Here is a 51,537-nt window from a genome sequence, read left to right as displayed (position 1 = left end):
GGCGCATACCCGTCCCGGCGCGACACGTCACCCACGACCCGCAAATCCACCTCGGCGCGCTCTCGGCTCAAACGGATCAGGCCATAGCCCTGCTCGCGGGTGTCGAAATGCTTGATATGCGGATTATTCGGCAGGAAGGCGGCGGTGCTTTCATAACCGCCGCGCTGGCTGGTGACCGCCGTGGTGACAAATTCAGAGGCCACGGTCGCCGAGTTCATATCCGCAAAATCGGCCTTCACATCGGTGACCCAATAGCAATGCGTGTCGCCGCCCAGAATGATCGGGTTGGCGTCTTCACGGCGCGCCAGAGCGTCGATTAGGCGTTGACGGGCGAGCGGATAGCCGTCCCAGCCATCGGTCCAGATCATGGCTTCGCCGGTTTGCGGGTTGGAAAAATTGAACGGCGAGAACAGGGTCGGCTGAACGATGAAGCTCCAGATCGCGCCGGATCCGGCGACGCCGCGCGACAGCCAGTTTTCCTGTGAAGCGCCCAAATAGGTGCGGGTCGGGTCTGTCAGCTCTTCACAGCTGGCCGGCACGATATTGCCGCCGCGGTCGGTTTCGGACGGGCACGCCATCGGCGTCTTGAACTGGCGGCCGTCGGTCATGTTCACTTCCGCCAGGTCGCCGAACACGGTCTGTCCGTAAATGCGCATCCGGCCAGACGCGCGCTCCAGCATGGAGCGGCGGCGCAGGGGCATGTTCTCCCAATAAGCCTGATAGGCGGCGAGGCGACGCGCGCGGAAATCTTCCGCCGAGACAAAGGGCTGCTCGCTGATATCGCCCGCGTAATCGTTATCCACTTCGTGGTCGTCCCAGGTCACAAGCCAGGGCGCGATGGCGGCGGCGGCCTGAAGATCGGGGTCGAGGCGATAAAGCGCATGCACCCGGCGATAATCTTCGAGCGTATAGGGCTCGGGCGTCACATGGCGGCGCACCTGCGGTCCCCAGCTGGATTCGTAGATATAATCGCCGGTGTGAACGATCAGGTCCGGGCGCTCTTCAGCCATATTGCGATAGGCGTGGAAATAGCCCTGCTCGTAATGCGCGCACGAACACCAGGCGATCTTCATCGCGTCCACGCCCGATCCATAGGCCGGAGCGGTCAGCGCGCGACCGGTCGGGCTCGTCACGCCGCCCGCATGAAAGCGGAAGAAATACTCTCGTCCCGCCGGCAGGCCGTAAATCTCGGCATGGACGGAATGACCCCAATCGGGCAGCGCCCGCTCGACGCCGGAGCGCACGATAAGGGTGAAGGCTTCGTCTTCCGCCAATTCCCAGCTCACATCGACGGCTTCAGGCGCCATGCCGCCATCGGGATCGAGCGGATTCGGCGCGAGGCGCGTCCACAGCACGAACCCGTCAGAGGTCGGCTCGCCCGACGCGACGCCCAGGGAAAACGGATCATTGCGAAAGACCGGCGCGGAGCCTTGCGTCACCGGCATGGTGCAGCCCGCCGTCAGGGCGGCGGCGGCGCCGGAGGCGGCGGAGGTCAGGACGAAACGGCGTGTCCATGCAGAAGCGAGAGTGCGGACCATGATCTTTTCCCATGCCAAGAAGCTGTCAGCGTGGGCTTTCAATACCGCGCAGGGGTCACAGTTTTGCGACGACGGGACGCGGATGAGCGCCTGGCGGGCATAAAAAGAAAAGGGCGGCCCGAAGAGCCGCCCTTTCCCGTAATCCAGCCGTATCGGCGTTGGAGTTCTTAGAACTCGTAACGCAGGCCGATGCGGATTTCGTAGACCGAGTCGTTGCGGTCCAGCTCGTTGATGTCGCGGCCCGCAGCCCGGAAATCGTTGTAGCGGTACACGCAAGACGCTGCCGTGGTGCAGGTGGTGCGGATGTCGTCACCGCGCAGAGCGGTGGCGCCGTCAACACCATTCAGAGCCACGTCGGTCGCCGACACCAGGTCCGCATCAACAGCGGTGAACTGACCGAAGCCCGGACCGTTGGTCTGGGAACCCCAATCGGAGTTCAGCAGGTTCGGGAAGTTCACGATGTCCATCACGAACTCGAAGTTGTTGTCGCCGACAAAGCGATCAATACCCGGAATGCCCGGCAGTTCCTGCGTGAAGCGAAGGTCCCATTGCTGGTTCCAGGCGCCAGACGCGCTGTTCACCGGCATGATTTCACCTTCTGCGGCGCCTGCACGGTTCACCAGATCATAGAAGCCTGCCGTGTCGAAGCCGGTTGCGAACACAACGTTCGCGTCGCCGGTCCGGGTCGGGACGTAGATCGGGTTGTTGTCGTACGGGCTCTCGCCTGCGCCGGCGCGGCCGAACAGGGAGTTGGAACCGCTGACGTCATAGGTCAGGAAGTACGGGGTGCCCGAACGGATCTGGCCGAACACGTCCACGCGGGAGGTCAGATCAGAGATGATCTCACGCTCATAGGACAGGCCAATCTTGAAGGAGTGCTCGATCTCCCAGAAGGAGGTGCGCACTTCAGGATTGTTGCGGTCGATCGCAGACAGGCCGCGCCAGTTGGAGATGCCGCGCGAAGAACCGCCCTCGGAAACCCAGTCCACATCCTGATAGGCATAGCTGGTGTAGAAGCCGAAGCCGTTTTCGTAGTCTTTCTGAACAGCGACAGAGAAGACGTGGCTTTCAGAACCGTCAGCATTGCCAAGCTCGGTCAGGTTGGCGAAGCCAAGATCATCAAGGTCCGCATAGATGGTGCGGCCATCAGGCGCCACGCCGGTCGGCAGAGCCGCCGCCAGGTCCGTCTGAGCGCGGTTGCGCCAGATGAAGGCGTCCTGCGGGGTGGTGTAGAGCCAGGAAGCGGACAGCAGGTAGCCGTCGCCCAGGCCCAGGGCCTCAAGGTTCAGATCGTAATCAACGCGCAGCGACGCTTTCCAATCGGACGGGATCTCGAAGTCGTCAGCAACAACGTCGATCACGCTGCCGGTGGAGCCTGCAACGCTGTCCAGCAGCGGCTGAGGCACGGTCAGGCCGGCGGTCGGGGTGCCGGAGCTCTGGCGAGCAAAGCCGGTAGCGCCCTGGAATGCGTTGGAGATCCAGACTTTCGGCTCACCGCCGGCGAACAGGCCGAAGCCGCCCGTCAGAGTGGTGCGATCATTCGGCTCCCAGCGGAAGCTGGCGCGCGGCATGATCAGGTCCAGGCCGTCCAGGTTCTGGCCGGTGGTGTTTGCACCGTACAGCGCATCCACATCCGCGCTGAGCGGCGGAACATCGTCCTGCTGATAGGTCTCGTAGCGCACGCCGAAGCCGACTTCGAGATTGTCACGAACCTGCCAGGTGTCCTGGGCGAAGAGGGTGATCTTCTCAAGGCCGAACGCAGCCGCTGCGTCATCAGCATTGTTGGTGTTGGCGTTGACGTAGTCGATTTGCGGGGTGTTGTTCGCAATCTCGTCAAGCGAGCGGTAGATGAAGCGGCCATTGGAGCCCGCAACAAACAAGTTGAACAGCGAGTAGTCTTCATACTCGGCGCCGAAGGTGATCAGGTGATCGCCCAGGATGTAGTCGCCTTGTGCGAAGAGCTGCAGACGCTCGTCGTTAAACTCGTTGGCGTGACGGAAACGGTCACAGCCGCCCACGAAGGTTTCTTCGCCATTGTCGATCAGAAGTCCTTCCAGCGGAGAGCCAACCAGATCATCCGGCGTCAGGCGGAATTCCAGGTGCGCGGTGTCGGAACCGGCGCGGCAGAGCTGGCCGCGGGAGAATTCCTTGTAGGTGGCGCGAACGGTGGTGGAGAAGTTGTCGCTCCAGTCAGAGAACACTGAACCGGAATAGGAGGTCAGTTCGACAGGAATGTCGTACCAGGCCGATTCAAAGTTCTGACGACCCGTGGAGGTGCCGCTCTCTTCAGTGGACTGGTAGGTGAACGACGCACGGTGGTTGTCGTTGATGTTCCAGTCGATCTTGCCGATCAGGCGCTCGGAGGTCACCGGGTTGGACGTGACGGTCGGACGGCCGCCCATGTCGTAGCCCAGATTGTCCAGAACGTACTGGTTCAAGGCGCCGTAGAAGTTGGTGTCGATGCCGTCATTGCTGTCGCCGACGGAGTAATCCGTGCCGGAGCCGGATTCAAACTCGTCATAGGAGACGAAGAAGAACAGGCGGTCTTCGATGATCGGGCCGCCCAGGGTGATGCCGTATTCTTTTTCGTCAAACGGGGCGATGTTGACGTCTTGGCCGTCGATCCGGTCGCCGAAATACTCTTCGTCCTGATAGTAGTAATACAGAGCGCCGTCGAACTCGTTGGTGCCCGATTTGGTGGTGATGTTCACCAGGCCGCCGGTGAAGCCGGATGCGGTCACGGAATAGTCGGACGCCACCAGAGACGCAGATTCAACAGCGTCCAGGGAGATCGGCGAACGCTCGGTTGCGTAGGTGTTGGAACCGAGACCGAAGTCGTCCTGCTGCAGCGAGCCGTCAATGGCCAGGCCGTTGAAGCGCGGGTTCACGCCGGCGACGTAGAGCTGGCCTTCGCCGTCGGAGAACGCCAGCGGGTCGCGCACCAGGGTGCCGATCACGTCGCGGTTGGCGGACGGCTGGTTAGCGATGTCGTCAGCGGAGAAGTTGGAGCCGACGCCGTTGTTCAGGTCCGTGGTGTTGATGGCCTGACCGGTGACGACGATCACGTCAGCAGCTTGCGGGTTCAGGGTCAGGGTCAGCGGGGACTGGTTGCCCGGACGCAGGTTGACGCCGTCCAGAGCTTCGCCCTGGAAGCCCGGCGCTGCAACGATGATGCTGTACGGACCGCCAACGCGCAGACCGGACTGGAAGAACTGACCCGTTTCGTTGGTCACAGCGCGCGAAGCGGTGCCCGACGGGCTGTGGATGATGGTGACGGTCGCGCCGGACACAGGAGCGCCGGACGCGTCAACAATCTCACCACGCAGGTTTGCAGAAGTGGTCTGTGCGTGCACGGCGGCAACCGGCGCCAGCGCTGCAAGCGCGGCTACCGAAGCGCCGTAAGCGAACTTTTTGAACATCGCCATTGTGGAGGGTCCCCTAAAAATCGACCTGATGAAAGGCAGGGGCACTACGCCCTTGCTTCGAGGGGGGCCTTAAAATCCGGTGCTAACGATTGCGTGACGGGTATGTGAACGTTTTGCGACGGCGCTCAGGGCGCCAATCCGTCAACAGAGCGTCCCGTGTGCGCCGTTAACTCAGTATTAGCGTGTGCTCGCAAGGAGATTCAGGATCGGCTTGCAGGCCCATTAACAACGGCAGGGTCGAAAACCCTGTTAGTCGTGTTTGTTGCTCTGCACCAAGGCGTTTTGGATCGTTGCATATAGGCCACGCTTTTTGAACGGTCAGGCAAGGGCTTTGACAGACCGGCGGCGCAGCCGCATGAAGCCTTTCATGGAAAAGTTCAGCCCCACACCCTCAGATTCGCCCTCACGCAGCTGGATGCGTATGACCGTGCTCATCCTGGGCGGTCTTCTTGTCCTGCGCATCCTGGCTTTACTGGCTGATCCCAACAGCTTGTATGCAGACGAGACCCAGTATTGGCTCTGGTCGCGTTCGGTGGACTGGGGGTATTTCTCCAAACCGCCCATGATCGCCTGGATTATCGCAGCGACGACCAGCGTATTCGGTGACGCCGACTGGGCGGTGCGGCTGGCCGCGCCCTTCCTGCATACGATCACCGCAATGATGCTGGGTTTAACCGCGGCGCGCCTGTTTGACGCCAGGGTCGGCGCGTTCACCGCTCTGGGCTGGGCGACGATGCCGGCGGTCTGGCTGTCCTCCACCATCATTTCCACCGACGCCGTATTGATGGCGGGCTTCAGTACGGCGCTCTATGCGCTGGTCAGGCTGCGCGAAGGCCCGGACTGGCGCTTTGCGCTTCTGCTCGGCGCAGCGGCGGGCTATGCATTCTTGTCCAAATACGCCGCCATCTATCTGTTGATCGGGCTCGCCGTCAGCGCCGTCATCGACGCGCCGTCGCGGCGCGCGCTGATCTCGCTTCAGGGCGCCGCGGCGGTGGCGCTGTTCGTCATCATCATTGCTGGCAATGTGATCTGGAACGCCCAGCATGACTTCGCCACGGTCAGCCATACCGCCGCCAACGCCAACTGGAGCGGGACGCTGTTTCATCCCGAAGAGTTGGCGGACTTCCTGTCCGGTCAGCTGGGTGTGTTCGGCCCGGTCTTCTTCGTCATCCTGATCGCGGCGGTGATGACGACGTTTCGCGCCACTACGCTGGCGTGGAACACGGCGCGCCCGCGCCTGATGCTCGTCGCCTTCTGCCTGCCGGTGCTGGTCATCGTTTCCGCCCAGGCCTTCATAAGCCGGGCGCACGCCAACTGGGCCGCTTCCGCCTATCTGACCGGTTTGATCCTGGTCATCGCGTTTCTCTTGCAAGGCCCGGCCTGGCGGCGCTGGGCGCTCTATGGCTCGCTGGGGCTGCATACGGTCGCCGGGCTGGCCTTGATGGCGTTCGCCGCCTCCACCCCACTGTCAGACGCCGCAGGTCTCGCCAACGCCTTCAAACGCGTGCGCGGATGGCCGGAAACCATGCAGGCGGTCGAGCGCATCGCACAAGAGCAAGGCGTCGCCACGCTCGTCTATGACAACCGCAACGACTTTCACCAGATGCAACGCTATGGCCAGGGGTTTGACGGCCAGATGTTCATGTGGGTGCGCGCGGAACATGCACAGAATTTCGCTGAGCAGACATGGCCCCTGCCTGACGGCTTTGCAGAGCCGGTGCTCGTCATCTCGGAACGGCCCGAAGAGACGCCGCTGATGGAGTGGGACTTTGCGCAATTTGAACAGGTGGACGAGGTTTCGATCCCCTTGGGCGGGGACCGCTATCGCACCTACCAGGTTTTCCGGGCGCAAGGCCACCAGCGGCGCGAACGCGATGCGGCCTATGAAAACCGCGTCGCGGAGCTACGCGCCGGATCGGACTAGCGGCTACTCGACGTCGTTCCAGATCTGCCGCAAACGCGCATCGCGGCGACAGCCGAAGCGATAGCGCTGATAGCGCGCCGGACGCTCCAGATAATAATCCTGATGTTCGGCGCCCGCCGGCCAGAAGGTGGCGAGGTCCTCGACAGGCACGATGATCGAACGCTCAAAAAGGGCCTGCACCGATTGGCGGGACGCTTCGGCTGTCGCGCGTTGCTCGGCGTTGGCGGCGTAGATCCCAGGCGCATAGCCTGATCCGCGATCACAGAACTGCCCGCCCTCATCAAACGGGTCCACATTGCGCCAGTAATGGTCAAGCAAGGCCTCATAGCTGACCACGCTGGGATCATAGATCACGCGCGCCGCTTCATGGTGGTCGCTGCGTCCACGAGCCACGTCGTAATAATCGGGGTTTACTTCCGTGCCGCCAGCAAAGCCGGACACCACTTCGACGACGCCGTCGAGCTTTTCAAAATCCGCTTCCGTGCACCAGAAGCAGCCCGAAGAGAACACGGCGTGGGCCAGCCCGTCCGGAAGATCGGCGCCCGCCGCCTCGGCCGGGCGAACATAGTCGTCTGATTGCGCCAACGCGGCGCCGGACAGGGCGAAAGCCGCGAACGCGGCGGTGAGGACAGCTTTCATAAGGGCCTCCATAGGGGGTTTCCCTATAGATGTGGGCCAAAGCCGCTCACCGCCAAGTCACGAAGCCGTCAGTTTTGCTGCGGCTTGAAGCCGGGCAGCGCCAGTCCCAGACACAGATTCTGCATCGCCTGCACCGCGGCGCCTTTGAGGAGATTATCGAGCGCGCACACCATGACGCCATGGCGGCCATCCTCGCTCAAGGCGAACCCGCCCAGAACCGCGCCAGGATTATGCGCGCCTTCAATGACTTCCGGCGCCTCATCCTGAACCCGGATCAAAGGCTGAGCGCCAAAGGCATCCTCATAGGCTGATCGGAACGCGTCCGCCGTCACCGGCTCGGAGAACTCCATCTGCGCGGTCAGCACGATGCCGCGGAAAAACGCCGCCACATGAGGGCTGAAACGCACTTCATGGCCCAGATGACGGCTCATCTCGCGCTCATGGATATGCCCCATCAGCGCATACGGCATCAGATTGTCTTTCAAGGCCTCGACATCATTGCGGCGGTTAGGCGTGGTGCCGGCGCCGGAATAACCCGAAACGCCGAACAGATGCGCAGGCCCCGCCAAAGCTTTGCGCATCGGGGCGACCGCCAATTGCCCGGCGGTGGCGTAACAGCCCGGATTTGAGATGCGCGTCGCGCCCTTGATCGGACCTTCGCCGTACAATTCCGGCAGGCCATAGACCCAGGTCTCGTCAAAGCGGTAATCAGCCGACAGATCGACGATGACCGTGTCCGGCTTCACCGCCTCGATCGCCGCCACATAGGGAGCGGCCTGACCATTGGGCATGGCGAGGATCACGCCGTCGCACTGGCGTTGAGCCACCTCTTCAGGGCTCAGCGCCTCAAACAGAAGGCCCGCAGGCGCTTCCGGGGCGAGAGCGGTGACCGGTTGGCCGTCCATGGCTCGAGACACGGCGAAGGCGAGCGACAGATCATCGCGCTCCGCGATCAGTCGGATCAGCTCGCGCCCGGTGTGCCCGCGCGCGCCGACCAGTCCGAGGGTTTTCATGAGCCGCCCTCCTCAAGAGTCGCCGGCAGCGCAGCGATGCGCTCGACCCGCGCCGGGATTTTGGACAGATCATCCTCGCCGCGCCAGAACACCGTCCACGGCCCCGATTTCACCGCGCCATGACAGGTCGCGAAATAGAACTCATTGACCGGATTGTTGGTGCGTGAGCGCCAGTAGAGCCGCGGCGCATACTCGATCAGACGCCGCCAGACAGCGCCGCCCAGACCCTCGCCGCGCGCTTCATCGAGCACGGCGAACTTGTCGAGATAGACCATGTCGTCCAGACGCGTGGTGATCGCCGCCGCCCGGTAGTTTTCGGTGACGAAGGCATGATCAAAGTCGATGCTATCGAAATATGAGGTGACCGGCGCGCGCCCGAACGCCTTTCGGATCAATTGCCGCGTGCGCTCTTGATCGAGCTGATCCAGCGTCTCGAGTTCCAGCATGCGCTCGCCGCGGCGCACCAGCGTGCCCGCCCCGGCATGAGTGAACAGCTCTTTGGCCAGTTGATCCGGCCGGGTGATCGACACCGAGCTTGAGAGCGGCAAGTCATCGAGCAGGCGCTTGATCTCCTGCAGCTTCAGCCGCATGCCGCCCGCCACCCAGTCTGACGCCATCAGGTCATCATAATCGGTGGCGAGGTTGATCGCGGAGATCGGTTGCTTGTTCGCGTCCAGCAACGCGCCCGTTCCGGTCAGGAAGACAACCTTGTAGGGCTGAAGCTTGTGCACCAGCGCGCGGACAGCACTGTCAGCGTTGATGTTCACCAGACGTCCGTCCGCGGTGTCGCCCAGACAGGTCAGGATCGGCGCCTGGCCGGCTTTCGCCGCCGCCGCGACAAGGTCCAGCCGCACGCCGGTGGGCTCGCCCACCCGGCCCAGCCCGGCCTCGTCGATCAGCTCGGCCTCAAAAACCCCCGAGGGCACCGCCGCCGCCCGGCCGCCGCAATCGCGCACGGCCTGCACCAGTTTCACATTCACCGCGGTCAGCGTGTCACGCACGACGCCGATCGCTTCAGGCGGGGTGATGCGCAGGCCATCCTTGCGCTCTTCAGGGAAGCCCGCGGCCTCAAGCGTGGCGTTCAGTTGCGGGCCGCCGCCATGCACGACAATGGGCGCGAGCCCCACCGATTGCAGGAAGGCGAGCGCGGCGGCGAGCGCATCAAGGTCTTCCTCGATGATCGCGCCGCCGACTTTCACGACCGCAAAGCGTTCCTGGTCCAGCTCGGAAAAGCGGTTGAGATATTCGCGGATTTCCTTGCCGTCGCGCATATTGGACAACAGCTGAACGATGGCCGACCGGACCGGCGCATTGGCGCCGCCCCGTTCGGGAAACGATTTCACCTCAGTCATCCATCAGAATCCTGAACCAGGCGCTCCATCATCGCCTTTTGAACATGCAGGCGGTTCTCCGCTTCCTCGATGCCGAGGAAGGCCGGACTGTCGACCACGGAATCCGCAATTTTCACATTGCGGCGCATGGGTAGGCAGTGGCTGACGGTCGCATTATCGGTCAACGCCATCTTGGCGTCGTCGATCATGAAGCCCGCCCCTTTGGCGCGGTAGGGGGCTTCCCCCTCCCAGGCGCCGTAGAACGGCAGCGCGCCCCAACTTTTGGCGTAGACCGCATGCGCGCCAGTATAGGCTCCTTCAACGTCCGTGGTGACGGAGAAGCGGGCGTTGTTCTCGCCGCAGAAGCGCTCGGCGGCGTCCATGTAGCGCTCATCGAGCTGATACACGTCATCGGGGATCAGCATCCGCACATTCATGCCCATCTTGGACGCCATCAGGATCGCGGAGTTGGCGACCGCGGTGTTGAGCGGCTTGGGATGGGGAACCCAGGTCAAAAGGAAATCTTTGCCCGACACATCGCCATGACGGTCCTGCAGCGCCAGCATCATCGCCAGCTCCTGACACGGGTGAACGATGGTCTCCATATTGATCACAGGCACCGTCGCATGCTTGGCGTAGGCCGTGATCAGCGGATCTTCTCGCTCGGCTTCCCAGTCCTGGAACTTCGGGAAACAACGAATGGCGATCAGGTCGGCATAGCGCGACAGAACGCGCGCGGCTTCCTTGATATGCTCTTCAGGGCCGCCATCCATGATAGCGCCCTCTTCAAACTCCACCGGCCAGGTCTGGCCCTGCGCATCGAGAATGATGGCGTGACCGCCCAGCTGATGCACGCCGATGTCAAAGCTTGAGCGGGTGCGCAGCGAGGGATTGAAGAACATCAGGGCGACCGACTTGCCCTTCAGCGCATCGCCCATCGGGCTGGATCGGAGCTCTCGCGCACGATCAAGGATCGATTGCAATTCATTCCGGGACCAGTCTTCCGTCGACAGGAAATGGCGCATGGCTGCGGACCTTTGTCTGAACAAACAAAGTCTGCGGTGTAGTCAGAGACGACGAACTTGGCAAATACCGTGTGTAGACAGGCCGCCCTGAACGGCTCCGCCTGTCAGGGCGAAGGGACGGCCCCCGGCTCGGGCTCATTTTCCAGCTCGGTCCCCGGCCCAGCCTCCAGCTCACTCTCCGGCTCGCCCTCGACTTCCTCGTCAGCCTCGGCCTGCCGCTGCTCGGGCGGGATATACAGCGGCGGGTCCGACAAGGCTGCAACCAGGGCCGCATCACGGTCGTACACGTCATGAATAAAGCGGATCCGCCCCAGCTCATCAGACACAGCCGTAAAATAAAGGATATGAACCGGAACAACATTGCGAAGCCGGATGCGCCGCGTCTGGCCGGAGTCAAAGGCCCGGACCACCTCTTGTGCGCTCCAGCCCTCGCCCGCCAGAATCCAGATCGCAAGGTCTTCGGGGTTCTGAACCCGCACGCAGCCAGAGGAGTCATCACGCTGGGCGTTGGCGAACAATTCGCGATGCGGCGTGTCGTGGATGTAGACATTATGCACATTCGGGAACAGGAACTTGACCCGGCCCATGGCGTTGTTCGGTCCTGGCACCTGAATGACCCGGTAGCGCCGGTTCGCCCAGTCCGCTTCATAGGGGTTTGTCCGCGCGCCGGTATCGAGATCCACCAGGCGATACCCCTGAGACAGAGCATAAGCGGGATTGGTGCGGAAACTGCGCAGCCAACGCGAGCCCAGGCTGGTCGGCGTCAGCCAATAGGGATTGATCTCGATGATGGACATGTCTTCAGAGAAAATCGGCGTGCGCGAATAGCGCCGCCCGATCATCACCTCATGGGTGCGCACAACCGCGCCGTCTTCCCACGCCTCCAGACCATAATCGGCGATATTCACCCGGATATGGCGCGCCCCCAGCTCAGAAGGCAGCCAGCGCCATCGCTCCAGATTGACCCGGATCTGGTTGATGCGGCGGGCGTCTCCGGCGTTCAGCTCCGCCAGGGTGGACGCCCCGGCCTCGCCATCCGCCGCCAGATTGTGGCGGGTCTGAAACCGGATCACCGCGCTTTCAAGCCGTGCGTCAAACGGCGCGCCCGGCGCGGCCTCGCCCGACAACAAGCCCAATTGCCGCAAGCGGGCGCGCAAGGCGTCAACCCGCGGTCCCGCATCTCCAAGGCTTAGCGCTCCCTCGCCAGGGGGCACGCGTATTGGCGCGTCCTGCAAGGCCATGCGGCGCACAAGCTCGGCCCGCAAGGCCTGATAGTCAGGATGAGACGGCGCCAGCGCTTCAAGGCTTTCATATATCCCCGCCCCTTCGCGCGCCTCGGCGTAAACCGTGAGCAAGTCCACATCTTCGATGGGCGCGGTCCAGTCAGGATCGAGCGCGCGCGGATCAACCACGCCAAAGGCCAGATCTTCAGCGAGGGCGAACCAGACGGCGCGGGCGCGTTCATCACGGCTTTCGCCATAGGGTAAGGCACGCAAGGCGTCTGGGTGCGGATAGGCGGACGGATCGAGTCCATGCGTCCACGCTTCAGCCAATGCATAGCCCAGCGCATCCACTTCCGCATCGGTCCAGCGCGCCGTCCAGTTGCGGCCCGTCGCCTGCGCCTGGCTGGCGCACAGCCAGATCAGCAGCGTGAGACCCGCAATCCAATTTCGCCAGACCATGATTGGTACGCCCCCTCAGACGGGCAAGTCTTAACAGGCGTTAAGGTCTCACTCCAGCAAGCAAGCGTCAAAAAAAACGCCGCCCCAGCGGAAATGCCAGGGCGACGAGTGAGGCAAGCTCAGAACTGAGCTGTGAGGTTACTCCGCAGCCCCGGCCGCGCCCTCGGCCGCCACGGCGTGAATATAGTCCCGGCGGGCCTTGGCGGCGTCCACCTGGCCGGTGCGGTCTCCGTCGATTTCACGGGCGATGCGCTCGTCTTCATCCTGCAAGGCTTGCGGGTCCAGCTCGGCGAAGTGAAGCACGCCCATATCTTCATACGCGCGTTGAATCTTCGGCCCCCACAAGCCGATATCCTTGACGATCGGGACGATGCGCTGAAACAACATGGTGCGATAGAGTTTGACGATGTCGGAATTCTCGGTGAATTCCTGGCACTCTTTTTCGGGCAGACCCAGAACCTCATAGATTTCCTTGGACTGTGTCATGCGATCCCGCATCAGATAGCAGGCTTCAACCAGAAACTCCTCGCGCTCATCGCGTTCCTTCTGGGTCAGCTGAGGATAGTAATCGCGCAGCGATAACCGGCCGAAGGCCACATGCCGCGCCTCATCCTCCATCACATAGGCGTTGACCATGCGCGCCAGCGGGTTCTGCGCCAGATCCCGGATGGTGCCGAAAGCGGCGAGCGCCAACCCTTCAATCACCACCTGCATGGCGAGATAGGTCACATCCCAGCGCGAATCTGACAGCGCGTCATTGACCAGCCTTTGCAAGGGATCGGTCATGGGATAGGCGACGCCGAACTTGCCCAGCAGCTTGCGATACGCCTCCACATGGCGCGCCTCGTCCATCACCTGGGTGGCGGCGTAGAATTTGGCGTCGAGATCGGGCACCGCCTGTACGATCTTGGAAGCGGCGAGAAGCGCTCCCTGCTCCCCTTGAAGAAACTGCGAAATATTCCAGGCTTGGGTGTGGCGGCGCAATTCAATGCGCTCGGCCTTGTTCATCTTGTTCCAGACATCCGAGCCATAGATGGAGACCGCCTCGTCGGGCATCTCCATCGGGTTTTCAGGGTCCAGGTCCAGCTCCCAGTCGATGCGGTCCACCGCATCCCACTGCATGTCCTTGCCCTTTTGATACAGGTGCATGAGCGTGGTGCGGCCTTCGTCGAAGCGCCAGTCGAACACGGACTCAAATTCGTTCGGCACATGCCAGTGCGGGTCAATCCCGGGCATGGGATAAAGGTCACGCAAAGCCGTCATCAGGTCCTCCTGCCTGTTGCGAGAGGAGCCTGCGCGCCCGCGGATCTGCGATGAGCCGGACGCGCCAGCTCCACGCCGTCTGCTTGTCTTCGGCAAGCAATGAACGGCGTTCACTTCTCGACTTTGGATCAAGAGGCCGCTCTGTGTCCAGCACAAGACCGGGCATTTTCAATAAAAAAGGGAATTAATTTCGCCGCATAGCAGCATAGAATTACAAGGCGATCCACGCTGTGCGTTGATCAATATCACTCTTCTTGCTTGCTGCACTGCACGCCTATTCGGCGGCGACAGGCGGATGCTTGTCAGACCGCGATGAAACGTCGCCCCCTTGTTCTTCCTGCCAGCGGGCTTTCAGCATGGCGGAGGTGTCCCGGCTGCCATCCGGTGACCATCCCGGCGGTCCAAGCCAATAGCCCAGCACTTCGCGTGGCGAGCGCGCCGTGCGGACATCCTTGATGATGCCCCACCATTCATGCAGACAGATCGTCAGCGGGTTGTGGGTGCCCAGATTGCGAACGATGCCATAGCGGATCTCTTCTTCGTCGGTTTCAGGCTCGAACGTGCCGAACATCCGATCCCAGATGATGAAGACCCCCCCGTAATTCCGGTCCAGATAGCGCGGATTGGTAGCATGGTGGACCCGGTGATGGCTGGGCGTGTTCATCAGCCATTCCACAGGCCCAGGCAAGCGTTTGATCGCCTCGGTGTGGATCCAGAATTGATAGATCAGGTTGAACGCCGCCACGAAGGCGATCATGGCCGGCGGGAAGCCGATCAAGACGAGCCAGCTGCCCAGAAAGATGAACTTCAGGGTCAGCGGATTCAGCCAGGGCTGCCGCAAAGCGGTCGATAGATTGTAATGCTGGCTGGAATGATGAACCACATGGTCCGCCCACCACCAGCGCACGGTATGCGCCCAGCGATGGCTCCAGTAATAGACGAAATCATCCAGCACGAAGGCGATGACGAACCAGTACCAGGCCCAGCCAATGTCCAGGATCGCAAACTGTTCGACGAAGACGAACCAGGCCACAACGATCCCGCCCAGAAGCACACCGGACACGGTATTGCCCAGCCCCATAATCAGACTGCCGGCCGTGTCGCGGGGCTCAAACCGGGTCCTGCCTGTCATCCGCCCGTAAATCATCTCGGCGATGACCAAAAGGATGAAGCCGGGAATGGCCCATAAGATCGGATCAGGCAGATTTGGCATAACGCGCCTCATTTCCGGGTGCGCCGCCTGGCGCACGCACAAAGTCTTGCAGACGGTCCGCCCAGTCTGTCGCCTGACCGTCCCGGCCAAGCTCCAGCACCGCACGCGGCAAGGTGTAATCATAAAGCGTCAGCGTCAGGGTCGTCCCGCTCACCTGGACCGAGCGCACCTCCCCAGGGCGTAGCGCGCGCACGACAGCATTATCACCGCGCGCCAGAACCAGGCCCACGCGCCCGCCATCCGCCTCAAGACACAGATAACCGCACCGGTCAGGGGTCAAGACCTGTTGCCCCCCGACCTGGAAACCCATGACATCGCGCTTGAGAAAGCGTTGCGCCTCACCTTCGGTGTTCAGACGCAAGCGTGTCCAGCCAAGGGCCATGTTCAGCAAAATGATCAGGCCGATGCCAAACGCCGCCCCGATCAAGGCGAGAACATCTGTCATGCTTTCATTCATGCCAAAAATTGAACGCTGTTCACCTCAAAAAAGCAAGGGGTAATGCAAGGGGTCCTCACAAAGAGAAACGGCGCCGGAAAACTCCAGCGCCGTTGATCCATCACTCGGTGCGCATCGCCTAGAAGCGGGCGCGCAGGGTCACGCCATAGGTCCGCGGGTCGCCGGGATAGATGTTGAAGCTCGATCCCAGATAGCCCACCGACGGGAAGCCGCCCTTGGCGTAGTCTTCCTCGGTGAGGTTACGGCCCCAGAACTGCAGCGCCCAGCTTTCATCCGCCGCCGACAGCGTCACAGACGCATTGTACAAGGTGAAGGCGTCCTGATTGGCGATCGCCCGCGGATCCAGGCTCGCCACCAGATTGAAGTCCGACGTGTGCTGGGCTTCACCGCGCAGGATCAGGTCCAGGCGATCATTGACCGGGTGGGTGTAGGTGCCCGTGAAGGACGCCACCAGCTCAGGATTGCCGCGCTCGACGCCAGACAGGTCATTGAACGTGCCGGACTGGCCCTGATCATTGACCCGCGGGGCGTTACAGTTGGCGAAGGTCGGATCGGCCGGATCCCAGACCGGGCCGAACAGCGGCGAGCTGTCCGGGCAAGGGGCGAAGGGATATTCGCCGAACTTGTCATCCAGCAGATAGGTGCCGCCCAGGGTGAAGAACAACCGGTCGGTCGGCGCATAGCTGAAATCGAACTCGATGCCGCTGACTTCGATGGAGCCGGCGTTGTCGAGCGCGAAGCCCGTGCCCACAAAGGCCTCGGACTGGAAGTCTTCGATTTCCTGGTTGAAGTAGGTGACCGCATAGACGAGCGAGCCGTCCAGAAGCGAACCTTTGGCGCCCAGCTCCCAGGACGAGGCGGTTTCATCCTCGAACTCGAAAATGCCGGTTTCCGCCGCTTCATAGGACAGGTTGAACCCGCCCGGTTTGAAGCCGGTGGAATAGCTCGCATAGATGTTGAACGTATCGGTCACATCATAGCTGAGGATGGCGTTGTAGGAGAAATTGTCGTCCGAACGAGACGTCGGATACTGGCTGGCGTCCACGGGTCCAAAATTCTGGAACGCAGCGAAGCCGTTGAGCAGGTTGAACGGCGTGTTGGCCAGGAAGGCCGCCACTGTCGGATCATACACCACGAACGGATTGGCGAGCGTCGCGCCAGGAATGCCCGAGGCCTGAAGCGCGCCTTCCAGCTGCGCCGCAAGGGTCGGATCGCCCGCTGCTTGCTGCGCCAGAACCGTGGTCAGCAGGAACGGACAGGAATTGCCATCCGGGAAAGACGGGCAGAGCGACGCCTCAGGCAGGCGCAGATTGGCGCCCAGAGAGGTGAAGCTCAGAGCCGAGATCGGATCATTGATATTGATCCGGGTCTCCATCTCCTTGTCTTCTTCGGTGTAGCGACCGCCAATCGTCAGGGTCAGACGGTCGGTGAAGTTGATGTCAAACTGACCGAAGGCGGACCAGGACGTGGTGTCGTACTGGTAGTTCTCCTGCTCAACGCCTTCACCCGCCTGCAAATATCCGCCCGCGGGCAGCAGCGGCACATTGTTGACGCCAAGCTGATTGTTCGCGCCCACCAGGAATTCGGTCAGTGTTATGCCGCCGGTGCCGGCCGGCAGGCCAAAGGCGGCGACCAGGTCAGCCACTTGCCCTGCAGACGCAAGGTCAAAGAACGCCTTGGTGTCCGCGCCATACGCAAGATTCTGATTAAACTCGAGTTCGTTCTTGTAATAGAAACCGCCAAACATCCAGTCGATGAACTCGCCGCCATTGGACGTGAAGCGCACTTCCTGAGTGAAGCTGTTGTATTCGTTATCGATATTACGCGCGCCCAGCAGATCGATATCGGAGAAGTCCGCATCGATGTTCTGGGATTCGTCATAGGTGCGATACGCGGTGATCGAGGTGAAGGTGAACCCGTCAAACTCATGATCGATCTGGGCGGACAATCCGGCCGTATCGAGCTGGGTGTTCACATTGCCGTCGACCGCCATCTGACCATCAAAGGGATCGGCGGGCAGCGCCGTTCCGCCCAGAGCGAGGATCGCGCCCTGGTCGATCGGGTCGTAATATCCGAACGGCGCCGCGCAGCAATTTTCATCAATGACGCCCATATCGGCGATGATGCGCACTTCGGTCGCGTCGGTCGGATACCACATCAGCTGACCGCGATAGGACTGGCGATCGCGGTTGTTGAGCTCCTGGCGCTGCGCCACAGGCGACACATTGTCCAGATAGCCGGTATTGGTGTGCGTGGTCGCGTCCAGACGGAAAGCCAGCACATCCTCGATGATCGGCCCGGTGACCGTGGCCTTGGCCACGAACTGACCGAATTCGCCAAACGTCACTTCCGCATCGCCGCCCAGCTCGAACTCGGGCTCCTTGGTGATGAAGCTCACCACGCCCGCCGGCGTGTTGCGGCCGAACAGCGTCGATTGCGGACCGCGGATGACTTCAACGCGCTCGATGGACAACAGATCGTTGATCGCTGCGCCTGCACGCGGGCGGTACACGCCGTCCACAAACACGCCCACAGAGGGCTCCAGCCCCGGGTTGAAGCTCGACGTGCCGATGCCGCGCAGACTGAATTCGGTATTGGTGGAGGAGGCGAACTCGGCCACGCGCAGAGACGGGACAAGGGTCTGCAGATCCGCAGCGTCGCGGATTTGCGATTGCTGGATCGCGGTATCAGTGACAACGGCCACTGACACTGGCGTTTCCTGCAAAGTCTGTTCGCGCTTTTGCGCGGTGACGGTGATCACGTCCGGCTGCTGCGCCAGCGCTGGCGCAGCGACAACGCCCGCAGCGAGCGCCGTCGCCCCGAGAACGGCTGCTTTGGTCAAACGGTTCATACAGGTCTCCTCCCCTGATAGGTCTGGCGTCGCGATATTCTGTGTAGGATCGCTGTCCGCACTTACGCTTAGCTTATGCAGGCTTTGATCATTTTGTCATGCAAACTTCTTCTCAAGACCAGCCAAGCGTTGCGCAAACAGCACAGGCGCAGCCATAGCGTGCAGCGCAGCATTCTCTTTATATGCTTGAGATAGCTGATGTTTTTTGAGATAATGATTTTATGCTGCGCACAATAGATCATGCTGTCAGGCATGACAGGCATTCATCGCCGCATCATGCGCCTTGAGACCCTGCCGCCATCGTTCGGCTTAGGAATCAGTCTTTTATGCTGAGTGTCCAGTCCGAGGCGGCGCGGTCAGAAGCACGAAAACCACCCCCGCAAGGCCGCCCATGACCGCCTGGGTGAGCAGACCCGCCATGCTGCGCGCGCCCGCAATAACCTGCACCCCGAAAAACACCTCTTTCATCAAGGTCAGCATCACCAGCATGCACACCAGCCCGGCCGCGCTGAACACCCATCCGCGCGGCACGGGCAGCACGCGTCCGGCCAGCGTGGCGACCGGCAGGGCGATCGCCAACCCGAGGGCAATGAAAATTGCATAGAGCGGCCCCAATCCGGTCAGGTCATCAAAGATCATGGAGAGCGCATCCGCTGCACCGATTTCCGCGCCGACCGCCATCAACCCCGCCAGCACGAACAGGCTTTGCGCGATGACGGCCAAGGCCACCAGAACCAGCACTGTCGCCAGATAGGCGCCGAAAACCCGCAATATCGTCATGGCCCATTCCCCCTTTGCGCGCACCGGTCATAGCGCTCATAGTGCTTTGAACTCGCGATTAAAGCGAGAGTGCCGCAAACACACGCGTGAGGGAACCATCATGATTCGGCTGATCCAATCCGTCATCGCCCCGACCGGGCTCGCGCTTGTTCTCGGCGCCGTCAGCGCCTGTTCCCAAGCGCCTGAAGCGGCGCCGCCTGCAGATGATCTCGACCCTGCAAGCTATCAGGTCGAACTGATCGCGGACGGCCTGCTCACCCCCTGGGACATGGCCTTCCTGCCCGATGGGTCCGCGTTGATCAGCGAACGCAATGGCGGCGTTAAACACCTCCGCGATGGCGTGCTGAGCGATGTGCCGGGCGGCCCGGATGACGTCTTCGCCGAAGGACAGGCCGGACTGTTCGACCTGGCGCTGAGCCCGGACTTTGAAACCTCGGGCGTCGTTTATCTCAGCTATGCCTCCGGTACGGCGGACGCCAACACGCCGGCGCTCTATCGCGCCAGGTTCGAGGCGGGACAGCTGTTGGACGGCGAGACGGTTTTTCGCGCCGATCCCTTGCGCAGCACAAGCGCCCATTACGGTGCGCGACTGGCCTTTCTGCCGGACGGCACGCTTTTAATGACCGCCGGAGAAGGCTTCGCCTATCGCGAAGAGGCTCAGGTGCGCAGCAACCATCTGGGCGCCGTGCTGCGGCTGAACACGGACGGTTCGGCGCCGACCGACAATCCCTTCGCCGATGAAGGCGGGGCTGCGGCCTATGTCTACAGCTATGGCCATCGCAATATGCAAGGCATCGCGCTGGACGCCGCAACGGGGACGATCTGGACCCATGAGCACGGCCCGCAAGGCGGGGACGAGCTGAACGCGCTGAACGCCGGCGCCAACGCCGGTTGGCCGATCGCCACCATGGGCCTGGATTACAACGGCGCACGCATTTCGCCTTTCTTCGACCATGAAGTCTTTGACGCGCCGGAATGGGTATGGACGCCCTCAATCGCCCCCAGCGGGATGGCGCTTTATGACGGCGACCTCTTCGCCGACTGGCGTGGCGATCTGCTGGTGTCAGCGCTGGCGGGCCAGGCGCTGCACAGGCTGGATCTGGAAGACGGCGTCGTAGTTGGCGAAGAGCGCTTGCTCGCCGAGCGCGGGCAACGAATCCGACAGGTGCTCAATGGTCCGGATGGCGCAATCTGGCTGCTGGCGGAATCCCCGGACGGGCAGGTTTTGCGCCTGACACCGGCGGAGTGAACGCGCGCCCGCGCAGACATGGACAGCCGGTTTTGACTGGCGCTCACTCTCTGAAAGGTGTTCACTCAAGGCTAACTGATTTGCCCGCCCCGCAGATTGCGGCGAGATCGGGCGAACATGTTCGGGGAGAGATTAAATGAAGCGTTTCCTGACAGCAGTAGTGGGCGCGTTGGTTTTGCTCGGGCTCGTGGGCGCAGGCTGGTATTACAGACCCTGGTCCGATTATGCGCCTGCCAAGATCCGGTCGCTGGACGACCCGGACCAGTATCCGCTGACCTATCAGCGCATGGACGAATTCCTGCCGAGCACCGGGATCGACGCCGTCGCGCCCTCGCCTTTCCCTCGCGACGTTCAATCGCTCGACATCACTTATGAATGGCAAGGCGAAACCAAAACGCTCGCCGAATACCTCGCCGAAGCCAAAGTCACGGGTTTGACCGTGCTGTCTGACGGCGAGGTGATCGCCCAGACCTATGCGTATGAGGCGGACGCCCAGTCACGTTTCACGTCCTGGTCTGTGGGCAAGTCCTTTGTCGCCACCTTGATCGGCAAGGCGCTGCATGAAGGCCTGATCGAGAGCCTGGACGACCGGGTGGACCGGTATGCGCCGCAATTTGTCGGCACTGATTATGGCGCGACCAGCCTGCGCCATCTCCTGATGATGTCGTCGGGCATGGCGTTTAACGAGGAATATAGCGCCGACGCCCCCTCCGATGTGCGGCCGCTCTTTTTCAACGCCTTCATCATGCGCCGTAATCCCGACGACATGATTGCTCTGATTGAGCGTGATCGTGAGCCGGGCGAGGATTTTCATTATATCAGCCCCAACTCCCATGTGCTGTCGGCGGTCGTGCGCGGCGTCTATGAGGGCCGCCTCGCCGAAATCATGCAGCGGGAGCTGTGGGAACCTCTCGGCATGCGCGATCCGGCGACCTGGCTGCAGCACAAGCCGGGCCCTGAAGGGGTCGCCATCGGCTATTGCTGCCTGCAGGCCAGCAGCGAGGATTATGCTCGCCTGGGCCAGCTCTACCTGCAGGACGGCGTCTGGAACGGTGAACGCCTGTTGCCGGAAGGCTGGGTGGATCTGGTGTCGACGCCGCCCACGCCGTCGCATGAGCCCGGCGCCAGCCGATACGCCCATCGCGGCTATGGGCTGCACTTCTGGATCCCGGAAAACTATGACCGTGAATTCTACGCCGCCGGCGTGTTCGGCCAGTATATCTGGATGGACCGCAACCGTGATCTGGTGATCGCCCAGAATGCCGGTGATGCGGACTGGGGCGAGCGGAACGTAGAAATGACAGCCGTCTTTCGCGCCATCGCCGAGACCGTCGCGCCGCTGACGCCTGCTTCGTCCACAGCCCCCATGTCGCCTCCGATGGAAGACGAGGTTCAGCCTCAGGACGGAGAGCCGCAATGAGCCGCGCAGAAGACATGGAGTTTGATTATGTGATCGTCGGGGCCGGCTCGGCGGGATGCGTGCTCGCCGACCGACTCAGCCAGGATCGCGACGTTTCGGTCTGCGTTCTGGAAGCTGGCGGATCCGACAACAAGGCCGTCATCAAGACGCCCATGCTGCTGCAGTTCGCCATCACCAACCCGGCGATCAACTGGGATTACTGGACCGAACCGCAGAAAAATCTCGGCGACCGCAAGCTCTACTGGCCGCGCGGCAAGGCGCTGGGCGGCTCCTCTTCGATCAACGCCATGCATTACATGCGCGGCGCGCTGGAGAATTACGACGATTGGGAAACCACATACGGCGCCGAAGGCTGGAATGGCGATGCGGCGCTGGAGGCCTTCAAGTCTGTCGAAAACAACGAAAACCATGGCGCGCCCTTTCACGGTCAGGGCGGCCCGCTGAACGTGAAGACCATTGGTCCGCTCAATCCGCTGACCGAGCGCTATTTCGAGGCCTGCCGCCAGCGCCAGATTCCTGACAATCCGGATCATAACGGCGCTCGGCAGGAAGGGTTCGGCCCTTACCAGGTGACCCAAAAAGGCGGCAAACGCTGGTCTGCGGCGGACGCCTTTCTCAAACCCGCAATGAACCGCCCCAATCTGACCGTCGTCACCGGCGCCCTGGCCCATCGCATCGTGATCGAGAAGGGTGAAGCCCAGGGCGTGCTGATCGAGACCGACGGCGAGATGCGCACCGTCACCGCCAAACGCGAAGTGATCCTGTCGGGCGGGGCGATCAATTCGCCCCATCTTTTGATGCTGTCAGGCATCGGTCCCGCCGACCATTTGCGCGAGCACGGGATCAGCGTCGAACACGATGCGCCCGGCGTCGGTGAGAACCTTCAGGACCATCTCGACATCCTGGCGCGCGCCCGTACGAAATCAGCGACCTCAATTGGCTATTCAGCGCGAAAATTTCCCGCCACGGCCCGCGACGTGATGCAGTGGGCGCTGACCGGCACCGGCAAGTTCACCGTCAACCCGGTCCAGGGCTGCGGGTTTGTGCGCTCCAGCCGGGCGCGGGATCTGCCCGACATCCAGCTGGTGTTCATCCCGGCGCTGGCCAGCCCGCATGGACGCGACACGCTGACCGGGCACGGGATCAGCCTGCACGCCTGTCACCTCTATCCGCAAAGCACCGGCCGGCTGAGGCTGGACAGTGCGGACCCGCGCGCGCCGATCCGCATTGATCCCAACTATCTCGACCATGAGGAAGATGTTGAGGTGATGACGGACTGCCTGGAGATCGCGCGCGACCTGCTGCTAAGCAGCGCGTTCGATGGCGAGTTTGATCATCTTGACCTGCCTGCAGACCCCAGCGCGGGCCGGGCCAGTCTGACCGATGAAGTCCGCCAGCGCGCCGAAACCCTCTACCATCCCACCTCAACCTGCGCGATGGGGGGCGGAGCGCTTTCCGTCACCGATCCGCAATGCCGGGTGCGCGGCGTGAAACGCCTGCGCGTGGTGGATGCGTCCGTCATGCCGCGTATAGTCGGCGGCAACACCAATGCGCCCACCATCATGATCGCCACACGCGCCGCCGATATGATCCGTGCGAGCTAGGAGACAGCCTCATGCCTGACACCAATATGCAGACCGCCACGGGCTCCATCGACGCCATGCAGGCGATCTTTCATCAGCAGAAGGCGGCGTTTGAAGCTGAACGCCATCGTCCGCTCTCTGACCGCAAGGCGGATCTGGAGAAGATCGAAGCGCTGGTCAAAACCCGTGGCGACGAGTTCGCCGCCGCCATCGACGCCGATTTCGGTCGACGCTCCAAGTCTGAAACCGCGTTGGCGGAGCTGGGCTTCACTATCGCCACGGCCAAACACAGCCGCCAGCATCTGACCAAATGGGCGAGCTCAAAGCCTGTCTCGGTGCCAATGACGCTGGCGCCGGGCAAGGCCTATGTGCGGCGTGAACCCAAAGGCGTGGTCGGCATCGTCTCACCGTGGAACTATTCCATGCAGCTGGCCTTCGCGCCGCTGGTCGCCGCGCTGGCGGCGGGCTGCCGGGTGATGATCAAGCCCAGCGAGTTCACCCCGCGCACCGCCGCATTGATCAAGTCCACTCTGGGCGAACTGTTCAGCGAGGACCATGTGGCGGTCATCGAAGGCGGCGTGGAAGAGGCGAGCGCCTTCACCGCTCTGCCCTTTGACCATCTGTTCTATACCGGCTCCACCCAGGTGGGGCGCATCGTCGCCAAGGCCGCCGCGGAGAACCTGACCCCGGTGACGCTGGAGCTGGGCGGCAAGTCGCCCGCCGTGGTCGCGCCGGATTTTGACGGCGCGGAAGCCGCAAAGACCCTGGCCTGGGGCAAGTTCCTGAACGCCGGCCAGACCTGCGTCGCCCCGGATTACGCACTGGTTCCGCGCGGGTCTGAGCAAGACTTCGCCAAGGCCGTGATGCATGAAACCGGCGAGATGTGGCCCGATGTCGCCACCAATGGCGACTACACCGCGATCATCTCCGAACGTCATCATGCCCGCTTGAGCGAGATGGTCGAAGAGGTGCGCCAGGCCGGCGCCGAGGTTCACCAGCTCGCTTTCAACAAGGCGGATGCCGGCAATACCCGCATCTTCCCGCCCACCGTGGTGGTCAATCCGCCGCTCGACTCCAAACTGATGCAGGAAGAGATTTTCGGTCCGATCCTGCCTGTTCTGGGGCATGACGGACTGGAGGACGCTGCGCGCTTCATCAATGAACGCGACCGGCCTCTGGCGCTTTATGTCTACGCCAAGTCCAAGCAGACCGCGCGCGATTTTCTGGGACGGACGATTTCAGGCGGCGCGGCGGTGAACATCCCGCTTCTGCACCTGTCAGTGGAAGACCTGCCGTTTGGCGGCGTCGGCGCCTCCGGCTATGGCAGCTATCACGGGGAGAGCGGATTTCTGACGTTCACCCATGAGCGCGGCGTGTTTGAAGCGCCGGTCTGGCATCCCAGCCGCCTGATCCGCCCGCCCTACGGCAAGATGTTTGAATTCTTCAAGAAGCTGCAAGCGGGCTAGCTTGCGATCGACCAGTTGATGTCAGAAATCGCCGGGGCGTCGTCCAGTTGCGGTTTGGAGAAATAATACCCTTGGAACAGGTGAATTCCCAGATCGAACAAGGCGCGCGCCTCGGCTTTGACCTCAATGCCTTCGGCGATGATCTTGATGTCAAAGCGCTCACAGATATCCACCATGGCCGACAGGATCGTACGCTTGACCGGGCTGATATGAACATTGCGAACCAACGCCATATCCAGCTTGATGATGTCTGGCATCACAGCCGCGAGAAGGGTCAGGCCCGCACCGCCGGAGCCGAAATCGTCCAGCGCCGTGAGGAAGCCCATATCCTTGTACGAGCGCACGATCATGGCGAAATGGTCGGGGTCGTTGACCGCTTCATGTTCCGTCATCTCGAACATGATGCGATTGATCGGAAACCCGTTCGCCGAAGCGGCCGCCAGGGTGGTCCGCAGGCACGTCGCGGGATCGTAAACGGCATTGGGCATGGTGTTCAGAGACAACAGCTCAGGCCGATCCGACAAAGCTGTACTGGCGGATTTGAGCGCCTGGATGCGGCAATGTCGGTCAAAGGCGTGCATGTTGTCTGCGGTGACTTTGGACAGGACCGAGCCGGCGGACTGCCCTTCCGCGCCGCGGACAAGGGCTTCCTGCGCAAAGATCGTGCGCGTTTTGAAATCAATGATCGGCTGAAACGCGAACCGGAGGCGCTCCGGAATCGGCTCCGCGCATCGGCAAACAGCTTCTTCGCAGACAGCAGCAGCGGGTTTGGGACCAGTCATGAAACACCCATGAGTTTTTCATGACCCTAACCCATACAACTTAATGAAGAGTATGACGCTTTAAGAACAGGGCGCCTGGATCAAAGCATCCCGCAACGCTCGATCAGGCCATCGGGGAGGCCCAACATGAAAACCTGGATCATTCGCATTCTATTGGCAGCGCTGGCGCTGGTTCTGATTACAGTTCTGGGCGTCAGCGCCTGGATGGTGGAGCGGTTTCACGCCTCCAAGCCCCGCCAGTCCGGCGAGATCACGCTCTCCGTGCTGGATTCCCCTGCACACGTGGTGCGCGACGCCAATGGCATCGCCCACATTTTTGGCGACAGCGACGCCGATGTGATGGCGGCGTTGGGCTATGTTCATGCCAGCGAACGCTTTTTCCAGATGGACATGGCCCGGCGCTATATGCGCGGCGAACTGTCCGCCTTGTTTGGCGAGGATTATCTGCGCGCCGACGCCCAGACCCGCACCTATGGCTTCCGTCGCCTGACCGAAGAGATCGTCGCCAACACATCCGCAGACACCCGCGCGATGATGCAGGCCTATATCTCCGGCGTGAACGCGCGCCTGGCCGAGGGCTCGGTTGCGCCTGAATACGCTGTGCTGCGCGCCGCGCCTGAAGCGTGGAGCCTGGAAGACAGCGCGGCGATTGTCGTGCTGCTGGCCCATGATCTGGCCGCTGGGGCGGGCGCTGACATGGATCGCGCCTTGCTCGACGATATTCTGTCCGCCGAGCAGCTCGCGCAGTTCACCCTGAACTTCCCCGACTGGGCGCCGACCATGCTCAAGGCCGAGGATATGCGCGCCCGCTTCGGCGAGGTGCAGACGCTGCCCCTAAACGAGCCCGCCCAGCCGAGCGCGCAACCCGACAACCAGCCAGGCTCGAACGCCTGGGTGGTCTCTGGCGAGCGCTCTGAAACCGGACGACCGCTGCTCGCCAACGACCCCCATCTGGGCCTGAGCACCCCGGCGATCTGGTACTATGTGCGGCTGAACCTGTCGTATGGCCCCGTCATCGGCGGCACCGTGCCGGGCGCGCCCTTCGTCATTCTGGGGCGCAACGCCCACGCCGCCTGGGGCTTCACCAATACCGGCTTTGACGTGATCGACATTCTCGAACGCGATCGCTCAGACGAAGAGATCACAAACCGCACCGAAACCATCCAGATCAAGGGCCGCTCTGAGCCTTATGAGCTGACCGTCGAGGAAACCCGCGACGGCCCCGTGCTGGACCCGGAATGGTTTGACCTGCGCGGCTTTGACGAGGACGCCATCGTGGTGCGACGCTCCACCGTAACCGCGCCGGGCAACCGCGTGGCGGACGCCACGCTGGCGATCATGCAAGCGGAGACCTTTGACGAATTTGTCGAAGCGGGCCGCGGCTGGACCGCCCCGATGCAGAACATGCATTTCGCCAGCGTGGACGGCACCATCGGCTACACCACGGCGGGTCTGTTGCCGATCCGCGACGAGAATGGCGAGTGGACGGGTTTCATCCCGTTTGACGAGCTGCCGCGCGTGCGAAACCCCGAAGGCGGGTTCATTGCGTCCGGCAATAATCTGGTCGCCGGGCCGGACTATCCCTACCCATTGCCGGGCTCGTACGCGACCTATCGTGCGCCGCGGATCGAACGTGAGCTCAACGCGCGTGACCGTCATACGCTGGAAAGCTTCGCCGCCCTGCAAATGGATGTGACCAGCGAGCAGGCCCTGCGTCTCTTGCCCGTGCTGCTGGGGTCCGAGCCTGAAAGCCAGCTGGGAGCTGAAGCCCTGGCGCGGCTGGAAGCCTGGGACGGCGCTCTGGATATGGATGCGCCAGAGGCGCTGATCTATTCGGCCTGGCTGCGTGTGCTCTCCGGCGCAATCTGGAACGATGAGCTTGATACGCTCGCCTCCGCCTTCAATCAGCCGCGCCGCGCTTTCCTGGAAGAGGTTCTGGCGGGTGAAGCCTCGGCCTGGTGCGATGACGTGCGGACGGATGCGGTGGAGAGCTGCTCCATCACTGCCGGGCTGGCGCTCGACGCCGCCATGGCGGAAACCGCAGACGCCTTCGGGCCTGACATGAACAGCTGGCGCTGGGGCGACATGCATGTGGCCGATTTCGACCACCCGTTTGATTCCCTGCCGCTGATCGGGTCCATGTTCGCCAACCGCGTGCCCGTCCCCGGCGACGGCGCGACGATCAATGTGGCGCATTTCAGCTATGACTCAGGCAGTTATGATGTCTTCCACGCCGCATCGCTGCGGGCGATCTATGATTTGTCAGACCTCAACAACTCGCTCTACATGTTCGCGCCGGGCCAGTCGGGCCACCCGCTCTCGGACCATCATGGCGACCTCGCCCCGCGTTGGGCGGCGGGCGAGTATTTCGAGATCCGGGATGACTGGGCCGTTGAAACCGCGCCCGAAGGCAGCCATGTGCTGACCCTCACGCCGCAATAGGACCCGCCATGATCAGCCTTGAGAACCAGACCCTTTTCGTCACCGGCGCCTCCCGCGGCGCCGGCGCCGGCATCGCCCGCCAGATCGCCGAAGCCGGCGGCAAGGTGATCCTGGGCTATGCCCGCAACTCCGAAGCCGCCAAGGCCATGGCCAGCGAGCTGGGCGATCAGGCCCTCGGTCTGGTGCAGGCCGATTTCTCAGCCCCGGACGCCGCCGAACCCGCCTGGAACGAGGCGAAATCCCTCGCTGACGGCCCGATCCACGGCCTGGTGCTCAATCACGGCGTTTTTGAAGCGTCCAACGTCCACGACCCCGCCGATATCTGGAGGCAGAACTGGGCGCGGACGCTTCAGATCAATCTGCAGAGCTGCGCCGATCTCGCCCGGTGCGCGGCGCAGGACTGGGTGGACAGCGCGCAGGGCGGATCGCTCGTGGCGATCAGCTCTCGCGCCGCGCATCGTGGCGACGACGCAGACCACCCCGCCTACGCCGCGTCAAAAGCCGGGCTGATCGCGATGATCAAGACGCTGGCGCGCGCCTATTCCGGCCGGGGGCTGCTCGCTTACGCCATCTCGCCAGGCTGGATCGACACGGAAATGGCGCCGCAAGACCCAGACGACCGCAAGGCCGCCCTCGCCGAAGTGCCCTATGGCGATATGGCGAGCCCGGATGAGCTGGGCCGCCTCTGCGCCTTCCTGCTGTCCGGCGCGTGCAAAAGCGCCACCGGCGCGACCTTTGACGTCAATGGCGCGAGCTATGTGCGTTAGGGGGCTGAGACAGAGCGAGTGAACTCCCGGGGGAGCGTCAGCGAAGCCCCCGGACCTCACTCCACGAAAAGCGCCTTATCCTGATGGAGGCCCCGGCTCTGCGCTGCGCTTGGCCGGGGTTTCACTTCTACTCCGCCGCCAGCGCTTCCTGTCGTCCGGCGCGCACCAGGCGTCCCGGACGGGCCTCCGTCACCTCGTCATTGCGCACAACGACTTCACCGGAGACAATCGTCGCGCGATAGCCTTCGGCGTCCTGCAAAAGGCGCTGGCCGCCCGCGGGCAGGTCTTTGACCAGGCGCGGCGGGTGCAGGCGGAGCTTTTGGTAGTCGATGACGTTGAGGTCGGCCTTCATCCCCGGCTTGATGCGGCCGCGGTCTGACAGGCCCAGATAATCGGCGATGTCGCCGGTCAGCATCTGCACCGCGCGTTCGGGCGCAATACGCTGCCCACGGGTCCGGTCGCGGGTCCAGTAGCTCAACAGATAGCTGGGGAAGCTGGCGTCACAGACCGTGCCCACATGAGCGCCGCCATCAGACAGGCCCGGAATGGCGAGCGGGTGCTGCATCATGGTCAGCACATTGTCATAGCTCAGCTCGGTATAGTTATAGATCGGCAGATAGATCAGCTCGCGGCCGTCGCGGGCGATCACCGTGTCAAACAGCTCCTCCCACACCGACACGCCGCGCGCTTCGGCCTTGGCGCCGATGGCGTTCTCAGGCGGCTGCTCGTAATCGGGGTTTTCCGACAGGGTGAAGAGCTTGCCCGCCACCATCTCCATGTTTTCGATCAGAAGATCGGCGATGGGCGGGATCGAGCTGCCGGGACCGGCGAGCTTGTCTGATTTCTGGCTGAGGATCTTCTTGCGGAAGGCCTCGGTTTTCATCACCGCCACGCGCTCATCGAGCGGCAGATCGGCGATCTCCTTATAGGCCGGGAAGCCCATGAAGGGATGGAAGGTGCATTGCAGCCCGAGGAAGACGCCGATGGCGCGCGGGGCCACCTGGGCGCGCACGGTATAGCCTTCTTCATCCAACGCCTCGAGCCCTTTGAGGATTTTACGCCATTGATCCGGCGCGAAATCGCGCTGCATTAGGGACATGGAGAAGGGCCGCCCGCCCGCGGCGCGGACATACTCCTCGACCACTTTCCACTCCTCCTCGAACCGCGACTGGTCGCGCTCGAGATCAAAGTCCGACACCGCCTGGATGACGCCATAGTCGCGGCCCTTGAAGGCGCTGGCGATGCCGGTGAGTTCCTTGGTGGTGGCCTCGCTGGCCGGGGTCCAGTCGCCATCTGCCGTGCGGTGCAGATCTGACCGTCCGGTGGCGAAGCCGATGGCGCCGGCGTCCAGCGCTTCAGAGACGAGGTCGCGCATTTTCGCGATTTCCTCGTCATTGGCCTGCTGGTCAAAGCTGGCGCGCTGATCCATCACATAAACCCTGAGCGGGTCATGGCCGACCATGGCCGCCACATCGAGGGTGCGCGGGGTCTTCTCCAGCGCGTCGAGATAATCGGGGAAGCTCTCCCAATCCCAGCTCAGCCCTTCGGCGAGCGCGGTGCCGGGAATATCCTCCACCCCCTCCATCAGCTTGATCAGGCGCTCATGGTCGCTTTCGCGCACGGGCGCGAAACCGACGCCGCAATTGCCCATGACGGCGGTGGTCACGCCATGCTTGATCGAAGGCTCCATGCGGTCGTCCCAGGTGGCCTGACCGTCATAATGGGTGTGTACGTCGATGAAGCCCGGCGTGATGATGCAGCCCTGAGCGTCGATCACCTCAACAGCGTCGCCGGGCGCATCACCGACCGCAACAATGCGGCCATTCTTGATGCCCACATCGCCGATATAGGGCGAGCCGCCCTCGCCCTCATGGATCATGCCGCCGGTGATCTTCAGATCATAGTCCGCCATGTCGTTTCCTCCCGCATGAAGCTACGGCGCCGTTTCGGCGCTCTTTTGTGTGCGAACCCAATCAAGCCCGCGATAGAAACCGGCGAGCGCGCCGCCGCTGAACAAGTGCCAGACCGCCCAGAGCGCGGTGATCGCCGCCGCCCCGCCCACGCCTTCGAACTGGCCCAGCAAGATCACCAGGCCCAGCCCGGTGTTCTGAATGCCCACCTCGAAGGTGACCGAGCGACGTCCCGCCACGTCATATTGCAGAGCGCGCGCCGACAGCGTCCCGACGCCGAACGCGACGGCGTTGTGGATCATCGCGATCACCAGCACTGTTCCCGCCGTCGCGGTGAACAAAGCCCAGTTGGAGGCGACCCCGCCCACAACCATCACCGCCAGCCCGAACAGGCCTGCAGCCAGAAAGACCGGGCGCAGCCAGTGAGCCAGACGCGGATAGCGGTGCGCAATGCCCATCCCAACCGCCAGGGGCACGGCCAGCAACACAGTCATCTGAAGGACGAAGGGAATAGGCGACACCTCGATCGCATCCACCAGCGCGTCAGCGGGCGCGTAAAGCGAGGTCCAGAACAGGATCGAGATCGGCGTCAACAGCGCCGCCGCAAGACTGGAGGTCGCCGTCAGCGAGACTGAAAGCGCGGTGTCGCCCCGCGACAGATGGGTGAAGAAATTGGAGACATTGCCGCCCGGGCAACACGCCACCACGATCATCCCAAGCGCGATGGAGGGGGGCGGGTTCAATACATAGAGAAGTCCAAGCGTCGCGAGCGGCAACCCCAGAATTTGCGCCGCCGCGGCGCCCAGAAATCTGACGGGGCGCTGTTTGACCATGGCGAAGTCCGCCACATGCACGTTCAGCGCAACCGCGAACATCAAAACGGCCAGCAGCATCGGCAAGATCACTTGCGATCCGGGCGCCAGCTCGATCTGCACGGCGTCTAACGCAGCTATGTCCATAGCGCGCTGTCTCCTCCCCTGTGACCGGGTCTGCGGTCCCGATCCGCCCTCGCCTCTGAAACGGACAAGTGAACGGCGTTCACTTAATCCTCGCATCCTTTGACGCGTCCTGTCGAGACCTCGTCATGCCGGGCTTGCACGCGTATGGGATCAATGCACGATGCAACGCAGATAATTTCATGTGGGGAGTCACCATGTTACGTTACTTAATAACGTCGAGCTTGGCCGCGCTGGCGCTGACCGCCTGCAGCCAGCCCGCCAACGCGCCGGCAACAGATGAGCAAAGCGAAGCTGCGCCCGCTGAAACGCAAGCCAGCAGCGCCTATCCGGCGCACCAGGCGAGCGATGCGGCCATCACCGAAACGGATTTCGCTTATCGGATCAGCGCGCTCGCCGATGACCGGTTTGAAGGGCGCGGCCCGGCGTCCGAACATGGCGAGCAGGCGGCGACCTGGATCGCCGAGGAAATGGACGCCGTCGGTCTTGAGCCTGCCGGAACGGACGGCTGGTTCCAGCCCGTCCCGCTGATTGAATCCACCCTGGATGAAAGCGCGTCGAACTTTGACATCAGCATCGATGGCGAGGCCATGGGGCTTCAGACCAATGTGGACGTGGTGTTCTGGTCCCAGAACCCTGAAGAACAGGTCAGCCTGGACGCCTCCGAGCTGGTGTTCGTGGGCTATGGCGTGGTCGCGCCCGAATATGGCTGGAACGATTATGAGGGCGTGGACGTCACCGGCAAGACGGTGGTCATCCTGATCAATGATCCGGGCTTCGCCGATCCCGACGCGGGCTGGTTCAACGGCTCGGCCATGACCTATTACGGGCGCTGGACGTATAAATACGAGGAAGCCGCCCGCCAGGGCGCCGAAGGCGCGATCATCGTTCACCAGACCGCGCCGGCCGCCTATCCCTGGGGCACCGTCCAGTCAAGCTGGACCGGGCCGCAATTCACCCTCGCCTCCTCCGCCGGTCAGGAACGCGCCGACGTTCAGGCCTGGATCACCGAGGACAAGGCCGTTGAGCTTTTCTCCGCGCTCGATCTCGACTTCGCAGAGCTCAGCGAAGCCGCCGTCAGCCCTGACTTCACGCCTGTGGATATGGGCCGAGCGACGATGAGCGCGTCCCTCACCAACTCGCTGCGCACCCTGACCTCCAATAATGTGGCCGGTCAGGTCACGGGCTCGGAACGACCGGACGAATACGTGCTGTTCATGGCCCATTGGGACCATATCGGTGTGCGTCTGAACTTCTCTGGCGACGACCAGATCTATAATGGCGCCATCGACAACGCCACCGGCGTCACCGCCATGCTGGAGCTGGCGGAAGCCTACGCCAAATCCGACACCCCGCCGGAGCGGTCCGTGATCTTTGTCGCGGTCACCGCTGAGGAGCAGGGGCTTCTGGGATCGGAATACTACGCCCAGAACCCGCTGGTCCCGCTGGATCAGACCGTGGGCGGTTTCAACTTTGACGGCATCCTGCCGATCGGCCGTACGGAAGACATCGTGGTGATCGGTTATGGCGCGTCCGAGCTGGAAGACCTGTTGCGCGCCGAAGCGGAAGCGGACGGCATGTATCTCAGCCCCGATCCGAACCCGGAAGCCGGCTATTTCTACCGCTCCGACCATGTCACCCTGGCCCGTCGCGGCGTGCCGATGCTGTATGCCGATTCCGGCTCTGTCGCTGAAGAAGGCGGCGCCGAATATGGCGCGCAGATCGAGGCGGCCTATCGCCTGCAGGCCTATCACAAGCCGGCGGACGAGTTTGATCCCAACTGGGATATGGGCGGTTTCGTGCAATCCACCGAGCTGGTCTACCGCGTCTCGCGCCGCCTCACCGACTCTGAGGACTGGCCGAACTGGTATGAGGACAACGAGTTCCGCGCCATCCGCGATGCGATGATGGACGACTAGGCGTTCTAGTCGCCGACAGCAGAAAGCCGGGCGGTCCTCCGCCCGGCTTTTTTGTGTCCGCCAGTGTCTTACTGCGCCGGATACAGCGTTGGCGAACCCGGGCCGACCGGCAAGTCGAGCACGAAGGCCCAGGTGAAGAAGAAACCCGACCAGGTCAGCAAGAAGAAGATCGAATAGGGCAGCATCATCGCGATCAACGTGCCGACGCCCAGGTTTTTGTCATAGCGCGTGGCCCAGGCCAGGATGAGGCCGAAATAGCTCATCATGGGCGTGATGATGTTCGTGGAGCTGTCCCCGATCCGATAGGCGGCCTGGATCACCTCCGGCGAATATCCGATCAGCATCAGCATGGGCACGAAAATCGGCGCCGTCACCGCCCATTGGGCCGAAGCCGAGCCCAGAGACAGATTGATCACCGCACACATCAGAATGAAGAAGAAGAACAGGGCCGGCCCGGTCATGCCGGTCTCTTGCAGGAAGTTTGCGCCCGTCACCGCGGTGATGGCGCCCAGATTGGTCCAGCCGAAAAACGCCACGAACTGGGCCGCAAAGAACACCAGGACGATATAGAGCCCCAAGGACGCCAACGCCGCGGCCATGGCGTCGATGATGTCGCGATCGGTCTTCATGGTGCCTGCGACACGGCCATAGGCGTAGCCCACGGCGATGAAGAAGATCAGGATCCAGACGACGAAGCCGGAAAAGAACGGCGACCGCATGACGCTGCCGGTGTCGGGGTCGCGCAACACCCCCCAACCGGGCAGGGTCTCCGGGACCGATCCGCCGGCCAGCAAGGGCATCCAGGCGGGAAAGCGAACATCGGGCAGCAGCGTGTAGGCCATGACCGCCAGTACGGCCAGGAAGGCGAGCCCCGCAGCGCCGAGCCCTTTTCTCTCCGGCTTGGCCAGAGGCTCCATCATGGACTTGTTCAGGATCGTCGGATCGGCACGCTCGGGATTATAAGCGCCGAGCTTGGGCTCGACGACGAAGATCGACACCAGCGAGCCTACAATCGTGATCAGGAAGGTGGACGCGATCATGAAAAACCAGTTCGCCGTCGCATTCACCGTATAGGCCGGGTCAACCAGTTGCGCGGCTTCTTCGGTAATGCCCGCCAGGAGCGGATCGACCGTCCCGATAAGCAGGTTCGCGCTATAGCCCCCTGACACCCCGGCGAACGCCGCCGCCATGCCCGCCAGCGGGTGACGCCCCAGCGCGTAGAAGATCGCGCCAGCCAGCGGGATCAGCACCACATACCCCACTTCGGAAGCGGTGTTTGAAACGATGCCGGCGAACACAACCGCCACTGTCACCACATGGCGCGGCGCGCCCAGCACCATGGCGCGCACGGCGGCGGACAGAAGGCCGGACTTTTCCGCGACGCCAACGCCCAGCATCGCCACCAGCACCACGCCAAGCGGAGCAAAGCTGGTGAAGTTCTCGGTCAGGCTGGTGAAAATACGCCGGACACCATCGCCATTCATCAGGCTGACCGCCCGGATCATGCCGTCCTCGGCGACGCCTCGAGACCCTGCAGGACGTGGATCCTCGACCGCCACGCCCATCCAGCCGAACACGCCCGAGAGAAGGACGATGCCCGCCGCCAGCAAGGCGAACAGGGTCACCGGGTGCGGCAACAGATTGCCCAGCCATTCCACAGCATCAAGGAAGCGTGTGAACGCGTTGCGCTTGGGCGCTTCAGGGGTTTGAGGCTGCGAATCCGCCATCTGTGACTCCATTGTGAATTTCAGGACACAATGAAGTCTGAGACGCCATGTTTTTCAACCGCAAGGAAACAAGGGATATTCAAGCCCCCTTCTTTTCTTGTCTCTTAACGGGTCAGGCGCAGGCGATTGATGTCGGCGGCGATGGAGGAAAACGCCTCGGCGATGTCGAGATTTTCCACCTGATAATAGTTCTGGGGCTTGTTGGCGCAGTTGCGCATCAGATCGCGATTGGTGTCGCCGCTCAGTTGGAACGCGATGGTGTAGATCTGCACGCCGTTCTCTTCGGCGACGTCACAAGCCTCGGCCATGTTCTCACGCGCCTGACGCGCCGAATAAATCTCATAACTGCGCGTGCCGGTCCGGCGACGGCCCCGCCAGTCGTAATAGGTATACTCTTCGGTCCGGTATTGCGCCGTGGCCTCACCGTCGGTCATCACGACAAGGATCTTGATCGTATCACGATCCGCATAGGAGGCTGGACGATCGGAGAAACTACCGCCCAGTTGCCCGCGCCAGGACGGGTCCAGCGCCCGAGCGCCCCACATTGTCGCCACGTCGAGACCGGTATTGCCGCTGGCGCGCAGGGAGTTGATCAGGCCGCGCAAACGCCCCTCATTCTGGGAGAGGAATTCAGATTCCATATTGCTGCGCGGGCAGAACGACGAGTGATTATTGTTCCACTGGATATCGCCATTGTACTCCGTGTACGCCATCTGCCGGTAAGGCAGCTCCATCTCGATCGGATAATCTGTTCCCATATCGACACAGCCTGACCGGCGTCGCTCATTATTGCGCCCGTCAATCAGATCGTCATTCACATCGCTCGGCGTCCGCACGCCGCCATTGTAGGGGATGACAGAGATCGACGTGCGTTCCGCCGCATCTGCCGCCAGCACAATTTCCACAAACTCGTTCGCCGCATCGATCAGCGCATTGATCTTGCTGCCGCCCATGGAGCCCGACACGTCGAGCACCAGGGAAATCTCCACATCGCGCACCTGTTCGATGGCTTCGGAGAAGTGTTCCAGAGTGAGAGAGTTTATGCCGACCAGGCCCAGAATGGTGGTGGGCATGGAGACGCTGGCGGTCGCCGTGACAACGCGTGAATTGAGCGAGATGTCCGCGTTCACATCCAGCTGAAGGCTCGCCAGCAATTGCGGATGATCTTCCAGCGCGGCTTCCACATAGGCGCGCACCACATCAGCAGGGGCGCGATCCTGGGTCAGGGACGCCGCCGCCAAGGCGCCGGAATCCAAAGCGCTTTGCAGTTCAGAGCTGACCGTGGCGCTGCGTGAATAATCGAGCGCGCCGCCCACCGCCGTCACCAGAACGCCCGAGCACAGCGCCATGATGATGGCCACATTGCCGCGGCGGTCCGAAGACCAGCAAGAAAGAAAACTCAGGAGCGCCTGCATCTGAACGCCTTCGCCAAAACCGTTCCAAGCCGGAACATGCGAAGGTGGAGCTTGCAACAAACAGACCAAAAACCAGTTAAAACAATGGTTTATGAAAGATTAACGCCTCTAGCGCGCCAGACGCAGGCTGTTGAGGTCCGCCGCAATGGCGTTAAAGGCGGAGGAAATGTCCAGGCTCTCGACCTGGTAATAGTTCTCGGTCTTGCTGGCGCACTCGCGCATCAAGGTGCGGTTGGTGGAGCCTGAAACCTGAAAGGCGATGGTGTAAATGTGCACGCCCGCGGTTTCCGCGTCGTCACACGCCGCTTCCATGTTCGCGCGTGCCGTAGCGGCGCTGTAAAGTTCGTAAGTGTACCAGTCGCCTTGCCAGTTTTGCGCCCGCCGATACTGGGCGGTGGCGGCGCCGTCCGTCATCACCACCAGAACTTTCATCGTGGATGTATCGTCATAGGCGGCCGGACGATCCGAAAAATCCCCGCCCAGACGTCCGCGCCAGACAGGATCAAGCGCCCGCGCGCCCCAGGCCGTCGCCAGATCAAGTCCGGTGTTCCCGCCTGCACTGAGCCCTTCGATCAGATCCAGCAAGACCGAACGGGTCTGCTCTAAAAACACCGTGGCCTCAGATTGATCCGGGCAGAATGAAGACGACCGCCAGCCGCGCTGGTCGCGATCCTGCCAGTCCAGCCAGTCATAACCATCAGACGCCAACTCCATCTCGACCGGGTCTGTGACCCCCAGCTCGATGCAGCCGCTATCATTGGGCGTGCCCGGCAAAAGGTCATTGGTGACCGTCGCAGGCAGGCGCACCCCGCCATTATAGGGGATCACGGACAGGCTGGTCAGACCGTCCAGATCAGGGTCCATCATCAACAGGACGAACTCTTCGGCGGCGTCGCGCAAAGCGGAAATCTTGGAGCCGCCCATGGAGCCCGAAATATCAAGCACCAGCGAAATCTCCAGATTGCGCACCCGTTCATTGGCTTCCGAGGTGCGGTTCAGCGTCAGCGCGTCATAACCGATCAGGCCCAGCATCAAGGTCGGCACGCTGATCACGGCGTCGGCGGTCACCTCGCGTGAATTGATCGCCGTGTCCGAGCTGACCTGAACATTCAACCGCTCCAGCACGCCGTTATGTTCTGACAGGGCGGCGGTGATGTAATTGCGCACGACCGTTTCAGGGTCTTCGCCCTGGGTCAGCGACGCCGCCGCCAGAGTGCCGGCGTCCATGGCCGACTGGATTTCAGAGCCGATGGTGAAGGTGCGTGAATAGTCCAGCGCCCCGCCGACGCTGACCACCATCGGGGCCAGCAGCATGGCGAACATCATCGCCACATTACCGCTTGCATCGCTGAAAAATTTCGCCAGAAGCGAGCGCATGTCCAGACCCTTATTCGCGCCCTTGCGCAAAACGGATCCAGACTTCGCTTACCCCTATTAAAACATTGAAAAGAAACAGGGTAAATGCTGCGTTCACCCTGTTTCCAATCAAGGCGTTAGCCCTTGGCGAAAAAGCCTTTCAGGGCGCGGGCGGCCTGGCGGATACGTTGCTCGTTCTCCACCACGGCCAGGCGCACATGGGTGTCGCCGCGCTCGCCGAATCCCAGCCCCGGCGCCACCGCCACATCGGTCTCTTCCAGCAGCTTCTTGGCGAACTCCACCGAGCCCAGATGCGCGAAGGGCTCAGGGATCGGCGCCCAGGCGAACATGGTCGCGGGGGGACTCGGGATATGGAACCCGGCGCGGCCAAAGCTCTCCACCAGTACGTCCCGGCGTTTCTTGTAGGTCTCGCGCGCTTGCGCCACATGGTCCTGCGGTCCGTCGAGCGCCGCCACCGCCGCGATCTGGATCGGCGTGAACGCGCCGTAATCGAGATAGGATTTCACCCGTTTGAGCGCATCCACCAGACGCGCCGAGCCCGCCGCAAAGCCCATCCGCCAGCCCGGCATGGAATAGGTTTTGGACATGGAGGTGAACTCCACCGCCACATCCTTGGCGCCCTCGACCTCGAGGATGGAGGGCGGCGGATTGCCGTCAAAATAGATCTCGGAATACGCAAGGTCGGAGATGAGAACGAGATCGTTCTCTTTCGCGATCCGCACCGCCTCCTTGTAAAAATCCAGATCGACCACCTGCGCGGTCGGGTTGGACGGGAAGTTCAGCACCAGCGCCGACGGCGCGGGAATCGAGCGGCGGCAGGCATGCACCGCCTCGCGCAGGAAATCCTCGGGATCCTTGAAGCCCACGGGACGCACCGCAGCGCCCGCGATCAGGAAGCCGAACATGTGGATCGGATAGGAGGGGTCCGGCACCAGGATCACATCGCCCGGCGCGGTGATCGCCTGGGCCAGGTTCGCAAGGCCTTCCTTTGAGCCCAAGGTCACGCACACTTCAGTGTCGGGGTTCAGCCCCACATCAAACCGGCGCTCATAATAGCGCGCCAGCGCCTTGCGAAGCGACGGTACGCCCTGGCTGGCGGAATAGCGGTGCGCGCGCGGATCCGCGGCGACTTCGGCGAGCTTGGCGATGATGTGCGGTGCGGGGGCAAGGTCAGGATTGCCCATGCCGAAATCAATGACGTCACGGCCTTCGGAGCGATAGGCCTGCTTCATCCGGTTCACTTCCGCGAACACATAAGGCGGCAAACGCCGCTCGCGGTAAAATTCTTCGTCGTGGGACATCGGTCAAATCGCCCTGCTGTACTGCAACATGCAGCCTACTCCGCCCGCCCCACAGGGCGTCAATGGGGCGCAGCTGTGGCGAAGCGAAGAATTGCACGGACAAAATCACGCCAGACTGGATTGGGCGACTAAAACGCCCCGCCCGGAGGCCGGGTATCGCGCAAGGCGCGCTGACGTCGCCGCTGATCCGGCATCAGCTCATCGAGGAAGCGATGAAAGCGCGGCGAGTGATCCATCACCAGAAGATGGCAGGCCTCATGCGCGCAGACATAATCAACCAGACTTTCAGGATAGGCGATCAGGCGCGCATTCATGCGGATCGAGCCGTCAGACGAGCATGACCCCCAGCGCGCCTTCTGTTCGCGCACGCTCACTTTCGGCCGCTTCGCGCCCAGCGCCTCGGCATAGGCCTCAAGCTTGGGCGTCATCAGATCGAGCGCCTCACGCTTGCGCCAGCGTTTCAGCGCGGCCAGCACCGCCTTGCGGCTTTCGGCAGGGTCGAGATGGCGGTCCACGCAGACGACCACCGCCTCCGCCTCGCGCATCACCGTGCTGCGCGCCTTGTCATGGGGGCGCACGGTCAGGCGCAACTCCTCGCCCAGCCAACCGATCATTTCGCCGTCCACGCCTTTCAGCGCCGGCGGCGTGCGCGCTTGCCGTCGCTCCAGCCGGTCGATCACCCAGGAGGCTTTCTCGCGCACGACAGCGTCCGCCTCCCGCACGCTGACGCGCACGGGCAAAGTCACCGTCAGGCCGTCCTCGCTGACTTTCAGACCGATCGTCTTGCGCCGGGACGAGCGTTTGAGCGTGTACATCAGCGCCCGGTCGGCCAGCTCGATCTGGCGCATCTGCATGTCAGGCCCGGCCATGCTGGCGACCGCCTAAGCCGTGCGCGGCGCGGTCAGCGCCACATAATGCAGCCCCAGCAGCATCACCGCCCCGCCCACATAGAGCCCGGCGAAGGGCGCATAGCCCACCTGCCCGACGACCAGCGCCATCACGGCCATGACCAGCCCGTACACCGCCAGCGCCAGAACCACGATCCGGCCGAGCGCTCGGTCTTCCGCGCCGCGCCAGCGCGCCCGCGAGGTCCAGGTCAGAACCGGCAACACCACGAGAGCAAGGCCCAGCGCCAGATAGGCCGGCAACCCCGCGCCCGCGAGCGCGCCCTGGGCCACAAGCCCGCCAGCGCCCGCCAGCATCATCAGAACGCCCCAGACCAGGGGATGATTGATACGTTTCAACATGGAGAGGAGCTTAGAACGTGTCGCGGACCCGCGCCAGATGAGGCGTTGGTCGCAGATGGGGAAAAGGCGCAGGAGAAACGCCCGCGTCCCGTCCTACTCGGTCGAGCGCACCGCGATCCGGTCCTGGGCGCGGTCGAGCACGCCTTGGGAAAGCCCGGCCCAGAGCGGCCCCTCAAGGCGGGTTTCGATGATCTCGGCCATGGTCGAGCCCGTGGGCTCAAGATCCTCGATATAGATGATCATCAGCTCTTCCCGCGCGGTTTCGGGGTCCAGCAAATGCTTCATCGTGGCGTTGATCGTCTCCGCAGGCAGGGTGTAGCCGGCCTCAGCCAGCACGGCGCGCATCATGGCGTTATCCGAGCCGGGCTCGGGCGCATCGCTTGCGCCTTCTCCGAAACGGGGGCGAACAAAGAATTCGGCCTCTCCCAGAGCGCGCGTTTCCAGATCCGAGAGGTGAAAGTCATAGCTCGCCTCGGGCCGTGTCGGCAGATAGGCCTCAAACTGGATCCAGTAGAGCCGGTCCACGATCCGGTCGGCGTCCGCCTCCACAAACAGATGCATCTCTGCATCCACAACATCATAGAGCGCCCAGCGCCGCCCGCCCGCATAGACCGCTGTCTCGGGCAACTCAATGCGCGCGTCGGGCTGATAGGACGAAGACAGTGTGGCGCCTTCGGCCTGACGCATGGGCGCGGGCCAGGGCGCGGCGCAGTCAGTGGCGGCGCACGCCTGCAGGGCGAAGGTCAAAGCCAGTGCGCTCAAGATCATGGGTCGGTCCGATGCTGTTCAAGTGTCGCGGGTGCAACCGTCAGCAGACCGGACAGGCTCAGCCAAAGCCAATGAAACATTGGTAAGATCAGGGGTGTGGGGCTCCGGTCAGAACCGCTTCAGCTTGCGCCTGGCAGCTTTCGCGCCATCACCGCCAAGCCCACAAAGCCGACCAGACCGCCCAGTTGCAGGCCGATGCCGATCACGGCGGGGCCGAAGAGCACGGCGGCGATGACGACGCTGACCAGCGCTGTCCCAAGCGCGGCGAGGCTGGTGCGGGTCCGCCACAGCGTCGGCGCCGCGCGCCAGCGCTCACGATTGATGAAGCCGATCCCCAAAAGCGCCGCCGTGCCGAGAAATGGCCCAAGCACAGCGCTCCAGTGCGTCGTCACCAGAAGGCCCGCCGAGGCGGTCCAGGCGAGACCGATGACGAGCAAAGCCGCCGCCAGCCAGTAAGGGGTCTGCAAAAGGCGTGTCATGGCCAGAGCCTAGGCGGGTTTGAGCCCCGCTTCCAGTGCGGAGGACTCCGCCAGCGCGCCCATCGCCCAGACGCTGGCGAAGCCCAGGACCAGTTCGATCCCGAAAGCAGCGAGCAGGCCTGCGTCTGGCATGCCGTCCAAGGGGATAGAGACCAAGCGCCCCAGCGCCCAGCCGAGCAGAATGAGGGCGCTCACTCCGCTCGCCGCTCTCGTCCAGAGCCCCAAGGCGGCTGAAGCCAGCACAAAACCGCCGCCCAGGGCCAAGGCGCCACCCGGCGCGCGCAATTCGTTGAGCAGATTGGGATCAGGGCTGAGCGTCACCCCGTTCAACGCGAACATGGCGTGCGGGTCGGAGATCAGCATCACCCCGATCCCTGCGAGCACGACACCGTTGATCCCCAGCAGCGCGCGAATAATCCCGTGTGTGTTCATGGCGTTTCTCCTGTCCAAAAGCCGGGAGGAGATTGCGTTCGCCGCTGCGAACAGGCCATGCTCGCCCGTCCGAGATAATTGACCCTCCGTCCGGGGTTTTCATGAGCACGCCCAACACAGACCCTCGCCCCCGACCCGATCCGCTGACGGCTCTGCTTGATCAGCTGAAGCTGACGGGGACCTTGTATTGCCAGACCGACATGGCGGCGCCCTGGGGCATCGCCCTGCCCGCGTTTGAGGGCTTGTCTCTGATCGCCATCGTCCTCGACGGCGCCTGTCAGCTGCAGCTGGACGGCGAAGCGCCTGTTCTGCTGAAAGCAGGCGATCTGGCGCTCATCCCCAATGGCGCGCGCCATGACCTTTTCAGCGATCCTGAGGCTGACAGGGTCCCGCTGGACAAGCTGGACGTGACGCCGCTGAGCCAGAGATACGAGACCCTGACGCTGGACGGCCCCGGCCCGCGTGCCCGCATCACCTATGGCGTGGTGCGCTTTGATCAGGTGCTGGGCGCGCAATTGATGGCGCATTTGCCCAGGCTGATCGTTTCAAGAGGCGCGCAAGACGAAGACAGCTGGATCACCTCCACGCTGGCGATCATCGCGCGAGAATCCGAACAACTCTCACCGGGCAGCGAGGCGATAATCACGCGATTGACCGATGTGCTTGTGATCCAGCTGGTCCGCAGCTGGCTCGCGACTGAAGCCCGCGCGCAGACCGGCTGGCTGGCCGCCCTGCGCGATCCGCATCTGGGCCGCGCCCTCACCGCGCTTCATGACCAGCCGCAACGCGACTGGACAGTAGAGGCGCTCGCGCGCGAAGCCGGGCTGTCGCGCTCGATCTTCGCCGCGCGCTTCACCGAACAGCTGGGCCGATCCGCCATCAGCTATCTCACCCAATGGCGGCTGCATCTGGCCCATCGCGCCCTGTCCGACACACGCACCCCGATGATCGAGATCGCCGAAGCTGCGGGCTACAGCTCTGAAGCCGCGTTCAGCCGCGCCTTCAAACGCCAGTTCGGTCACGCCCCTGGCGCCGTGCGGCGGGACGCTGACCCCGCCTAAGCGCGCTTCTCCTGCGCTTCCATGCCCGTCGCGGGCGGGAAGGGCACGATGTGGCGGATGGCGGTTTTGCGGGTCTCCCAGTCATTGAGGATCGCGGCGGCGTGCAGGCTGCCGGTGGCGGCGTAATGATCCTCGATCAGGGCGCGGCAGCGGGCCTCGGCCTCGCCCGCCAGCACATGCACCCCGACATTTTCAGGGTTGAGGCGCGGCTCCAGCCGGTTGGCTTCATCGAGCACAAAGGCTTCGCCCCCGGTCATGCCGGCGGCGAAATTATCGCCGACCTTACCGAGGATCACCGCCACGCCGCCGGTCATGTATTCGCAGCCATTGGCGCCGCAGCCTTCAACCACCACGGTCGCGCCGGAGTTTCTGACCGCAAAGCGCTGGCCCGCCCCGCCCGCGGCGAAGACGCGGCCGGACGTGGCGCCATAAAGCACGGTGTTGCCAATAATGGCGTCGCCGGGGCGATGCTCCTTGCAGCCGCCAAAGGGACGAATGGCGATCGTGGCGCCGGACAGGCCTTTGCCCACATAATCGTTGGCGTCGCCCTCAAGCTCGATCCGCAAACCCGTGGCCGAGAACGCGCCGAGGCTTTGGCCCGCCGAGCCGCGCAGGCGCAGGGTGAGCTGGCCGTCTTCGAGCCCGTCCGGGCCGAAGGTGCGCACGATTTCCGACGACACCCGCGCGCCCACGGCGCGGTCGGTGTTCTTCACGTCATAGACAAGCTGCATCTTTTCACGGCGCGAGAAGACCGGCTCGGCGTCTTTGAGGATCTGCTCGTCCAGCGCCGGAGCGACCGGATTGCGCTGGGTGCGGGTCGAGCGCGGGGGCCGCGCCTGCGGATCCACGCGCACCAGCAGCGGATTGAGATCAAGATCATCAAGATGATCCGCGCCGCGACTGACCTGATCGAGCAAGTCCGCGCGGCCGATCACGTCTTCCAGACGCTCCGCGCCGAGGCCCGCGAGAATCTCGCGGGTGTCGCGGGCGATGAAGGTCATCAGATTGACCACATGGTCGGCGAGCCCGGAGAAGCGCTTGCGCAATTCTTCATCCTGGGTGCACACGCCCACCGGGCAGGTGTTGGAATGGCACTGGCGCACCATCAGACAGCCCAGCGCCACGAGCGAGGTGGTGCCCACCCCGAACTCTTCCGCGCCCAGCATCGCCGCGATCACCACGTCGCGCCCGGTGCGGATGCCGCCATCCGCGCGCAAGGTGACCCGCTCGCGCAGACCGTTGAGCGAGAGCACCTGGTGGGCTTCAGAGAGGCCCAGCTCCAAAGGCGCGCCGGCGAACTTGATCGAGGTTTGCGGGCTGGCGCCCGTGCCCCCGACGCTGCCGGAGATCAGGATGATGTCGGCATGCGCTTTCGCCACGCCCGCCGCCACCGCGCCCACGCCCGCCGCCGAGACGAGCTTCACGCACACGCGCGCAATGGGATTGATCTGCTTGAGGTCGTAGATCAGCTGGGCGAGGTCTTCGATCGAATAGATGTCATGGTGCGGCGGCGGGCTGATCAGGGTCGCACCCGGCGTTGCATGACGCATCTTGGCGATGAAACCGGTGACCTTGAAGCCGGGCAATTGCCCGCCCTCGCCGGGCTTGGCGCCCTGGGCGACCTTGATCTCGATTTCGCGGCACTGGTTTAGATATTCCGCCGTGACGCCGAACCGGCCCGAGGCGACCTGTTTGACCGCCGAGTTCATGTTGTCGCCGTTCGGCATCGGGTGATAGCGCGCGGGGTCCTCCCCGCCCTCGCCCGAGACAGACTTGGCGCCGATGCGGTTCATGGCGACATTGAGCGCGCCATGCGCTTCCTGGCTCAGCGCGCCGAGAGACATGCCCGGCGTGACGAAGCGCTGGCGGATCTCGTTCACGCTTTCACAGCGCGACAAATCCACAGGCGTGCTCACGGGCCGCGGCTCCAGCAGGTCGCGCAGCTGGATGGGTTGGTCCTCATGATTGAGTTTCGCCACATAGGCGCGATAGGCGTCGTAATCCTCGTTGCGGACAGCCTTTTGCAACAGGCTGATCGAGGTCGCTTCCAGCGCATGCGCCTCGCCCGAGCTGCGCTGGCGATAGAACCCGCCCACCGGCAGGCGCACGGCGTCATCATGACGCCAGGCCCAGCGATGAAGTTCTGCGAGCTTTGATTCCAGACCCGCCAGGCCAATGCCGGAAATGCGGCTGGTCACCCCACCCAGATATTCGCTGGCCACGGCGCGGCTGAGGCCCAGTACTTCGAAATTACACCCGCCGCGATAGGAGCTGACGACGGAAATGCCCATTTTGGACATGATCTTGAGAAGCCCCGCATCAAAGGCGGTCTTCATGTTGCGCGCCTTCTGCTCAGCGCTCATCCCCGACAGAGTGCGCTCGGTGCGCGCGGCTACGGTTTCAAACGCCAGATACGGGTTCACCGTGGTGGCCCCAAGGCCCACCAGAACCGCCAGCGCATGCGGATCGGTCACCTCGGATGTGCGCGCATTGAGCGAGCAATAGGTGCGCAGGCCCTTGCGTGTGAGGTGAGTGTGCACAGCCCCCACCGCCAGCGCCATGGGCACGGGCGCAAAGCGCTCGTTCTGGCGCTCATCGGTCAGGATCAGATGCTGGGCGCCGCCTTCGCTGACCGCCGCCTCGGCTTCGGCACGAATCCTGTCGAGCGCAGCTTTCAGGCCCGCGCCGGAGCCGGTGGCGTCCGCGGCCGGCAAGGTCACGTCGATCAGCGCGACCCCCTCGCCCAGAATGGCGCGCAGGCGGTCATACATGCCGTTGGTCAGAACCGGAGAGTTCAGCACGAAGACATCGGTTTGCGCCGCGTCTTCCTCCAGCACATTGCCCAGGTTCTTGAACCGGGTTTTCAGGCTCATCACCCGGCCTTCGCGAAGCGGGTCGATGGGCGGGTTGGTGACCTGGGAGAAGTTCTGCCGGAAGTAATGGCTGATCGGGCGATAGCGGTTGGACAACACCGCCAGCGGGCTGTCATCGCCCATGGAGCCGATGGCTTCCTTGGCGTCCTCGGCCATGGGCGAGAGGATGATCTCGATCTCTTCCATCGTCATGCCGGCGGCGGCCTGGCGTCGGGCGCGCTCGGCGTCCTCAAAGAGGAGAGGCTCAGGACCGGGCCCGACTTCGGACTCGATCTCGCGGACGTTTTTCAGCCAGTCTTCATATGGATGCTTGGCGGCGAGCTGATCGAGCATTTCGGTTTCGCGCAAGAAACCGCCTTCGGCCAGATCCACAGCGATCAGGCGCCCGGGCGCCACGGCGCCGCGTTCAATGACGCGCGACGGTTCGAGCTCGGCCATGCCGGTTTCAGAGCCGACGGTCAGAAGTCCGTCTTCAGACAGGCTCCAGCGCAGCGGACGCAGACCGTTGCGATCAAGCCCCGCAATCGCCCAGCGACCGTCGCACGCGATCACAGCGGCAGGCCCGTCCCAGGGCTCCATCACAGAGTTGCAATACTCGTACAGCCCGCGCCAGGACCCCGGCATGATCTCGCCGCGCTTGGACCAGGCTTCGGGGATCAGAAGCGTTTTCGCCATGGGCGCAGAACGACCCGCCCGCACCAGAATCTCAAACACCTCGTCCAGCGCCGCGGAATCCGAGGCGCCAGGGCTGATCACCGGACGGACAACATCCTCGGCGTCCTTGAACGCGGAATGGGCCATGAGGATCTCATGGCTTTTCATCCAGTTGCGATTGCCCTTCAGAGTATTGATCTCGCCATTATGGGCGAGCATGCGGAAAGGCTGGGCCAGCTTCCATTCCGGGAAGGTGTTCGTCGAATAGCGCTGATGGAAGATCGCAAAGGGCGACACGAAGCGGGCGTCGCGCAGATCAGGATAGAACTGGTCGATGGCCTCGGCCAGGAACATGCCCTTGTAGACCACGTCGCGTGCGGACAGCGAACAGACGTAAAGCTCAGGCACGGCCTCGGCGCGGGCGCGTTGCTCGATGCGGCGGCGCACCAGATAGAGCGTGCGTTCCAGCTCGTCCGCGTTCCGGTCGGTCGCGTCTTCAAACAGGATTTGTTCAATCGCCGGACGCGTCGCCGCAGCCTTGGCCCCCAGACAGGACGGGTCCACCGGCACCTGACGCCAGCCAAACAGACGCAAGCCCGCGCGCAGCACCTCGGTCTCGACGATGGTGCGGCCCTTTTCCTGGGAGCCAAAATCAGTGCGCGGCAAGAAGACCATGCCCACGCCAATGGCGTGATCGCTGGGCTCGTGTCCCGTGCGGGCCACCGCCGCCTTGAAGAAGTCCTGCGCAATGCCAAGCCGCAGACCGGCGCCATCGCCGGTCTTGCCGTCCGCGTCCACAGCGCCGCGGTGCCAGACCGCTTTCAGGGCTTTCAGACCTAATTCCACGGTTTCACGCCGCGGCTCGCCCTTGATGTCGGCGATCAGGCCGACGCCGCAGGCGGAGCGCTCGCTCTCAAGCTCGTATGCGCCGGCGTCAATCAAGCGCTGGCGTTCGGTCAGATAATCAAACTGGCTCATTCGGCTGGCTCCGCAATCGGCTGCGCCTGCGCAGAGCGCGCGCCCGCCATCAGATCGGCATGGATGGTCTCAGCGGCGTCCAGGCCGTCTTTCACAGCCCAGACCACCAGGGAAGCGCCGCGCACGGCGTCGCCGCCCGCGTACACCCCTGGCAGAGAGGTGCGGCTGCGGTCGGTCACACGGATCGCGCCGCGCGGATTGAGCTCAAGCCCGTCCGCGCCCAGGGTCTGTGGGAAGTTCTCCGGCTCGAACCCCAGCGCCGCGATCACCATGTCGGCGGCGCGGTCTTCTTCCTGACCGGCCATCGCCACCGGACGACGGCGGCCCGAGGCGTCAGGCGCGCCGAGGGTCATTTTCTGAATGCGTACGCCAGAGGCGGTCTCGGCATCGCCGAGAATGGCGGCGGGAGCGCTGAGCCAGTCAAACATCGCGCCCTCTTCCTCGGCGTGGACCACTTCACGAGCCGAGCCGGGCATGTTCACGCGGTCGCGGCGGTATAGGCACGCCACGCTGTCCGCCCCCTGACGGATGGCGGTGCGCACGCAATCCATGGCGGTGTCCCCGCCGCCGATCACCAGAACGCGCTTGCCGCTGGCGTTCAGGCGACCGCCCTGTCCGCTCTCATCGCCAAAACCCGCCTTGTTGGAGGCGGTGAGATAATCGAGCGCCGGAACGAGGCCGCGCCCGCCGCCGCCCGGACAGGTCAGGGCGCGCGCCGCATAAGCGCCCGCCGCCACATAAACCGCGTCATGGCGGGATCGAAGTTCGGTCAGGTTGGCGTCCCGGCCCACTTCGAAATTGAGCTTGAACACCACGCCGCCCTCTTCGAGGCGCTGGGTGCGGCGCTCGACCACGGATTTGTCGAGCTTGAAGTTGGGAATGCCGTAGATCAGCAAGCCGCCCGCGCGATCCTGCCGCTCATAGATCGTCACGTCATGGCCATGCTGGGCCAGACGCTCGGCGGCGGACAAACCCGCAGGACCCGAGCCGACAATGCCCACGGACAGACCAGTCTTGCGCGCAGGACGGATCGGTTTGACCCAGCCATTTTTCCAGGCGGTCTCGGTGATGAACGTCTCCACCGAGCCGATGGTGACCGCGCCATGGCCGGATTGCTCGATCACGCACGCGCCTTCGCACAACCGGTCCTGCGGGCAGATTCGGCCACAGACTTCGGGCATGGCGGAGGTTGCGGAGGAGCGCTCATACGCCTCTTCCAGACGCCCTTCCGCAACCAGCATCAGCCAGTCTGGAATGTCATTGTGCAAGGGACATCCCGATTGGCAGAACGGGACGCCGCATTGCGAACAGCGTTCAGCTTGCGCCTCACCCTGCTCCAGGCTGAAAGGCGCATAGATCTCGTCAAAGTCGGTCCGGCGCTCGTCTGCGGACCGTTTGTCCGGATAGCGCTGGTCCGTGCTTGTGAATTTCAGCACAGCCGTCTCCTCATGCTGTCCGCGACGTCTTTGTGACGCTCTTTGTTCGGACTTTCTTGCTGCATTGCATCATGAGAAAGCCAGTTAGCGCAAGCATGAGGCCGTTCAATCAAACACGGTTTGCTTCAGAATCCAGTGAAACAAGGGCGTTTACACCTGTTAAACTTTTGGCAGTCGCGCCCTCCAGATCGCCGTTGACACTCATTCGCAAGAATGACTATATTAGTTGCGAATGATTTGCGTACACACTCGCAACCCGCATCACGGATCTGCTCCATGTATGTTTGCCTCTGCAACGCGCTGAAATGCACCCAGTTCAAAGCCGCCGCCAAAAACGGCGCTGGCGATGTGCCGAGTGCGTTCAAGGCGTGCGGCGCCAAGCCCCGGTGCGGCCGGTGCTTTGAAGAAGCGGCGCGCGTGATGGGTCATGACCGGGCTGAAACGGCTGGCGCGGCGGCCTGAGCCGATTATTCGGCTGGAAGCGGCGCGGCTTGAGGCTCAAGCGTATCTGAACGCTCAGACAACATGGACAACGACAAAGGCTGCACGAGCGGCAATCGCGTCAGCAAGGGCGCGATGAACGGTCCGCTATACCATCGCACGCCCAACTCCCTAAGCACCATGAAACTGGTCTGTCTCGCCACCGCGGCGGCATAGGTGTCAGCGCCCAGACGCGCTGCGCGCGCGACCAGTTGCGCCAGTTTGTCTTGCAAATCCGAGCCGATGGGCGAGCCCCGCGTGAGGTCCTTCATCGCGCCGCCGAAGGCCTGCACGCCGCAGCCCTCATAGCGCTCGATCTCGAACTCCAGCGTATGACACTGCACCAGGCATTTGATCTTCAAGGTTCTGAGCGTGCCGGTAATTTCCTGTAGTCGGCTGATGGGCGCGCCGTCCGGCGTGCCGTCTATGCGGATGGTCACCGCCTTGTGCAGATGCTCTGGCAAAGCGCGCAAGCGGGCATAGTATTCCTGTCTGTCATGAGGCTCGACCAGGGTGCGGTAATGCGGGGTCAGGCACACGGCGGCGGAATGCCCTTTCGCCCAGCACGCCTCCAGCGCGTCAAGCACCAGCATCTGGACGTCAAAGTCGCGCTGCGCCGTCACATGCGCCTCAAACGGGTATTCATGCCGGTGGCCAAACCGAAGCACGCCCCCGACATTCCTGACAGGCAGGCAAAACGACGAGATCAAGGCTTGGCGCGTCAGGTCATAGACCGGCTCATAGGCCACACGAGTGCGAAGGGTTTCAGGATGAAGCGCTTGCTCTTCCTTCTGTCCTTTTGAATCGCCCGGCTTTGTGTCTGAAACCTGACTGACGCCCTGGGCGGCGAAAAAGGCGGCGAGTTCGCTCTGGTCAAGCCTGAGCGCCCGAGAGCTGACCTTCAGCTTGCGAAAAATCTCATCGCCCACATAAAACCGGTTGAGCTCTTCGGAAATCCAAGCGGCTTGCGCTTCGGCCGCATTGGCCCGCTCCGTATCGAAAATGACGAGAAAGCCTTCATCACAACGGAACAAAACATCACTGGGTTGCAGGCGTCGCGCGATAAAGGCTTCGCTGACATCAAAAATTTTAGACTTGAGGTCTTCCCAGCGACTTCCAGCCACGTTCTTGATCAAGTCCAGATTTATGATCTGAAACTGACCCAAGGCGACACTTTTGGCGCCGCGTAGCTGCTCTCTAATAGAGGCAAGAACATCCGCCGGTCTCGGCATGTATATGATCCTCTTACTTTGAGGTAATCTGCCAGAATTTTGCGCCTCGGACCATCAGATTGGTGGGACATCGTGAAGAAAAGCTGACACCACCTGAGTATAGTGTCGGCTTTTGTGCAACTCAGTATCAGTGACGAAGATAATTGGCCCAAGCCCCTTCCCTCACAGGCCGAACTCGCTAGTTTCAAGTCCTGATTTTCAACACAATGGAGACGGCCATGAAGGGCGATCCCAAGGTTATCGAGCACCTGAACAAGGCGCTGCGCCTGGAACTGACGACGGTCAACCAATACTTCCTTCATGCGCGCATGTTCAAAGACTGGGGCTTCGCAAAGATCGCCAAGGTCGAGTACGAAGAATCCATCGACGAGATGAAGCATGCCGATGCGCTGATCGAGCGCATCCTGTTTCTGGAAGGCCTGCCCAATGTTCAGGATCTGGG

38 protein-coding genes are annotated in these 51,537 nt (G+C 62.8%); 11 read left to right on the top strand and 27 right to left on the bottom strand.

The window, feature by feature from the left end:
- Both B3M53_RS04775 and B3M53_RS04770 read right to left on the bottom strand, forming a co-directional pair.
- A partial coding sequence (locus tag B3M53_RS04775) for an alkaline phosphatase D family protein (protein ID WP_286799700.1) occupies nucleotides 1–1,538 on the bottom strand: 1,538 nt, incomplete at its 3' end.
- Between the two features lie 167 nt (nucleotides 1,539–1,705).
- On the bottom strand, nucleotides 1,706–4,963 hold the full coding sequence (locus B3M53_RS04770) for a TonB-dependent receptor (protein ID WP_022701382.1): 3,258 nt from the start codon (nucleotides 4,961–4,963) through the stop codon (nucleotides 1,706–1,708).
- A gap of 367 nt (nucleotides 4,964–5,330) precedes the next feature.
- Between B3M53_RS04770 and B3M53_RS04765 the strand changes: the two genes are divergently transcribed.
- Nucleotides 5,331–6,887: an ArnT family glycosyltransferase gene (locus tag B3M53_RS04765; protein WP_286799699.1), complete on the top strand. Its 1,557-nt coding sequence runs from the start codon at nucleotides 5,331–5,333 to the stop codon at nucleotides 6,885–6,887.
- A 3-nt stretch (nucleotides 6,888–6,890) separates the two neighbouring features.
- Here the strand turns inward: B3M53_RS04765 and msrA are convergent, their stop codons facing one another.
- The 10 genes from msrA to B3M53_RS04715 all read right to left on the bottom strand — a co-directional run bounded on the left by msrA (nucleotide 6,891) and on the right by B3M53_RS04715 (nucleotide 19,141).
- Nucleotides 6,891–7,526 carry a peptide-methionine (S)-S-oxide reductase MsrA gene (msrA, locus tag B3M53_RS04760; RefSeq protein ID WP_273020372.1) on the bottom strand — a complete coding sequence of 212 codons (636 nt, stop codon included), beginning with the start codon at nucleotides 7,524–7,526 and terminating at the stop codon, nucleotides 6,891–6,893.
- A 68-nt stretch (nucleotides 7,527–7,594) separates the two neighbouring features.
- Nucleotides 7,595–8,539: an N-acetyl-gamma-glutamyl-phosphate reductase gene (gene argC, locus B3M53_RS04755; protein WP_273020371.1), complete on the bottom strand. Its 945-nt coding sequence runs from the start codon at nucleotides 8,537–8,539 to the stop codon at nucleotides 7,595–7,597.
- Complete coding sequence (locus B3M53_RS04750; RefSeq protein ID WP_273020370.1) at nucleotides 8,536–9,891, bottom strand: acetylglutamate kinase; 1,356 nt, start codon at nucleotides 9,889–9,891, stop codon at nucleotides 8,536–8,538. The genes argC and B3M53_RS04750 overlap by 4 nt, the downstream gene beginning before the upstream one ends.
- Nucleotides 9,888–10,895, bottom strand: coding sequence for an N-acetylornithine carbamoyltransferase (locus tag B3M53_RS04745; RefSeq protein ID WP_273020369.1), 1,008 nt, complete (start codon nucleotides 10,893–10,895; stop codon nucleotides 9,888–9,890). Before B3M53_RS04745 ends, B3M53_RS04750 begins: the two co-directional genes overlap by 4 nt.
- A 104-nt stretch (nucleotides 10,896–10,999) precedes the next feature.
- The gene (locus B3M53_RS04740) at nucleotides 11,000–12,577 is read right to left on the bottom strand and encodes a L,D-transpeptidase family protein (protein WP_273020368.1); all 1,578 of its coding nucleotides are present in this window, start codon (nucleotides 12,575–12,577) and stop codon (nucleotides 11,000–11,002) included.
- A 138-nt stretch (nucleotides 12,578–12,715) separates the two neighbouring features.
- Nucleotides 12,716–13,840 carry a ferritin-like domain-containing protein gene (locus B3M53_RS04735; protein ID WP_160093266.1) on the bottom strand — a complete coding sequence of 375 codons (1,125 nt, stop codon included), beginning with the start codon at nucleotides 13,838–13,840 and terminating at the stop codon, nucleotides 12,716–12,718.
- Nucleotides 13,841–14,114: 274 nt separating this feature from the next.
- On the bottom strand, nucleotides 14,115–15,053 hold the full coding sequence (locus B3M53_RS04730) for a sterol desaturase family protein (protein WP_273020367.1): 939 nt from the start codon (nucleotides 15,051–15,053) through the stop codon (nucleotides 14,115–14,117).
- The gene (locus B3M53_RS04725; RefSeq protein ID WP_156861460.1) at nucleotides 15,037–15,498 is read right to left on the bottom strand and encodes a hypothetical protein; all 462 of its coding nucleotides are present in this window, start codon (nucleotides 15,496–15,498) and stop codon (nucleotides 15,037–15,039) included. Before B3M53_RS04725 ends, B3M53_RS04730 begins: the two co-directional genes overlap by 17 nt.
- Before the next feature lie 130 nt (nucleotides 15,499–15,628).
- Nucleotides 15,629–18,361, bottom strand: coding sequence for a TonB-dependent receptor (locus B3M53_RS04720; RefSeq protein WP_273020366.1), 2,733 nt, complete (start codon nucleotides 18,359–18,361; stop codon nucleotides 15,629–15,631).
- 324 nt (nucleotides 18,362–18,685) lie between these two features.
- A complete protein-coding gene (locus tag B3M53_RS04715) occupies nucleotides 18,686–19,141 on the bottom strand; it encodes a hypothetical protein (RefSeq protein ID WP_273020365.1) in 456 nt (151 codons plus the stop codon).
- 100 nt (nucleotides 19,142–19,241) lie between these two features.
- Between B3M53_RS04715 and B3M53_RS04710 the strand changes: the two genes are divergently transcribed.
- From B3M53_RS04710 to B3M53_RS04695, 4 genes are all read left to right on the top strand, one after another.
- The gene (locus B3M53_RS04710; RefSeq protein WP_273020364.1) at nucleotides 19,242–20,390 is read left to right on the top strand and encodes a PQQ-dependent sugar dehydrogenase; all 1,149 of its coding nucleotides are present in this window, start codon (nucleotides 19,242–19,244) and stop codon (nucleotides 20,388–20,390) included.
- A 136-nt stretch (nucleotides 20,391–20,526) separates the two neighbouring features.
- A complete protein-coding gene (locus B3M53_RS04705) occupies nucleotides 20,527–21,810 on the top strand; it encodes a serine hydrolase domain-containing protein (RefSeq protein WP_286799697.1) in 1,284 nt (427 codons plus the stop codon).
- Complete coding sequence (locus B3M53_RS04700) at nucleotides 21,807–23,414, top strand: GMC family oxidoreductase (protein WP_273020362.1); 1,608 nt, start codon at nucleotides 21,807–21,809, stop codon at nucleotides 23,412–23,414. The genes B3M53_RS04705 and B3M53_RS04700 overlap by 4 nt, the downstream gene beginning before the upstream one ends.
- Nucleotides 23,415–23,425: 11 nt before the next feature.
- On the top strand, nucleotides 23,426–24,859 hold the full coding sequence (locus tag B3M53_RS04695) for a coniferyl aldehyde dehydrogenase (RefSeq protein WP_273020361.1): 1,434 nt from the start codon (nucleotides 23,426–23,428) through the stop codon (nucleotides 24,857–24,859).
- Here the strand turns inward: B3M53_RS04695 and B3M53_RS04690 are convergent.
- Nucleotides 24,856–25,641, bottom strand: coding sequence for an EAL domain-containing protein (locus B3M53_RS04690; RefSeq protein WP_286799696.1), 786 nt, complete (start codon nucleotides 25,639–25,641; stop codon nucleotides 24,856–24,858). The two genes, B3M53_RS04695 and B3M53_RS04690, sit on opposite strands and share 4 nt — an antisense overlap.
- Nucleotides 25,642–25,767: 126 nt before the next feature.
- On the opposite strand from B3M53_RS04690, the gene B3M53_RS04685 reads away from it, so the two are divergent.
- Both B3M53_RS04685 and B3M53_RS04680 read left to right on the top strand, forming a co-directional pair.
- Nucleotides 25,768–28,083 carry a penicillin acylase family protein gene (locus tag B3M53_RS04685; protein ID WP_273020359.1) on the top strand — a complete coding sequence of 772 codons (2,316 nt, stop codon included), beginning with the start codon at nucleotides 25,768–25,770 and terminating at the stop codon, nucleotides 28,081–28,083.
- An 8-nt stretch (nucleotides 28,084–28,091) separates the two neighbouring features.
- Entirely contained in the window at nucleotides 28,092–28,850 is a 759-nt protein-coding gene (locus B3M53_RS04680) for an SDR family NAD(P)-dependent oxidoreductase (protein WP_160093256.1), read from the top strand.
- Nucleotides 28,851–28,977: 127 nt separating this feature from the next.
- Here the strand turns inward: B3M53_RS04680 and B3M53_RS04675 are convergent, their stop codons facing one another.
- Nucleotides 28,978–30,762 carry an N-acyl-D-amino-acid deacylase family protein gene (locus B3M53_RS04675; protein WP_273021330.1) on the bottom strand — a complete coding sequence of 595 codons (1,785 nt, stop codon included), beginning with the start codon at nucleotides 30,760–30,762 and terminating at the stop codon, nucleotides 28,978–28,980.
- A gap of 21 nt (nucleotides 30,763–30,783) precedes the next feature.
- Nucleotides 30,784–31,719, bottom strand: a complete 936-nt coding sequence (locus tag B3M53_RS04670) for a bile acid:sodium symporter family protein (protein WP_273021328.1) — start codon at nucleotides 31,717–31,719, stop codon at nucleotides 30,784–30,786.
- Nucleotides 31,720–31,913: 194 nt separating this feature from the next.
- Here B3M53_RS04670 and B3M53_RS04665 point away from each other — a divergent pair, with 194 nt between their 5' ends.
- Nucleotides 31,914–33,635, top strand: coding sequence for a M28 family metallopeptidase (locus B3M53_RS04665; RefSeq protein ID WP_273021326.1), 1,722 nt, complete (start codon nucleotides 31,914–31,916; stop codon nucleotides 33,633–33,635).
- Between the two features lie 68 nt (nucleotides 33,636–33,703).
- On the opposite strand, the gene B3M53_RS04660 is transcribed toward B3M53_RS04665, so the two are convergent.
- The 9 genes from B3M53_RS04660 to B3M53_RS04620 all read right to left on the bottom strand — a co-directional run bounded on the left by B3M53_RS04660 (nucleotide 33,704) and on the right by B3M53_RS04620 (nucleotide 42,381).
- A complete protein-coding gene (locus B3M53_RS04660) occupies nucleotides 33,704–35,362 on the bottom strand; it encodes an AbgT family transporter (RefSeq protein ID WP_022701360.1) in 1,659 nt (552 codons plus the stop codon).
- A 104-nt stretch (nucleotides 35,363–35,466) separates the two neighbouring features.
- Complete coding sequence (locus B3M53_RS04655) at nucleotides 35,467–36,777, bottom strand: TadE/TadG family type IV pilus assembly protein (protein WP_273021323.1); 1,311 nt, start codon at nucleotides 36,775–36,777, stop codon at nucleotides 35,467–35,469.
- 108 nt (nucleotides 36,778–36,885) lie between these two features.
- On the bottom strand, nucleotides 36,886–38,154 hold the full coding sequence (locus tag B3M53_RS04650) for a pilus assembly protein (protein ID WP_273021322.1): 1,269 nt from the start codon (nucleotides 38,152–38,154) through the stop codon (nucleotides 36,886–36,888).
- 116 nt (nucleotides 38,155–38,270) lie between these two features.
- A complete protein-coding gene (locus B3M53_RS04645; protein ID WP_022701357.1) occupies nucleotides 38,271–39,455 on the bottom strand; it encodes an LL-diaminopimelate aminotransferase in 1,185 nt (394 codons plus the stop codon).
- A 128-nt stretch (nucleotides 39,456–39,583) separates the two neighbouring features.
- Nucleotides 39,584–40,324, bottom strand: a complete 741-nt coding sequence (locus B3M53_RS04640) for a M48 family metallopeptidase (protein ID WP_273021320.1) — start codon at nucleotides 40,322–40,324, stop codon at nucleotides 39,584–39,586.
- Nucleotides 40,325–40,336: 12 nt separating this feature from the next.
- Nucleotides 40,337–40,702 (bottom strand): hypothetical protein, encoded by a 366-nt coding sequence (locus B3M53_RS04635; protein WP_273021319.1) that lies wholly within the window; start codon nucleotides 40,700–40,702, stop codon nucleotides 40,337–40,339.
- Between the two features lie 93 nt (nucleotides 40,703–40,795).
- The gene (locus B3M53_RS04630) at nucleotides 40,796–41,470 is read right to left on the bottom strand and encodes a hypothetical protein (protein WP_273021317.1); all 675 of its coding nucleotides are present in this window, start codon (nucleotides 41,468–41,470) and stop codon (nucleotides 40,796–40,798) included.
- Nucleotides 41,471–41,589: 119 nt separating this feature from the next.
- Nucleotides 41,590–41,949 (bottom strand): hypothetical protein, encoded by a 360-nt coding sequence (locus tag B3M53_RS04625; RefSeq protein WP_273021315.1) that lies wholly within the window; start codon nucleotides 41,947–41,949, stop codon nucleotides 41,590–41,592.
- A gap of 9 nt (nucleotides 41,950–41,958) precedes the next feature.
- Entirely contained in the window at nucleotides 41,959–42,381 is a 423-nt protein-coding gene (locus tag B3M53_RS04620; RefSeq protein ID WP_273021313.1) for a DUF4345 domain-containing protein, read from the bottom strand.
- Nucleotides 42,382–42,482: 101 nt separating this feature from the next.
- On the opposite strand from B3M53_RS04620, the gene B3M53_RS04615 reads away from it, so the two are divergent.
- On the top strand, nucleotides 42,483–43,442 hold the full coding sequence (locus B3M53_RS04615; protein WP_273021311.1) for an AraC family transcriptional regulator: 960 nt from the start codon (nucleotides 42,483–42,485) through the stop codon (nucleotides 43,440–43,442).
- On the opposite strand, the gene gltB is transcribed toward B3M53_RS04615, so the two are convergent.
- Complete coding sequence (gltB, locus tag B3M53_RS04610; RefSeq protein ID WP_273021309.1) at nucleotides 43,439–47,947, bottom strand: glutamate synthase large subunit; 4,509 nt, start codon at nucleotides 47,945–47,947, stop codon at nucleotides 43,439–43,441. The two genes, B3M53_RS04615 and gltB, sit on opposite strands and share 4 nt — an antisense overlap.
- On the bottom strand, nucleotides 47,944–49,383 hold the full coding sequence (locus B3M53_RS04605; protein WP_273021307.1) for an NAD(P)-dependent oxidoreductase: 1,440 nt from the start codon (nucleotides 49,381–49,383) through the stop codon (nucleotides 47,944–47,946). The genes gltB and B3M53_RS04605 overlap by 4 nt, the downstream gene beginning before the upstream one ends.
- A 276-nt stretch (nucleotides 49,384–49,659) precedes the next feature.
- On the opposite strand from B3M53_RS04605, the gene B3M53_RS04600 reads away from it, so the two are divergent.
- Nucleotides 49,660–49,845, top strand: a complete 186-nt coding sequence (locus B3M53_RS04600; protein ID WP_022701348.1) for a (2Fe-2S)-binding protein — start codon at nucleotides 49,660–49,662, stop codon at nucleotides 49,843–49,845.
- A 5-nt stretch (nucleotides 49,846–49,850) separates the two neighbouring features.
- On the opposite strand, the gene B3M53_RS04595 is transcribed toward B3M53_RS04600, so the two are convergent.
- On the bottom strand, nucleotides 49,851–50,987 hold the full coding sequence (locus B3M53_RS04595; protein ID WP_273021305.1) for a hypothetical protein: 1,137 nt from the start codon (nucleotides 50,985–50,987) through the stop codon (nucleotides 49,851–49,853).
- A gap of 326 nt (nucleotides 50,988–51,313) precedes the next feature.
- Between B3M53_RS04595 and bfr the strand changes: the two genes are divergently transcribed.
- Nucleotides 51,314–51,537: bacterioferritin (bfr, locus tag B3M53_RS04590; RefSeq protein ID WP_286799689.1), on the top strand; the 224-nt coding region annotated here is incomplete at its 3' end.

It is taken from the genome of Oceanicaulis sp. UBA2681 (genome assembly GCF_002354675.1).
Taxonomy (GTDB): Bacteria; Pseudomonadota; Alphaproteobacteria; order Caulobacterales; family Maricaulaceae; genus Oceanicaulis; species Oceanicaulis alexandrii.
The sequence above is the reverse complement of the archived record's forward strand: the minus strand, read 5'-3'. Positions and strand labels throughout refer to the sequence as shown.

What these genes read in the sequence shown, in the direction of transcription:
- B3M53_RS04770 (WP_022701382.1), bottom strand. Translation starts at nt 4,963, where the DNA reads ATGGCGATGTTCAAAAAGTTCGCTTACGGCGCTTCGGTAGCCGCGCTT.
- B3M53_RS04765 (WP_286799699.1), top strand. Translation starts at nt 5,331, where the DNA reads ATGGAAAAGTTCAGCCCCACACCCTCAGATTCGCCCTCACGCAGCTGG.
- msrA (WP_273020372.1), bottom strand. Translation starts at nt 7,526, where the DNA reads ATGAAAGCTGTCCTCACCGCCGCGTTCGCGGCTTTCGCCCTGTCCGGC.
- argC (WP_273020371.1), bottom strand. Translation starts at nt 8,539, where the DNA reads ATGAAAACCCTCGGACTGGTCGGCGCGCGCGGGCACACCGGGCGCGAG.
- B3M53_RS04750 (WP_273020370.1), bottom strand. Translation starts at nt 9,891, where the DNA reads ATGACTGAGGTGAAATCGTTTCCCGAACGGGGCGGCGCCAATGCGCCG.
- B3M53_RS04745 (WP_273020369.1), bottom strand. Translation starts at nt 10,895, where the DNA reads ATGCGCCATTTCCTGTCGACGGAAGACTGGTCCCGGAATGAATTGCAA.
- B3M53_RS04740 (WP_273020368.1), bottom strand. Translation starts at nt 12,577, where the DNA reads ATGGTCTGGCGAAATTGGATTGCGGGTCTCACGCTGCTGATCTGGCTG.
- B3M53_RS04735 (WP_160093266.1), bottom strand. Translation starts at nt 13,840, where the DNA reads ATGACGGCTTTGCGTGACCTTTATCCCATGCCCGGGATTGACCCGCAC.
- B3M53_RS04730 (WP_273020367.1), bottom strand. Translation starts at nt 15,053, where the DNA reads ATGCCAAATCTGCCTGATCCGATCTTATGGGCCATTCCCGGCTTCATC.
- B3M53_RS04725 (WP_156861460.1), bottom strand. Translation starts at nt 15,498, where the DNA reads ATGACAGATGTTCTCGCCTTGATCGGGGCGGCGTTTGGCATCGGCCTG.
- B3M53_RS04720 (WP_273020366.1), bottom strand. Translation starts at nt 18,361, where the DNA reads ATGAACCGTTTGACCAAAGCAGCCGTTCTCGGGGCGACGGCGCTCGCT.
- B3M53_RS04715 (WP_273020365.1), bottom strand. Translation starts at nt 19,141, where the DNA reads ATGACGATATTGCGGGTTTTCGGCGCCTATCTGGCGACAGTGCTGGTT.
- B3M53_RS04710 (WP_273020364.1), top strand. Translation starts at nt 19,242, where the DNA reads ATGATTCGGCTGATCCAATCCGTCATCGCCCCGACCGGGCTCGCGCTT.
- B3M53_RS04705 (WP_286799697.1), top strand. Translation starts at nt 20,527, where the DNA reads ATGAAGCGTTTCCTGACAGCAGTAGTGGGCGCGTTGGTTTTGCTCGGG.
- B3M53_RS04700 (WP_273020362.1), top strand. Translation starts at nt 21,807, where the DNA reads ATGAGCCGCGCAGAAGACATGGAGTTTGATTATGTGATCGTCGGGGCC.
- B3M53_RS04695 (WP_273020361.1), top strand. Translation starts at nt 23,426, where the DNA reads ATGCCTGACACCAATATGCAGACCGCCACGGGCTCCATCGACGCCATG.
- B3M53_RS04690 (WP_286799696.1), bottom strand. Translation starts at nt 25,641, where the DNA reads ATGACTGGTCCCAAACCCGCTGCTGCTGTCTGCGAAGAAGCTGTTTGC.
- B3M53_RS04685 (WP_273020359.1), top strand. Translation starts at nt 25,768, where the DNA reads ATGAAAACCTGGATCATTCGCATTCTATTGGCAGCGCTGGCGCTGGTT.
- B3M53_RS04680 (WP_160093256.1), top strand. Translation starts at nt 28,092, where the DNA reads ATGATCAGCCTTGAGAACCAGACCCTTTTCGTCACCGGCGCCTCCCGC.
- B3M53_RS04675 (WP_273021330.1), bottom strand. Translation starts at nt 30,762, where the DNA reads ATGGCGGACTATGATCTGAAGATCACCGGCGGCATGATCCATGAGGGC.
- B3M53_RS04670 (WP_273021328.1), bottom strand. Translation starts at nt 31,719, where the DNA reads ATGGACATAGCTGCGTTAGACGCCGTGCAGATCGAGCTGGCGCCCGGA.
- B3M53_RS04665 (WP_273021326.1), top strand. Translation starts at nt 31,914, where the DNA reads ATGTTACGTTACTTAATAACGTCGAGCTTGGCCGCGCTGGCGCTGACC.
- B3M53_RS04660 (WP_022701360.1), bottom strand. Translation starts at nt 35,362, where the DNA reads ATGGCGGATTCGCAGCCTCAAACCCCTGAAGCGCCCAAGCGCAACGCG.
- B3M53_RS04655 (WP_273021323.1), bottom strand. Translation starts at nt 36,777, where the DNA reads ATGCAGGCGCTCCTGAGTTTTCTTTCTTGCTGGTCTTCGGACCGCCGC.
- B3M53_RS04650 (WP_273021322.1), bottom strand. Translation starts at nt 38,154, where the DNA reads ATGCGCTCGCTTCTGGCGAAATTTTTCAGCGATGCAAGCGGTAATGTG.
- B3M53_RS04645 (WP_022701357.1), bottom strand. Translation starts at nt 39,455, where the DNA reads ATGTCCCACGACGAAGAATTTTACCGCGAGCGGCGTTTGCCGCCTTAT.
- B3M53_RS04640 (WP_273021320.1), bottom strand. Translation starts at nt 40,324, where the DNA reads ATGGCCGGGCCTGACATGCAGATGCGCCAGATCGAGCTGGCCGACCGG.
- B3M53_RS04635 (WP_273021319.1), bottom strand. Translation starts at nt 40,702, where the DNA reads ATGTTGAAACGTATCAATCATCCCCTGGTCTGGGGCGTTCTGATGATG.
- B3M53_RS04630 (WP_273021317.1), bottom strand. Translation starts at nt 41,470, where the DNA reads ATGATCTTGAGCGCACTGGCTTTGACCTTCGCCCTGCAGGCGTGCGCC.
- B3M53_RS04625 (WP_273021315.1), bottom strand. Translation starts at nt 41,949, where the DNA reads ATGACACGCCTTTTGCAGACCCCTTACTGGCTGGCGGCGGCTTTGCTC.
- B3M53_RS04620 (WP_273021313.1), bottom strand. Translation starts at nt 42,381, where the DNA reads ATGAACACACACGGGATTATTCGCGCGCTGCTGGGGATCAACGGTGTC.
- B3M53_RS04615 (WP_273021311.1), top strand. Translation starts at nt 42,483, where the DNA reads ATGAGCACGCCCAACACAGACCCTCGCCCCCGACCCGATCCGCTGACG.
- gltB (WP_273021309.1), bottom strand. Translation starts at nt 47,947, where the DNA reads ATGAGCCAGTTTGATTATCTGACCGAACGCCAGCGCTTGATTGACGCC.
- B3M53_RS04600 (WP_022701348.1), top strand. Translation starts at nt 49,660, where the DNA reads ATGTATGTTTGCCTCTGCAACGCGCTGAAATGCACCCAGTTCAAAGCC.